This is a genomic window from Rugosimonospora africana (assembly GCF_016862975.1).
Lineage (GTDB): Bacteria > Actinomycetota > Actinomycetes > Mycobacteriales > Micromonosporaceae > Rugosimonospora > Rugosimonospora africana.
On sequence record NZ_BONZ01000056.1, the window covers coordinates 56,904 to 114,574 of the forward strand.

53 protein-coding genes and 1 pseudogene (3 of these 54 running past the window's edge) are annotated in these 57,671 nt (G+C 71.3%); 36 read left to right on the forward strand and 18 right to left on the reverse strand.

From position 1 onward, the window contains the following. On the forward strand, window positions 1-97 hold the 3' end of the coding sequence (locus tag Raf01_RS28700; RefSeq protein ID WP_203921157.1) for an MFS transporter. 1,319 nt of this gene lie to the left of the window's left edge; only the last 97 of its 1,416 coding nucleotides appear in the window; the start codon falls outside the window, past its left edge; its stop codon occupies window positions 95-97. Next, window positions 1-731, forward strand: the 3' portion of a protein-coding gene (locus Raf01_RS28705) for a maleylpyruvate isomerase family mycothiol-dependent enzyme (RefSeq protein WP_203921158.1). It extends 19 nt beyond the left edge of the window; the window shows 731 of its 750 coding nt (coding positions 20-750); the start codon falls outside the window, past its left edge; the stop codon is at window positions 729-731. Before Raf01_RS28700 ends, Raf01_RS28705 begins: the two co-directional genes overlap by 116 nt. A gap of 127 nt (window positions 732-858) precedes the next feature. After that, entirely contained in the window at window positions 859-1,323 is a 465-nt protein-coding gene (locus Raf01_RS28710) for a hypothetical protein (RefSeq protein WP_239133998.1), read from the forward strand. Next, window positions 1,320-1,985, forward strand: coding sequence for a 2'-5' RNA ligase family protein (locus Raf01_RS28715; RefSeq protein ID WP_239133999.1), 666 nt, complete (start codon window positions 1,320-1,322; stop codon window positions 1,983-1,985). The genes Raf01_RS28710 and Raf01_RS28715 overlap by 4 nt, the downstream gene beginning before the upstream one ends. A gap of 112 nt (window positions 1,986-2,097) precedes the next feature. Here the strand turns inward: Raf01_RS28715 and Raf01_RS28720 are convergent, their stop codons facing one another. From Raf01_RS28720 to Raf01_RS28735, 4 genes are all read right to left on the reverse strand, one after another. After that, complete coding sequence (locus tag Raf01_RS28720) at window positions 2,098-3,084, reverse strand: aldo/keto reductase (RefSeq protein WP_203921159.1); 987 nt, start codon at window positions 3,082-3,084, stop codon at window positions 2,098-2,100. A 47-nt stretch (window positions 3,085-3,131) separates the two neighbouring features. Continuing rightward, window positions 3,132-4,226, reverse strand: a complete 1,095-nt coding sequence (gene sepH / locus Raf01_RS28725; RefSeq protein ID WP_203921160.1) for a septation protein SepH — start codon at window positions 4,224-4,226, stop codon at window positions 3,132-3,134. A 95-nt stretch (window positions 4,227-4,321) separates the two neighbouring features. After that, a complete protein-coding gene (serC, locus tag Raf01_RS28730; protein ID WP_203921257.1) occupies window positions 4,322-5,431 on the reverse strand; it encodes a phosphoserine transaminase in 1,110 nt (369 codons plus the stop codon). 78 nt (window positions 5,432-5,509) lie between these two features. Continuing rightward, window positions 5,510-6,616: a citrate synthase 2 gene (locus Raf01_RS28735; protein WP_203921161.1), complete on the reverse strand. Its 1,107-nt coding sequence runs from the start codon at window positions 6,614-6,616 to the stop codon at window positions 5,510-5,512. Between the two features lie 323 nt (window positions 6,617-6,939). On the opposite strand from Raf01_RS28735, the gene pdxH reads away from it, so the two are divergent. The 10 genes from pdxH to Raf01_RS28785 all read left to right on the forward strand — a co-directional run bounded on the left by pdxH (window position 6,940) and on the right by Raf01_RS28785 (window position 17,129). Next, window positions 6,940-7,587 carry a pyridoxamine 5'-phosphate oxidase gene (pdxH, locus tag Raf01_RS28740; RefSeq protein ID WP_203921162.1) on the forward strand — a complete coding sequence of 216 codons (648 nt, stop codon included), beginning with the start codon at window positions 6,940-6,942 and terminating at the stop codon, window positions 7,585-7,587. A gap of 121 nt (window positions 7,588-7,708) precedes the next feature. Next, on the forward strand, window positions 7,709-9,049 hold the full coding sequence (locus tag Raf01_RS28745; RefSeq protein ID WP_203921163.1) for an MFS transporter: 1,341 nt from the start codon (window positions 7,709-7,711) through the stop codon (window positions 9,047-9,049). Between the two features lie 15 nt (window positions 9,050-9,064). After that, a complete protein-coding gene (locus tag Raf01_RS28750; RefSeq protein ID WP_373319592.1) occupies window positions 9,065-9,985 on the forward strand; it encodes an aldose 1-epimerase family protein in 921 nt (306 codons plus the stop codon). A 5-nt stretch (window positions 9,986-9,990) separates the two neighbouring features. Beyond that, the gene (locus tag Raf01_RS28755; RefSeq protein WP_203921164.1) at window positions 9,991-10,647 is read left to right on the forward strand and encodes a nitroreductase family protein; all 657 of its coding nucleotides are present in this window, start codon (window positions 9,991-9,993) and stop codon (window positions 10,645-10,647) included. A gap of 73 nt (window positions 10,648-10,720) precedes the next feature. Then, window positions 10,721-11,020 (forward strand): type II toxin-antitoxin system VapB family antitoxin, encoded by a 300-nt coding sequence (locus Raf01_RS28760; RefSeq protein WP_203921165.1) that lies wholly within the window; start codon window positions 10,721-10,723, stop codon window positions 11,018-11,020. Between the two features lie 14 nt (window positions 11,021-11,034). Beyond that, window positions 11,035-12,195: an acyl-CoA dehydrogenase family protein gene (locus tag Raf01_RS28765; protein WP_203921166.1), complete on the forward strand. Its 1,161-nt coding sequence runs from the start codon at window positions 11,035-11,037 to the stop codon at window positions 12,193-12,195. 89 nt (window positions 12,196-12,284) lie between these two features. After that, window positions 12,285-13,193, forward strand: a complete 909-nt coding sequence (locus Raf01_RS28770) for a DUF4230 domain-containing protein (protein ID WP_203921167.1) — start codon at window positions 12,285-12,287, stop codon at window positions 13,191-13,193. A 54-nt stretch (window positions 13,194-13,247) separates the two neighbouring features. Further along, entirely contained in the window at window positions 13,248-14,609 is a 1,362-nt protein-coding gene (locus Raf01_RS28775; protein ID WP_203921168.1) for an L-serine ammonia-lyase, read from the forward strand. 139 nt (window positions 14,610-14,748) lie between these two features. Beyond that, window positions 14,749-16,095, forward strand: a complete 1,347-nt coding sequence (locus Raf01_RS28780) for an ABC transporter ATP-binding protein (protein ID WP_203921169.1) — start codon at window positions 14,749-14,751, stop codon at window positions 16,093-16,095. Window positions 16,096-16,145: 50 nt separating this feature from the next. Beyond that, complete coding sequence (locus tag Raf01_RS28785) at window positions 16,146-17,129, forward strand: acyl-CoA dehydrogenase family protein (RefSeq protein WP_203921170.1); 984 nt, start codon at window positions 16,146-16,148, stop codon at window positions 17,127-17,129. A 3-nt stretch (window positions 17,130-17,132) separates the two neighbouring features. On the opposite strand, the gene Raf01_RS28790 is transcribed toward Raf01_RS28785, so the two are convergent. Further along, complete coding sequence (locus tag Raf01_RS28790) at window positions 17,133-17,882, reverse strand: CAP domain-containing protein (RefSeq protein ID WP_203921171.1); 750 nt, start codon at window positions 17,880-17,882, stop codon at window positions 17,133-17,135. A gap of 393 nt (window positions 17,883-18,275) precedes the next feature. Between Raf01_RS28790 and Raf01_RS28795 the strand changes: the two genes are divergently transcribed. Further along, on the forward strand, window positions 18,276-19,247 hold the full coding sequence (locus Raf01_RS28795) for a magnesium transporter CorA family protein (protein WP_203921172.1): 972 nt from the start codon (window positions 18,276-18,278) through the stop codon (window positions 19,245-19,247). A 142-nt stretch (window positions 19,248-19,389) separates the two neighbouring features. On the opposite strand, the gene Raf01_RS28800 is transcribed toward Raf01_RS28795, so the two are convergent. Next, window positions 19,390-21,204: a sialidase family protein gene (locus tag Raf01_RS28800; protein WP_203921173.1), complete on the reverse strand. Its 1,815-nt coding sequence runs from the start codon at window positions 21,202-21,204 to the stop codon at window positions 19,390-19,392. A 461-nt stretch (window positions 21,205-21,665) separates the two neighbouring features. Here Raf01_RS28800 and Raf01_RS28805 point away from each other — a divergent pair, with 461 nt between their 5' ends. The 9 genes from Raf01_RS28805 (at window position 21,666) to Raf01_RS28845 (ending at window position 34,914) form a co-directional block, all read left to right on the forward strand. Then, window positions 21,666-21,821 (forward strand): DUF6131 family protein, encoded by a 156-nt coding sequence (locus Raf01_RS28805; RefSeq protein ID WP_203921174.1) that lies wholly within the window; start codon window positions 21,666-21,668, stop codon window positions 21,819-21,821. A 140-nt stretch (window positions 21,822-21,961) separates the two neighbouring features. Further along, entirely contained in the window at window positions 21,962-24,061 is a 2,100-nt protein-coding gene (locus Raf01_RS28810; protein WP_239134000.1) for a transglycosylase domain-containing protein, read from the forward strand. 240 nt (window positions 24,062-24,301) lie between these two features. Next, on the forward strand, window positions 24,302-25,024 hold the full coding sequence (locus Raf01_RS28815; RefSeq protein ID WP_203921175.1) for a BON domain-containing class I SAM-dependent methyltransferase: 723 nt from the start codon (window positions 24,302-24,304) through the stop codon (window positions 25,022-25,024). Window positions 25,025-25,383: 359 nt separating this feature from the next. Then, window positions 25,384-28,776: a S8 family serine peptidase gene (locus tag Raf01_RS28820; protein WP_203921176.1), complete on the forward strand. Its 3,393-nt coding sequence runs from the start codon at window positions 25,384-25,386 to the stop codon at window positions 28,774-28,776. Window positions 28,777-28,951: 175 nt separating this feature from the next. Continuing rightward, window positions 28,952-30,574 carry a S8 family serine peptidase gene (locus Raf01_RS28825; RefSeq protein ID WP_203921177.1) on the forward strand — a complete coding sequence of 541 codons (1,623 nt, stop codon included), beginning with the start codon at window positions 28,952-28,954 and terminating at the stop codon, window positions 30,572-30,574. Further along, window positions 30,571-31,164 carry an RNA polymerase sigma factor gene (locus Raf01_RS28830; protein WP_203921178.1) on the forward strand — a complete coding sequence of 198 codons (594 nt, stop codon included), beginning with the start codon at window positions 30,571-30,573 and terminating at the stop codon, window positions 31,162-31,164. The genes Raf01_RS28825 and Raf01_RS28830 overlap by 4 nt, the downstream gene beginning before the upstream one ends. Beyond that, window positions 31,161-31,682, forward strand: coding sequence for a hypothetical protein (locus Raf01_RS28835; protein ID WP_203921179.1), 522 nt, complete (start codon window positions 31,161-31,163; stop codon window positions 31,680-31,682). Before Raf01_RS28830 ends, Raf01_RS28835 begins: the two co-directional genes overlap by 4 nt. A gap of 4 nt (window positions 31,683-31,686) precedes the next feature. After that, window positions 31,687-34,293, forward strand: a complete 2,607-nt coding sequence (locus Raf01_RS28840; RefSeq protein WP_203921180.1) for a CHAT domain-containing protein — start codon at window positions 31,687-31,689, stop codon at window positions 34,291-34,293. Window positions 34,294-34,401: 108 nt separating this feature from the next. Then, on the forward strand, window positions 34,402-34,914 hold the full coding sequence (locus Raf01_RS28845; protein WP_203921181.1) for a hypothetical protein: 513 nt from the start codon (window positions 34,402-34,404) through the stop codon (window positions 34,912-34,914). 34 nt (window positions 34,915-34,948) lie between these two features. On the opposite strand, the gene Raf01_RS28850 is transcribed toward Raf01_RS28845, so the two are convergent. Next, the gene (locus tag Raf01_RS28850; RefSeq protein WP_203921182.1) at window positions 34,949-35,242 is read right to left on the reverse strand and encodes a DUF1330 domain-containing protein; all 294 of its coding nucleotides are present in this window, start codon (window positions 35,240-35,242) and stop codon (window positions 34,949-34,951) included. Window positions 35,243-35,388: 146 nt separating this feature from the next. Between Raf01_RS28850 and Raf01_RS28855 the strand changes: the two genes are divergently transcribed. Further along, on the forward strand, window positions 35,389-36,381 hold the full coding sequence (locus tag Raf01_RS28855) for a PfkB family carbohydrate kinase (protein ID WP_308442669.1): 993 nt from the start codon (window positions 35,389-35,391) through the stop codon (window positions 36,379-36,381). A gap of 16 nt (window positions 36,382-36,397) precedes the next feature. Next, the gene (surE, locus tag Raf01_RS28860) at window positions 36,398-37,156 is read left to right on the forward strand and encodes a 5'/3'-nucleotidase SurE (RefSeq protein ID WP_203921183.1); all 759 of its coding nucleotides are present in this window, start codon (window positions 36,398-36,400) and stop codon (window positions 37,154-37,156) included. 52 nt (window positions 37,157-37,208) lie between these two features. Here surE and Raf01_RS28865 read toward each other — a convergent pair whose 3' ends face one another. Both Raf01_RS28865 and Raf01_RS28870 read right to left on the reverse strand, forming a co-directional pair. Continuing rightward, window positions 37,209-38,012 (reverse strand): ABC transporter permease, encoded by an 804-nt coding sequence (locus Raf01_RS28865; RefSeq protein ID WP_203921184.1) that lies wholly within the window; start codon window positions 38,010-38,012, stop codon window positions 37,209-37,211. Further along, the gene (locus Raf01_RS28870; protein WP_203921185.1) at window positions 38,005-39,135 is read right to left on the reverse strand and encodes an ATP-binding cassette domain-containing protein; all 1,131 of its coding nucleotides are present in this window, start codon (window positions 39,133-39,135) and stop codon (window positions 38,005-38,007) included. Before Raf01_RS28870 ends, Raf01_RS28865 begins: the two co-directional genes overlap by 8 nt. Before the next feature lie 72 nt (window positions 39,136-39,207). On the opposite strand from Raf01_RS28870, the gene Raf01_RS28875 reads away from it, so the two are divergent. Continuing rightward, window positions 39,208-40,059, forward strand: coding sequence for a TetR/AcrR family transcriptional regulator (locus Raf01_RS28875; protein WP_239134001.1), 852 nt, complete (start codon window positions 39,208-39,210; stop codon window positions 40,057-40,059). On the opposite strand, the gene Raf01_RS28880 is transcribed toward Raf01_RS28875, so the two are convergent. From Raf01_RS28880 to Raf01_RS28895, 4 genes and pseudogenes are all read right to left on the reverse strand, one after another. Further along, window positions 40,056-42,467, reverse strand: a complete 2,412-nt coding sequence (locus Raf01_RS28880) for a glycoside hydrolase family 65 protein (RefSeq protein WP_203921186.1) — start codon at window positions 42,465-42,467, stop codon at window positions 40,056-40,058. The genes Raf01_RS28875 and Raf01_RS28880 overlap by 4 nt on opposite strands. Beyond that, a complete protein-coding gene (locus tag Raf01_RS28885) occupies window positions 42,464-43,204 on the reverse strand; it encodes a beta-phosphoglucomutase family hydrolase (protein ID WP_203921187.1) in 741 nt (246 codons plus the stop codon). The genes Raf01_RS28880 and Raf01_RS28885 overlap by 4 nt, the downstream gene beginning before the upstream one ends. A gap of 197 nt (window positions 43,205-43,401) precedes the next feature. After that, window positions 43,402-43,677: a hypothetical protein gene (locus Raf01_RS28890; protein ID WP_203921188.1), complete on the reverse strand. Its 276-nt coding sequence runs from the start codon at window positions 43,675-43,677 to the stop codon at window positions 43,402-43,404. A gap of 224 nt (window positions 43,678-43,901) precedes the next feature. After that, a pseudogene (locus Raf01_RS28895) lies at window positions 43,902-44,489 on the reverse strand (GGDEF domain-containing protein); the annotation flags it as partial. Window positions 44,490-44,806: 317 nt separating this feature from the next. Between Raf01_RS28895 and Raf01_RS28900 the strand changes: the two are divergent. From Raf01_RS28900 to Raf01_RS28915, 4 genes are all read left to right on the forward strand, one after another. Further along, window positions 44,807-45,043, forward strand: a complete 237-nt coding sequence (locus tag Raf01_RS28900; RefSeq protein ID WP_203921190.1) for a DUF397 domain-containing protein — start codon at window positions 44,807-44,809, stop codon at window positions 45,041-45,043. Between the two features lie 299 nt (window positions 45,044-45,342). Next, the gene (locus tag Raf01_RS28905; RefSeq protein ID WP_505973668.1) at window positions 45,343-46,227 is read left to right on the forward strand and encodes a Sco1979 family transcriptional regulator; all 885 of its coding nucleotides are present in this window, start codon (window positions 45,343-45,345) and stop codon (window positions 46,225-46,227) included. 57 nt (window positions 46,228-46,284) lie between these two features. Next, entirely contained in the window at window positions 46,285-47,724 is a 1,440-nt protein-coding gene (locus Raf01_RS28910; protein WP_203921191.1) for a sigma 54-interacting transcriptional regulator, read from the forward strand. Between the two features lie 132 nt (window positions 47,725-47,856). Beyond that, entirely contained in the window at window positions 47,857-49,830 is a 1,974-nt protein-coding gene (locus Raf01_RS28915; RefSeq protein ID WP_203921192.1) for a vWA domain-containing protein, read from the forward strand. Window positions 49,831-49,879: 49 nt separating this feature from the next. Here the strand turns inward: Raf01_RS28915 and Raf01_RS28920 are convergent, their stop codons facing one another. After that, complete coding sequence (locus Raf01_RS28920; protein ID WP_203921193.1) at window positions 49,880-50,440, reverse strand: GNAT family N-acetyltransferase; 561 nt, start codon at window positions 50,438-50,440, stop codon at window positions 49,880-49,882. 183 nt (window positions 50,441-50,623) lie between these two features. On the opposite strand from Raf01_RS28920, the gene Raf01_RS28925 reads away from it, so the two are divergent. Further along, window positions 50,624-51,001: a DUF2267 domain-containing protein gene (locus tag Raf01_RS28925; RefSeq protein ID WP_203921194.1), complete on the forward strand. Its 378-nt coding sequence runs from the start codon at window positions 50,624-50,626 to the stop codon at window positions 50,999-51,001. A gap of 75 nt (window positions 51,002-51,076) precedes the next feature. Here the strand turns inward: Raf01_RS28925 and Raf01_RS28930 are convergent, their stop codons facing one another. The 4 genes from Raf01_RS28930 to Raf01_RS28945 form a co-directional block, all read right to left on the reverse strand. Then, the gene (locus Raf01_RS28930; protein WP_203921195.1) at window positions 51,077-52,207 is read right to left on the reverse strand and encodes a P-loop NTPase family protein; all 1,131 of its coding nucleotides are present in this window, start codon (window positions 52,205-52,207) and stop codon (window positions 51,077-51,079) included. A 116-nt stretch (window positions 52,208-52,323) separates the two neighbouring features. Then, entirely contained in the window at window positions 52,324-53,646 is a 1,323-nt protein-coding gene (gene eccD / locus Raf01_RS28935; RefSeq protein ID WP_203921196.1) for a type VII secretion integral membrane protein EccD, read from the reverse strand. 55 nt (window positions 53,647-53,701) lie between these two features. Next, window positions 53,702-53,959 (reverse strand): hypothetical protein, encoded by a 258-nt coding sequence (locus tag Raf01_RS28940; RefSeq protein ID WP_203921197.1) that lies wholly within the window; start codon window positions 53,957-53,959, stop codon window positions 53,702-53,704. Between the two features lie 63 nt (window positions 53,960-54,022). Beyond that, a complete protein-coding gene (locus Raf01_RS28945; RefSeq protein ID WP_203921198.1) occupies window positions 54,023-55,009 on the reverse strand; it encodes a DUF6177 family protein in 987 nt (328 codons plus the stop codon). A 253-nt stretch (window positions 55,010-55,262) separates the two neighbouring features. On the opposite strand from Raf01_RS28945, the gene Raf01_RS28950 reads away from it, so the two are divergent. The 4 genes in view from Raf01_RS28950 to Raf01_RS28965 are tightly spaced (at most 41 nt apart) and all read left to right on the forward strand, a layout consistent with a single transcriptional unit that may run on beyond the window. Further along, on the forward strand, window positions 55,263-55,598 hold the full coding sequence (locus Raf01_RS28950) for a hypothetical protein (RefSeq protein ID WP_203921199.1): 336 nt from the start codon (window positions 55,263-55,265) through the stop codon (window positions 55,596-55,598). Window positions 55,599-55,623: 25 nt separating this feature from the next. After that, window positions 55,624-55,920 (forward strand): pore-forming ESAT-6 family protein, encoded by a 297-nt coding sequence (locus Raf01_RS28955; protein WP_239134003.1) that lies wholly within the window; start codon window positions 55,624-55,626, stop codon window positions 55,918-55,920. A 41-nt stretch (window positions 55,921-55,961) separates the two neighbouring features. Further along, window positions 55,962-56,348 carry a DUF6507 family protein gene (locus Raf01_RS28960; protein ID WP_203921201.1) on the forward strand — a complete coding sequence of 129 codons (387 nt, stop codon included), beginning with the start codon at window positions 55,962-55,964 and terminating at the stop codon, window positions 56,346-56,348. 29 nt (window positions 56,349-56,377) lie between these two features. Continuing rightward, window positions 56,378-57,671, forward strand: the 5' portion of a protein-coding gene (locus tag Raf01_RS28965; RefSeq protein WP_203921202.1) for a hypothetical protein. Its footprint extends 1,388 nt past the window's final position; only the first 1,294 of its 2,682 coding nucleotides appear in the window; its start codon is at window positions 56,378-56,380; its stop codon lies beyond the right edge, outside the window.

A 57,671-nucleotide genomic window follows, 5' to 3' on the forward strand; every position in this document is an offset into this window, starting at 1 on the left:
TGGAGTGTCTGGCCGCAGATTCCACCCGGTTACGGCAGCTCGCCACCCGCGACCGGAGCGCACCGGTTCCGAGTTGTCCACAGTGGACCATCGATGACCTGGTCAGGCACGTCGGCGAGGTGTATCTACACAAGACCGAGTGCATGCGCCAGCAACGCTTCCCCCAGCCGTGGCCGCCGGACCTCTCCGGTGAGGATTCGCTCGACCTGTTCGACCGGTCCTACGCGGCGCTGACCAAGGAGTTCGCCGAGCGCCACCCGGGGGCTCTGGCGGCCACTTGGTACGAGCCGGAGCAGACTGTCGGCTTCTGGATTCGCCGCATGGCGCAGGAGACCGTGATGCACCGCGTCGACGTCGAACTGGCCGTCGACGGCTCGCCTTCGGAGATCCCGGAGGAGCTGGCCGTCGACGGGATCGACGAGGTGCTGGAGCGATTCCTGGCGTACGGGTCGCACCGCTGGACGGAGGACTTCGCGCCGAGCCTGCCCGCGCGTGACCAGCCGCCCGTACTCGTCGCGACCGACGGGTACGGCTGGCTGGTGCGGGCCACTCCGGACGGTGCCGCGATCGACATCGCCACCCCGCGCGCCGACGCCAAGGCGAGCGTGTGCGGCGATCCGGTACCGCTGCTGCTGTGGTTGTGGCGGCGCGGCGACGGCGACGTGGAGACCGACGGTGACCAGGGGTTGATCGATGGGCTCCGGGCGCTGCTGCGCGACGCGACGCAGTAGTCGCGAGCTGCCGGTCGCGAGGTGACGGAATGATGTCGTTACTTACTGCGTGGCAAGAATCGGTGGCGGTCAGTACCGAGGCGGCCTAGCCTCAGAGATTGTGGCGGTCCTACGCGACCTCATGATTGTGCTGACGCTGTTCGCGCTGGCCTGCCTGCCGTGCCTGTTGGCAATGATCGTGACCGCCGACGTCGCGGCTGAGACAGCGGCGCGGGCAATGCGTCGTCGGCTTCGCGCCCTGCGCGGACGACGGTCGGAGCGGCGATTTGCCCGCGATGTCGGCATCAAGGACCGCCCGGTCACCACCGACCCGGTCGGGCCGCCGATCGAGCAGATCGCCGCTGACCTGCGCAGGCTCGGTCAACAGCGCATCGGCGTGGCGACCCGGTCGACGGTCTGGTTCGCGGCCGTCCAGCGCGCCTACGACCAGCGGCTCGGCCTGGCCTGCCACGAGCTGGAAATCGTCGAGCACCTGGACGAGCTCACCGGCATCGACCTGGATATCGAACGGGTGCGGATCGAGGGCGAACTGCAGAACGCCGGACTGACGCTGGTGAGCGTGAACGCGCAGCGCAGCCAGGATCAGCGTTGACGTTGACCAGCACCGGGGCGGCCGGCCACCGCCTGTTCATCGCGGTCGAGCCACCGCCCGCCGCGCTCGACCATCTCGCCGAGTTCACCGCCGGGCTGGGCTTCGTCCAGGCCGGGATACGGGTGACCGCACGCCACCTGTGGCACGTCACGCTGGCGTTTATCGGCGAGGTACCCGAGGATCTGCTGCCGGCCGCCGTCACCGCGCTCGACCGGGCAGCCGCCGCGGTGCGCCCGTCGCCGGTGTCCACCCGCCGGTCCGGCATGCGTACCCGGCCGGAACCGGTAGCCGCGGAGCCCACCGCACGCCTGACCGGCGGTGGCCGGTTCGGGCGCGGCCGGTTCACCATCGTGTGGGCCGGTATCGAGGGCGAACTCGGGCCGCTGCGCCGGGCCACCACCCGGGCACTGCGGCGCGGACGGCTGCCGTACGACGACAAGCGGTACCACCCGCACCTGACCCTGGGCCGCCCTGGCGACCGGATACCCCGGGAGGTGATCGCGGCCGACCTGATCGCACTGGCCGGGTACCGGGGTCCATCGTGGACGATCGGTGGCCTGGTGCTGTACCGCAGCCACCTCGGCCCGAACCCGGTCTACGAGCCGGTACACACCGCGAGCCTGGCCGCTGATCCCGGGCCGGTCGACGCCGCGCCCGGATAGCGGCACCCGGCGCGGCACCCGGGCGGCGGCGCCCAGACAGGGGGGCCCAGACAGCAACGGGGCTGCCGGCGGGCCGACACCCACCGGCAGCCCCAGGCTGCGGAAAGCGGACCTACCAGGCCCACGCCTCCGGACCCGGACCGCCCTTGCCGATCGGCGGGAACAGCTCGTCGAGCCGGCCGAGGGCCGCGTCGTCGAGCGTGATCGACAGGGCGTCCACGGCGCCGTCGAGCTGCCCCATCGTCCGCGGGCCGATGATCGGCGCGGTCACGCCGGGCCGGGACAACAGCCAGGCCAGCGCGACGTTGGACGGATCGTGGCCGAGTTCGGCCGCCAGCTTCTCGTACGCCTCGATGGTCTCCCGGTGCTGCTCCAGCCCCTCGCTGGCGGCGCCCTCGGACGACCGGGACGCGGTGCCCTCACGCTGCTTGCGGATCGCGCCGGACAGCAGGCCGCCGTGCAGCGGCGACCACGGGATGATGCCGATGCCGTACTCGATCGCGGCCGGGATCAGCTCCAGCTCGACGTGCCGGGTGAACAGGTTGTAGATGCACTGCTCGGAGACCAGGCCGAGGAAGTGCCGGGACGCCGCGGCGGCCTGAGCCTGAGCCAGGTGCCAGCCGGCGAAGTTGGACGATCCGACGTAGCGCACCTTGCCCTGCGCGACCAGGGTCTCCATCGCCTGCCAGATCTCTTCCCACGGCGTGGACCGCTCCACGTGGTGCATCTGGTACAGGTCGATCCAGTCGGTCTGCATGCGACGCAGGGAATCGTCCGCGGCCTTGATGATGTGCCGCGCGGACAGCCCCTGGTCGCCCGGCCAGTCCGACATCTTCCCGTACACCTTGGTGGCCAGCACGACCTTGTCACGCCGGCCACCGCCCTGCGCGAACCAGCGGCCGATGATCTGCTCGGTGTATCCCTCGCCGGGCCGCCGGCCGTACACGTTCGCGGTGTCGAAGAAGTTGACCCCGTGCTCCAGCGCGCGATCCATGATCGCGAAGCTGTCCTCTTCCGACGTCTTCGGGCCGAAGTTCATGGTGCCGAGGCAGAGCCGGCTCACCTTGAGGCCGGTACGACCAAGGTTCGTGTAATCCATGGTCAGACTCTTCCACTTCGAGCATGCTCGAAGGCAAGAGCCCCGGTTCAGCTACTTTCCCGGGCCGGCGCGGAACCAAACAGTACGTCGTCCCAACTGGGCAGGCGCTTGCGCGGCTGTTCGCCGGTGCCGGACCCGCCCTGGTCGCCGGAGTTGGACGCGGCGCTGCGCCGGGGCCTCAGTACCGCCAGGGACGGCACCGCCGGCACCTCCTTGGCCTGGTCCGGGTCCTCGTCGAAGGCGCTGCCCGAACCGCCGCCGAGCAGGGCCGCGGCGCCACCGGCGACCGACCGCTGCCGAGGTGCGTCCGGCGACAGGCCGCCCGGCTCACCGGGCGCCAGCGGCCGATCGAGCGAGGCGAGCAGCGCGTCCCGGCCGGCCCGGATCGGGTCGGCGGGCCGGGCCGGCTCACCCAGGCCGCGACCCGGACGCGACTCGCGCCGCGCAGTGTCGGCGGACGGCCGCATCGGCTCGTGGCCACCCCGGCCGGTCTCTCCACGCATCGGCGGGGCCAGGCCCCGTCCGGCGCGCTCGACCTGGGGGTCCTGCCCGAGGATCGGCATCGGCCGGTCTGCGCACAGGTATTGCGCCATGTCGTCGTGAGGGGCGACGTGCGTGCGGGTCTTGTCCAGCTCCCAGACCGCCTGCGCGGTCGCCTTGCCGCTGGGCCAGGTCGCCACGATCCGCCAGGTGCCGTCGTCGCGGCGGTATGCGTCCCAGGCGATCTTCTCGGCGTCGACACCGTGCTGAGCGAGCCGGCCGTCGACCACCTCGGCCAGCGAGGCACCCTTGTCTGACGTCTTCAGCCGGGCCCGACGGGCGTGCTGAGCGAGCATGGCCCGCTCCTGGAGCACCGGCCCGGCGTAGCGCAGCACGCGGTCCACCGGCACGCCGGCGATCCGCGCCACGTCGTCGGCGGACTCGCCGGCCCGGATGCGGGCCTGGATGTCACGCGGCGACAGCGAGATCTCCGGGTGACCGACCGCGACGGCGGGCGCCGCGGCCGACGACGAGTGGGCAGGCGGCCGCATGGCGGCGTGCATCCGATCGTCGTTCGGTAGAGCGAGGAGTCGGCCCACCTCGTCGGCGAGCACGAAGGCACGGCCGTCCTCGGAGAGGGCGACGAAGCGTACCGGCCGCATCGCTTTCCTCCGTCCGTACTCGCGAGGCGTCGACTTATCACGCCACCGTACGCGCCTCGCGCCCGGGATGCGCGCAAGCCACGCCGACGGAGAGGTTAAAGTCGCGCGACCACGTAGTCGATGCTCGCGGTCAGCCGTTCGACGTCGCTCGGCTCGATCGACGGGAACAGCGCCACCCGCAGCTGGTTGCGGCCCAGCTTGCGGTACGGCTCGGTGTCCACGACGCGGTTGGCGCGGAGCACCTTCGCGATGGCCGACGCGTCCACACCGTCGGCGAAGTCGATCGTCGCGATCACGTTGGACCGCAGTGTCGGGTCGGTCACGAACGGGCTGGCCACCGGCGAACGCTCGGCCCAGCCGTAGAGGATCGAGGCGCTCTCCGCCGTGCGCTTCGCGGCCCAGGCCAGGCCACCCTGCTCCAGCATCCAGTCGACCTGCTCGGCGGCCAGGAAGATGGTGGCCAGCGCGGGAGTGTTGTAGGTCTGCTCCAGCCGGGAGTTTTCCACGGCGGTGACCAGGTCGAGGAACGCCGGAATGTACCGTCCCGACGCTTTGATCTCGGCAGCCCTGGCCAGCGCCGCCGGGGACATCAGGGCGAGCCAGATCCCGCCGTCCGACCCGAAGCACTTTTGCGGGGCGAAATAGTACACATCAGTCTCGGTCAGGTCGACGTCCAGCCCGCCCGCGCCCGACGTGCCGTCGGTCAGCATCAGCGCGCCCTCGTCCGCGCCGGCGACCCGGCGGACCGGTACGGCGACGCCGGTCGACGTCTCGTTGTGCGGCGAGCAGTATGCGTCCACCCCGGGCTCGGCGACGAGGGACGGGGCGCTGCCCGGCTCGGCCTTGCGCACGGTCGGCTCGCCCAGGAACGGGGCCGCCTCGGCGGCGGCGGCGAACTTCGCGCCGAACTCCCCGAAGCTCGCGAACTGCGCCCGGTCCCGGATCAGGCCGAACGCCGCTACCTCCCAGAACGCCGTCGAACCGCCGTTGCCGAGGACGACCTCATAGCCGGCGGGGAGCCCGAAGAACTCGCCGATGCCGCGGCGCAGCCGGGCCACCTGATCACGGACCGTCTTCTGCCGGTGCGAGGTGCCCAGGTAGCTGGTCGCGACGCCGGCGAGTGCGGAGACCGCGGCCGGGCGCACCTTGCTCGGGCCGGCGCCGAATCGGCCGTCGGCGGGCAGCAGCTCGTCGGGGATCTGGATGTCCACCCCGCCATCCTTCCGCAGAAACAAACGGTGCGGCACCGGCCGCAGCCGGTACCGCACCGATTATCGGGCCTTTCAGACGCCGTGCGGCGTCTTGTCCCACCCTTCGACATCCTCTGGCTTGCGCGGGCCCGGGCCGACGTAGCGCGCCGACGGCCGGACCAGGCGGTTCAGCTGCTTCTGCTCCAGGACGTGGGCACTCCAGCCGGCCACCCGGGCGCAGGTGAACATCGAGGTGAACATGTGCGCGGGTACCTCGGCGAAGTCCAGGACCACGGCGGACCAGAACTCGACGTTGGTCGCCAGGACCCGGTCGGGCCGGCGGGCGTGCAGCTCCTCCAGCGCGGCCTTCTCCAGCGCCTCGGCGATCTCGAACCGCGGGGCACCCAGTTCACGGGCGGTGCGCCGCAGCGCGCGGGCACGCGGGTCCTCGGCCCGGTACACCCGGTGGCCGAAGCCCATCAGCCGCTCGCCCCGGTCGAGTACGCCCTTGACGTACCCCTCGGCGTCGCCGCTCTTCTCCACGGCCTCGATCATGTGCAGCACCCGGGACGGCGCCCCACCGTGCAGCGGCCCGGACAGCGCGCCGATGCCGGACGAGATGCAGGCGGCCACGTCGGCACCGGTCGAGGCGACCACCCGGGTGGTGAAGGTGGACGCGTTCATGCCGTGCTCGGCGGCCGAGATGAAGTAGGCGTCGACGGCCTTGACGTGCCGCGGGTCCGGCTCGCCCCGCCAGCGCTTCATGAACCGCTCGACGATGGTGGACGCCTTGTCGATCTCCTTCTGCGGGACCGCCGGCAGGCCCAGCCCGCGGGCGGACTGCGCCACGAACGACAGCGCGGTCACCGACACCCGGGCCAGGTCCTCGCGGGCCTGCGGGCCGGAGATGTCCAGCAGCTGCCCGAGGCCCCAGTACGGGGCGAGCATGGCGACCGCGGACTGGACGTCGACCCGGATGTCACCGGAATGCACCGGCACCGGGAACGGCTCGGCCGGCGGAAGGCCCGGGCCGAACTTGCCGTCGACCAGCAGCGCCCAGACATTACCGAAGGACACTTTTCCGATCAGATCCTCGATGTCGACGCCGCGATATCGCAGCGCCCCACCTTCCTTGTCAGGCTCGGCGATCTCAGTCTCAAAAGCGATCACGCCTTCGAGACCCGGCTTGAAATCGGACATCTCGTTCTCCTGGATCTTGTGTCCTCGCTGACGGCGCCTCCACCGATCGGTTGACCGGTCAAGACACTCGGGCGATCCCGGTATGACTGTCTGTTGCGCTCACGTTTCATCTTGCCTGCCGGACAACCCGGTGGGCGAGACAGTCCTGGTGTGCTACGGGCGACATCTTTCCCGCAGTGTGGATGCCGGCGGTAGGCAATCCTGCGCGATGTGTTCCGGACGACAGTTGTTCGCGCAGGTGAGCGTGCCGAGGGCAGGATGATCTAATAGTGGGCGCGGCGCCAGGCTCAGGGGGCGCGCGCAGGCAGTCCTGGGGAGAGGCGATGTCGTCCGGAACGTTCGACGAACTACGCCGGGAGTACTCCGGCGGAACGCTCGATGAACCGGACCTCGCTGCCGACTGGCCGACCCAGTTCGGCCGCTGGCTGGCCGATACGGTCGCCGCGGGGCTGCCCGAGCCCAACGCCATGGTGCTGGCCACCGCCGACGCGGCCGGCCGGCCCAGTTGCCGCACCGTGCTGCTCAAGGGGTACGACGAGCACGGCTTCGTGTTCTTCACCAACTACGAGTCCCGCAAGGGCACCGAGCTGTCCGCCAACCCGCACGCCAGCCTGGTCTTCCCCTGGTTCGCGATCTTCCGGCAGGTGATCGTCACCGGTCCGGTCGAGCGCACCAGCCGCGAGGAGACCGAGAGCTACTTCGCCACCCGGCCGCGCGGCGCCCAGCTCGGCGCCTGGGCCAGCCCGCAGTCCCGCCCACTGCCCGGCCGCGCCGCCCTGGAGACCGCCTGGCGGGCGGTGGAGGACCGGTTCGGCGCCGACGACGTGCCGCCCCCGCCGCACTGGGGCGGATTCCGGATCAGCCCGGTCACGGTCGAGTTCTGGCAGGGCCGGGTGAGCCGCCTGCACGACCGGCTGCGGTATCGGCGGGACGACGACGGTCAATGGTTGACGGAAAGGCTGGCGCCGTGACGGGACCCTTTCGACCAGTCTGGCTCGGCGCGTCTGGCGCCGCGCGACGACCCAGACCAGTCGACCGACCCGTCTGGCTCGGCGCGTCTGGCGCCGCGCGACGACCCAGACCAGTCGACCGATGACCGAAACCGACGCTCGACATCAGCTCACCGGGCCGGACGACGAGGCCGGCGCCGAAAGAACAGCACCAGACAGCACGGAACGGATCAACGTCCGGCCACAACCGGACGCCGGCTGGCGCAGGTTCGCGATCGACGTCCGGCCGCTGCGTCACCCCGCGTACCGCCGGGTCTTCATCGGCAACGCGACCTCATTCTTCGGTACCCAGTTCACCGCCGTCGCGGTGCCGGTGCAGATGTACGCGCTGACCAAGTCCACGCTGTGGGTCGGGTACCTCGGGCTGGCCGGGCTCATCCCACTGTTGATCTTCGCTCTGTGGGGCGGCGCGCTGGCCGACGCGGTGGACCGGCGGCGGTTGCTGTTCGTCAGCTCGGTGCTGATGTGGGTGTGCACGCTCGGGTTGCTGGCCCAGGCCGTACTGCGCGTGGACAGCGGAAGCCTGCTGCTGGTACTGGTCGCGGCCCAGTCGGCGGCGGTCGCGGTGAGTTCGCCGACCCGTTCGGCGATCATCCCCCGGATCGTCGACCTCGACGAGGTGCCGCAGGCCAACACGCTCAACTACACGGCCAGTACCGCGGCGTCGGTCGCCGGGCCACTGGTCGCCGCGGTTCTGATTCAGTACAACGTGGCCTGGGCGTACGGCGTGGACGCGGTGACCTTCACCGTCGCGTTGTGGGCGGCGTTCCGGTTGCCGGCCATCGCGCCCGAGGAGGGCGAGGGCGGCGGGTCCCGGGGACGGCTGGCCGACGTGATGTTCGGGCTGCGGTACCTGGCCACCACGCCGGTACTGCTGCTGTCGTTCGCGGTGGACATCGTCGCCATGGTGCTGGCGCAGCCCCGGGCGCTGTTCCCGGCGATCTCCGCGCAGCGGTTCCACGGAGGCGGGATCGGCTGGCTGTACGCCTCGATCGCGCTCGGCTCGGTCGTCGCCGGGCTCACCTCCGGCTGGGTCGCCCGGGTGCGCCGGCAGGGCACGGCGCTGATCGGGGCGGTCGTGGTCTGGGGCCTGGCGGTGGCGGCCGCCGGCCTGGCCCACTCGCTGTGGCTGTGCGTCCTGCTGCTCGCGGTGGGCGGCGCGGCCGACCTGGTCAGCGCGATCTACCGGCAGACCATTCTGCAGACCTATGCCCCGGACCATCTGCGCGGCCGGATGCAGGGCGTGTTCACGGCCGTGGTGGTGGGCGGGCCGCGCCTGGGCGACCTGCGAGCGGGCGCGACCGCGGTACCGCTCGGACTGGGCGCCGCCTGGGTCGGTGGCGGTATCGCCGCGAGCGTGGTGGCCGTCATTCTCGCCGTGGTTTTTCCGTCTTTGCTGCGCTATGCCGCAAGCCGCCCCTGAGTTAAGGTCGCCGTCATGCAGATGGACGCGTTCTCGCCATCGGGTACGCAGTGGGTGATCAAGTCCGGGGATCACGAGGCCACGGTCGTCGAGGTGGGCGGCGGAGTGCGAGCCTACCGGTCGTCGGGCCGTGAGGTGATCGACGGGTACCAGGAGTCCGAGCTGTGCCCGAGCGGCGCCGGACAGGTGCTGGCGCCGTGGCCGAACCGGATCCGTGACGGGCGCTACACGTTCGGCGGCCAGACCCACCAGCTGTCCCTGTCCGAGCCCACCCAGCACAACGCGATCCACGGGCTGACCCGCTGGGCGCCCTGGCGGCCGACCGAGGTGTCCGACTCGTCGGTGACGGTGGAACACCAGCTCCCGGCGCAGCCCGGGTACCCGTGGACGCTGCGGTTGACGACCACCTGGACGGTGGACGACGCCGGGCTGACCGCGAGCCACACCGCGACCAACCTGGCCGACCGCCCGGCCCCGTTCGGGCTGGGTGCGCACCCGTACCTGGCCGTCCCGGGCTCGGTGGACGACGTCGCGCTGACCGTGCCGGCCCGCAGCCGGCTGCTGCTCGATGGTCGCGACCTGCCGATCGGGGCGGCCCGGGTGGCCGGCGGAGACTACGACTTCACCAGCCCGCGCGCGATCGGCGGCGCGCGGCTCAACACGGCGTTCGGCGAGGTGCCGGACGGCGGGTCGAGCGTCGTCCTGTCCACTGTGGATGGCGATCCGATCGTGACCGTGTGGGCCGACGGCGCGTTCGGGTGGTGGCAGCTGTTCACCGGCGACACCGTGCCCACCCCGCGGACCCGCCGCTCGGTGGCGGTCGAGCCGATGACCTGCCCGCCGGACGCGTTCCACTCCGGCCGGGACGTGGTGACGCTGGAGCCGGGACAGACCTGGCAGGGCTCCTGGGGGATCACGCCGGCGCCCGGGCGATGACCGGGATGGACTTCGACACGGTCGTACGGCGCCGCCGGATGGTCCGCAACTACGACCCGGACCGGCCGGTGCCGGCCGAAACCGTCGAGCGGCTGCTCGACTACGCGATCCGGGCACCCTCGGCCGGCTTCTCCCAGGGCTGGGGGTTCCTGGTGCTGTCCGCGCCGGAGGACCGGGAGCGGTTCTGGGCCGCGACCACTCCCGCGCCGGAGGCGAGCGCCCCGGACGCGGCTCAGCCGACTCAGCCCGTCCGGCCGGCCAACGCCTGGCTGGACGGCATGCGCCGGGCGCCACTGATCATCGTGCCGCACTCGAACCGGGACATCTACCTGGACCGGTACGCGGCGCCGGACAAGGGCTGGACCGACCGCGACGAGGCGCGCTGGCCGGTGCCGTACTGGCACATCGACGCCGGGATGGCCAGCCTGCTGATGCTGCTCGGCGCGGTGGACGCCGGGCTCGGCGCGTGCTTTTTCGGTATCCCTCCCGAGTCGATGGCAACCTTCCGGGCGGCCTTCGGCGTCCCAGAGGAGTACACCCCGATCGGTGCCGTAACTGTGGGCTATCCTGCCCCGGACCGTCGGTCACCGTCGCTGCGCCGTGGCCGGCGGGAGGTCGACGAAGTCGTGCATCGGGGCCGTTGGCGGGCAGCGGCGTCGTGACACTCGCCGGTGGTCGCTAGGCTGGCTGGCAGCGGCCACGGAACGGGCGTACTGGAAGGGGGAGGCGACCGGCGTGATCTTCAAGGCGGTCCGGGACGGTCGTCCGTATCCGGAGCACGAACTGACGATGAAGGAGTGGGCCGAGATCCCACCCCGGCCGGTGCGCCTCGACCAGCTAGTCACCACCAAGCGCGAGCTTGCTCTCGACCGCCTGCTGGCCGAGGACTCGACGTTCTATGGCGACCTGTTCCCGCACGTGGTGCAGTGGGAGGGCGGCCTGTATCTGGAGGACGGCCTGCACCGCGCGCTGCGTGCCGCGCTGCAGCAGCGGACCACGATCCACGCCCGAGTGCTGACCCTGCCTCGGGGATGACCCCTGGGGTAGCGATGACATCCTTGGACTTGCTGGACCTCGACTCCCTCCACTCCGACGAAGAGCGGCAGATCCGGGACGTCGTACGCCGGATGGTCGACGAGCGGGTCCGGCCGTTCGTCGCCGGCTGGTACGAGGACGGTGAGGCGCCGGTACGGGAGCTCATCAAGCAGTTCGGCTCGATCGGCCTTCTCGGTATGCACCTGACCGGATACGGATGCGCCGGAGCCTCCGCTGTGGCGTACGGGCTGGCCTGCCTGGAACTGGAGGCGGCTGACTCCGGGGTACGCAGCATGGTCAGCGTGCAGGGTTCGCTGGCCATGTACGCCATCTGGCGGTACGGCAGCGAGGAGCAGAAGCGCGCGTGGCTGCCGGCCATGGCCAGCGGCGAGGCGATCGGCTGTTTCGGCCTGACCGAGCCCGACCACGGTTCCGACCCGGCGTCCATGGCGACCCGGGCACGCCGGGACGGCGACGACTGGATCCTGTCCGGCGGAAAGATGTGGATCACGAATGCGCCGGTCGCCGACGTGGCGGTGATCTGGGCCCGCGACCCCGAGGGCATCCGGGGCTTCGTGGTGCCCACGGACACGCCCGGCTTCACGGCCCGGGAGATCCGGCACAAGATGTCCCTGCGCGCGTCCGCGACCGGGGAGATCGTGCTCGACGACGTCCGGCTGCCCGATTCCGCGCGGCTGCCGGAGGGGCGCGGCCTGCGGGCTCCGCTGTCCTGTCTGACCCAGGCCCGGTACGGCATCGTGTGGGGTGCGCTCGGCGCCGCCCGTGACTGCCTGTCGGTGGCGCTGGACTACGCGGTGTCCCGGGAGCAGTTCGGTCGCCCGATCGCCGGCTTCCAGCTCACCCAGGCCAAGCTCGCCGACATGGCGCTCGAACTGCAGAAGGGGTATCTGCTCGCCCTGCACCTGGGCCGCCGGGCCGACGCCGGGTCGATGACGCCTGAGCAGGTCAGTGTCGGCAAGCTCAACAACGTGCGGGAGGCGATCGCGATCGCCCGGCAGTGCCGCACCATCCTGGGCGCCAACGGGATCAGCGGCGAGTACCCGATTCTGCGTCACGCGAACAACCTGGAGAGCGTGCTCACCTACGAGGGCACCTCGGAAATCCACCAGCTGGTGGTAGGCCAGAAGCTGACCGGTTTGTCGGCCTTCAGCTAGATCCTTCCCGCCGGTCCCGTCCGGTCGCGACTGTCGCACCCTCCGCTTACGCTGTGGACAGAACTCGATCACAGGCGGGAGGACTGGCCATGGCATCGAACCCGTCATTTGAGCCCGGTCGCGCGGGGCTGCCCGAGGAGCCGACCGTGCGGCAGCCGGCCGCGGGCCACGACCTGCACCCGACATCAGAGCTGCCAGAGATCGACACCGGTACGGGGTGGCCGGAGGGAGAGCCGGCGACCGAAGCGCACGGCGCCGCCGGCGGTTCCGGGGAGCAGGTCCGCACGCTGGCCCGGCGCGAGGTCGACGGCGGCGGTGACGGCGGCGACGGCGGCGATGATCTGCCGGAGGCCCGCCGGCGCCCCGGCGGCTGCCTGGTCTGGCTGGCCGGGGCCGTCGCGCTGGTGGTCGTGCTGGCGCTGGTGTTGAACGTGTCCGGGTTGCTGCCGCACTTCCACAACCCGTTCGCGTCCAAGAAGACCGACCGCAGCCAGCCCACGCTGCTGCTGTCGATCCAGGACCTGGCGAGGTTCGACGCCGCCAGCGGCAACTTCCAGGAAGTGATCGACGTTCAGCAGGACCGCCGGTTCATTCCGGACATCATCTTCAACGACCGCGCCCTGTTCGTCTGCGTGGGCTCGGTCGACGCCTACGTCGACTTCACCAACATCGGCCAGGGCGACATCACCGACTCGACGGATCACAAGACGGTCACCGTCCGGCTGCCGGCCGCCGCGCTGGAGAAGACCAACATCGATCACGACAAGAGTTACGTGTTCGCGACCCAGAAGGGCCTGGCCAACCGGATCGGCGACTTCTTCGGCGGCGACGAGAACAAGGAGCAGGAGCTCTACAAGCTCGGCGAGCAGCGCATCCAGCAGGCGGCCAAGGACAGCGGGCTGATCCAGCGGGCCGAGGACAACACGAAGGAAATGCTGGAACAACTGCTCAAGTCACTCGGGTACACCACCATCACGGTGACCTTCACGGCGAGCTAGGCTCCGACGTATCGGCCGACAACGGCGTCGGCGGACGGCGCAGAGGGACCAGCGGTGATTAGTGTCTTCGACCTGTTCAAGGTCGGTATCGGGCCATCCAGCTCACATACGGTCGGTCCGATGCGCGCCGCCCGTACGTTCGTCGCGGCGCTCAAGGCCGACGGCACCCTGGCCCACGTGGCCGCCGTACGGGCCGAGCTGTTCGGGTCGCTCGGGGCGACCGGGCACGGCCACGGCAGCGACCGGGCGGTGATCCTGGGACTGGCCGGCGAGGATCCGGAGACGGTGGACACCGCCACGATCACCGACCGGGTCGCCGCGGTCCGGTCCTCCGGCAGGCTGGCGCTGCTCGGGTCGCACGAGGTCGACTTCGACGCCGACCGGGACCTGGTGCTGCACCGCCGCCGTACGCTGCCGTTCCACCCGAACGGGATGGTGTTCACGGCCGTCGACCGGTCGGGCGCGGCTCTCGCCGAGCGGACGTACTACTCGGTCGGCGGGGGCTTCGTGGTCGACGAGGCGACCGGCGAACTCAAGCCCGACGAGACGCCGGTGGCGTACCCGTTCCGGACCAGCGCCGAACTGCTCGATCGGACCCGGTCGGCGGGCCGCTCGATCAGCGAGATCATGCTGGCCAACGAGCTGTCCTGGCGGGGCGAGGCGGACGTGCGTTCGGGCCTGTCGCACATCTGGCACGTGATGCAGGACTGCGTGGAGCGCGGCTGCCGGGCCGACGGCGTGCTGCCGGGTGGCCTGAAGGTTCGGCGACGGGCCGGCGAGCTGCGGCGCGCACTGGAGTCCGAGGTCTTCGCGACCGATCCGCTGCGGGTGATGGACTGGGTGAGCCTGTTCGCGCTCGCGGTCAACGAGGAGAACGCCTCGGGCGGCCGGGTCGTGACCGCCCCGACCAACGGCGCGGCCGGCATCATCCCCGCGGTGCTGCACTACTACACGAGGTTCATCCCGGGCGCGGACGACGACGGGGTGGTGCGGTTCCTGCTGACCGCCGGCGCGATCGGCGTGCTGTTCAAGGAGAACGCGTCCATCTCCGGCGCCGAGGTCGGTTGCCAGGGCGAGGTCGGCTCGGCCTGTTCGATGGCGGCGGCCGGGTTGACCGAGGTGCTGGGCGGCTCGCCCGGCCAGGTGGAAAACGCGGCCGAGATAGCGATGGAGCACAACCTCGGATTGACCTGCGATCCGGTCGGCGGCCTCGTGCAAATTCCGTGCATCGAACGCAACGCAGTGGCGAGCATCAAAGCCATTACCGCGGCAAGAATGGCTCTCCGTGGAGATGGCGAGCACTATGTGTCACTGGACAAGGTAATCAAGACGATGCGCGAGACCGGCGCCGACATGAAGGTGAAGTACAAGGAGACCGCGCGTGGCGGTCTGGCCGTAAACGTGATTGAGTGCTAATCGGAGTCGGTTAATGCACGATTACCGGCCAAAGATGGCACGTTTACCCGATGGCCAAAGTCAACACTCTTCGTAACAGTACATGACTCGGGGCGGGTCGCTGGCCTGCATGATCTTTTAGCGCCCGGGAGGTGACGGAGTGGCGACCGTCGCGCTCAAAGATGTCACGAAAGTGTTTCCTGACGGCACAATCGCTGTCGACAACGTCAACCTAGATGTTGGCGACGGTGAATTCATGGTGCTGCTCGGGCCGTCCGGCTGTGGCAAGTCGACGGTGCTGCGGATGGTCGCCGGATTGGAGGATCCGACGTCCGGTGCGATCGTGCTGGACGGCGAACTCGCCAACGATCTGGCGCCGCGCGACCGCAAGATTGCCATGGTTTTCCAGGACTTTGCCCTCTACCCGCACATGACCGTCGGCGACAACATCGGGTTTCCGCTGCGACTGTCGGGAGTGGACGCCGAGCCGCGCTCGGAACGGGTCGCGGACGTGGCCAGCGCGCTGGGCATCGGCGACGTGCTGGGTCGGCGGCCGTCGCAGCTGTCCGGTGGCCAGCGGCAGCGGGTCGCCATGGGCCGGGCCATCGTCCGCCGGCCCGGCCTGTTCCTGATGGACGAGCCACTGTCCAATCTGGACAGTGGGCTGCGGGCCGAGCTGCGGGCCGAGATTTCCGGGCTGACCCGTGAGCTCGGCGTCACCACGCTCTACGTGACGCACGACCAGGCCGAGGCGCTGACCATGGCCGACCGGGTCGCCATCATGCGGCGCGGGGTGCTGCAGGACGTGGGTACGCCGACCCAGGTGTACGGGCGCCCGGCGACCCTGTACGTCGCCGCCTTCCTCGGCGCACCGCGGATGAACCTGCTGGAGGCGCAGGTCTACGTGCACCTCGACCGGCACATCGCGCTGCACATGGGCGAGCAGACGCTGTACCTGCCGTGGAACGACATCCGGGCCCGGGCCGTGGCGCACTACCACGGCGAGCGCATCGTCGTGGGCATGCGGGCCGAGGCGCTGGTACCGGTGCCGGTCGACACCGAGGGCGACGTGCTGCGCGGCCGCATCCGGTACCTCGAACACCACGGCCACGAGTCGCTGGCGTTCCTGGACATCGGCGCGTACGCGGTGATCGTCGACGACATCGGCGGCACTCCTCCGGAAGTCGCCGGCCCCCGCGGCCTGCGCCGGTTCGGCAACCTGGTGAAGCGGGTGGCCGGCCGGGGTGGCGAGCAGGAACTGGTCGGCGCGAGTGTGGCCGGACACAACGGTCGTGGCGGGAACGGCAAGCCGGGGCCGGGCGGGCGCAACTCCGAGGGTGTGTTCAGCGACCCCGGCCGGCACCATCGCCGCCCCGCCGAGCTGGCGGTCCGGCTCGCTCCGTACCCGGCGGTGGGCAGCGGGCATCCGCTGGCGGTGTCGGTCCGGATGGAGGCGCTGCACTTCTTCGACGACCGCGGCCAACGCATCGACGTCGGCTGGCGCTAGCAGGCGGGGTTGGCCGCGGCCCTGTCGTGGGCGGCCCTATCGTGGTGGCTGTGTCTTCCCCGCAGCGACCGCTCGACGCAGCGCGTGAGATGGCCGAGAACGTGCTCTGGCCGTCCGTCGCCGAGGTCGACAGGGCCGACCGGATCCCGGCCGCCCAGCTCGACCTGCTGGCTGCCGAGGGCTTCTACGGGCTCGCCACCGAGGTGGACGCGACGCTGCTCGGCCGGCTGGTGGAGACGCTGGCCAGTGGCTGCCTGACCACCGCGTTCGTGTGGCTCCAGCATCACGGCGCGGTCCGCGCGGTGGCCGCCGCCGAGCGTCCCGAGCTGCGCGTACGGTGGCTGGACGAGCTGCGCTCGGGCCGGTGCCGGGCCGGTGCCGCCCAGGCCGGCGTGCAGCCCGGGCCGGCGCGGGTACGGGCGCGGCGGGTCGACGGCGGGTACCTGCTGACCGGCGAGGCTCCCTGGGTGACCGGCTGGGACATGATCGACGTGCTGCACACCGCGGCTCGGGTGGCGGACGGCTCGACCGAGACGGTGATCTGGGCGCTGCTCGACGCGGCGACCGGGCCCACGCTGGCCGTGGAGCCGCTGGATCTCGTCGCGGTCGCGGCGAGCCGTACCGTGGTGGTGCGCTTCGCCGATCACTTCGTACCCGATGACCGGGTGACCATCGTCGTGCCGTTCGCGGACTGGCCGGCCCGGGACGCCGCGGGGCTGCGTGGCAACGGCTCGCTCGCGCTCGGGCTGGTCGACCGCTGCGTACGGCTGACCGGATCCGACCCGCTGAACCGGGAACTCGACGAGTGCCGTGCCGGGCTGGACGCCGGGCCTCCGGAAGTCATGCCGGAGCGGCGGGCGGCGGCCTCGGCACTGGCGACGCGGGCGGTGGCGGCGCTGACCGTGGCCACCGGCTCCGGTGCCGTGCTACGCGGCAGCCACCCGGAGCGGATGGCCCGGGAGGCACTGTTTCTTCAGGTGTTCGGCTCCCGGCCGGCGATCCGCGCGGCCCTGCTGCGGCACTACGCCGCGTAGGGTCTACGCGGGCGTCCCGAAGTCCTGCGTCCAGTACGGCGTGTGCTTGCTGTTGTACGCCAGCCCGACACCGATGTTGCGCAGCGAGCAGTTGAGGATGTTGGCCCGGTGCCCCTCGCTGTTCATCCAGGCGTCCATGACCGAGGCCGGGGTGGTCTGCCCCTCCGCGATGTTCTCCGCCGCCGCCGAGTACCTGTAGCCGGCGTTGGTGATGCGCGTCCACGGGGTGACGCCGTCGGGCGTGTTGTGGTCGAAGTAGTTGCGGGTGGCCATGTCCTGGGAGTGCCCCCGGGCGGCCGCGGTGAGGCGTGAGTCGACGGTCAGCGCCGGGCAGCCGGCGGTGGCCCGCTGCTGGTTGACCAGCGTGACGACCTGGCTCTCATAGCTGGCGTTGCCGGAGGACGGGGGCTTCGCGGTCGTGCGCACCGGTGCGGGCGCGTGCGTGGGCGCGTGGGTCGGGGCGTGCGTCGCCGATGGCCGGACCGACGGCGAAGCCGGAGCCGAGACGGACGCGCTCGGCGAGCCCGACGGGAACGCCGAGGCGGATGCCGGACCGCTCGGGTTCAGCGCGGACACGACCTGCGGATCGGAGACCGGGCGGACTGGCTGCTTGGCGGCCTCCTTGATCACCATTGCGAAGACGCCGAGCACCACCAGGGCGAGCACCGCCGCGCCGCCGATGGCGAACTTCTGGACCAGCCGCTGATGCCGGTCCTTGTCGTCGACGTCGATGTGTCGCGAGGGGTTGGTCACCGGGGCCTCCACGAACTCGTTCGACCAGTCTGGCTCGGCGCGTCTGCGCCGCGCGCGACCCAGACCAGTCGTCGACCAGCCTGGCTCGGCCGGTCTGCGCCGCGACCCAGACCAGTCGTTGAACACGTACCGCACTCTCGCAACAACTCACCGCGAATGCGAGGGTTTCGCGCGAACCCGTAGAGACTAACGGCTTCCGGACCTGCCAGGACACTCAAAACTGGGAATCACATCGGCGACGATCATCAATGCGTCGCGCGGCCCGGGAAGTGCGGGCCGACCCGTCCCGCGGGTCCCGGACGCCGCGTGTCGCGCCGCGCTCGTGAGCCCCGCTCACGGGAGATTCCCCGCGTCCGCGAGCCGGTCGGCGACAACCGGCATATCTTGACGGTCATGGCGTACACCCGGCTGTACCGCAACGGTGGGCTCGAGGCCGAGGATTTCCCGATCGAGGAAGTCTCGGAGTACATCAAGGATCCGACCGCGACGGTGTGGTTCGACCTGTGCACGCCGAGTCCGGAACAGCTGCGGACGATCAGCGAGGAGCTGGGGTTGCACCCGCTGGCCGTCGAGGACGCGCTGCACAGCCACCAGCGGGCCAAGCTGGACCGCTACCCCACCCACCTGTTCATCACCGCCTACTGTGCCGGGCTCGCCCGTGACTCCGGCGAGCTGACCAGCTACGAGATGAACGCGTTCGTCACCTCCAACGCGCTGGTCACCGTGCGCAAGGACGTGGCCTTCGACATCGGCCAGGTGGTGGCCCGGTGGGACGACAACCGCGATCTGGCCAGGTCGGGCGTCTCGTTCCTGCTGCACGGCCTGCTCGACTACGTGGTCGATACCCACTTCGAGGCGGTACAGGCGCTGGATTCGGAGATCGAGGATCTGGAGGACCGGCTGTTCGAAGACCGGCCACAGGACCAGCGGATCCAGTTGCTCACGTTCGAGCTTCGCAAGTCGCTGGTCAACCTGCGCCGGGTCGTGCTGCCGATGCGCGAGGTGATCAACTCGGTGATGCGGCGCGACCTGCAGATCGTCGACGAGACGATGACGCCGTACTTCCAGGACATCTACGACCACGTACTGCGCGCGACGGAGTGGACGGAGTCGCTGCGCGATCTCATCACGAACGTCCTGGAGACCCACCTGACGCTGCGCGGCAACCGGGTCAACACGATCATGAAGCAGGTGACGAGCTGGGCGGCGATCATCGCGGTACCGACCGCGGTCACCGGGTTCTACGGGGAGAACGTGCCGTACCCGGGGTACGGCCACGTGTCCGGGGTGATCTCGTCGATCGCGATCATCGTGGTCCTCGCCGCGGCTCTGTTCCTTATCTTCAAGCGGCGCGGCTGGCTCTGACTTCCCGGCCGGCTGGCTCTGACTCCCCGACCGCCCGGCTCTGACTCCGCGAACGGCTGGCGCTGATTTCCCGAGCGGCCGGCCGGATACCCGACCGGGCCCGGTCCGATCGGACCGGGCCCGGCTCCGGGGTGGGGAAACGTCAGAAGAGTGCCGGAATGCCCTGGCTGTAGACATCCTGGTTCGGGTCCGTCGTCCCCGGGTTGCCGCGGAAGTCGGTCCAACAGGGATGCGCGACGAAGTCGATGCCCATGGCGAGGGCGCTGTAGTCGCCGATGAACACGCCCTGCAGCACGTTGCCGTCCTCGTCGGTACTCACGAACTGGACCTGCGGGTTCGCGGTCTGGGTCGTGATCCGGCGCAGGCCGCCGAGGTTGTCGCCCCAGCCCGCCGAGTACGCGTAGTCGACGCCGATGCCGTGCGGGTCGAACGTACGGGTGTAGTACGACACCACGACCCGGTTGCCCACCGCGGCGACGGCCGGGAACCATTCATCGGTACCGCTGCCCAGCTTGACGGGTTTCGACCAGCCCGCGCTGCCGTGCTTCGAGCCGACCAGGAACGTGTCGCCGTTGGTCTTGACCGACGAACCGTTCGAGTACCGGCCGTCACGGTCGTCGGCCCAGGTGATCCACAGCCGGTCGGTCAGCCGGTCGTAGGCCAGCTGCGGGAAGCTGTTCAGCCGGAAGTTCTCCCCGGTGAGGGTCTCCGGGAAGTCGAAGTCGCTGGACACTTCCTGGCTGCGGTAGGTGCGCCCGCCGTCGCGCGAGGTCGCCATGACCACGGCGTCGTGGTCGTCCGCGGCGTCGCAGTCGGCGGTCGCGCAGATCGAGGTCTCGTACGCGATGTACAGCGTCCCGTCGTTGCCGACCTGAGGATTGGAGCCGGAACCGAACGGGGTGATCCCACCCTTGAACCTGTCCAGCGTCGGGGAGACCCGGGTCGCGCCCGACCAGGTGCGACCGAAGTTGCCGGAGCGCACCGACATGATGGGCGATTCGAGGTAGTTGCCGTCGCTGTCGTAGGTGAACCTGGTCCAGGTGACGTAGACCGTACCGCTGGTCGGGTCGGCCGCGATCCATTCCTTGTCGTTGAAGACGTCGGTGGGCACCGGGGCGCCGGCCGCGGTGACGCCGTCGAGCTGCAGGATCGCCGGGTCGCCCCAGGTCAGTCCGCCGTCGTGGGACACCGAGACGGTGAGCCCGCTGGCCTGCTGGGAGCCGTCGGTCGGCACCACCCGGCTGAACACCAGGTTCGCGTAGTACACGGTGTTGCCCGGGCCGAAGGCGATGGCCGGGTCGCCGGCGGAGTCCATGTAGGACAGAGCGCCGGTCGCTCCGGTGTCGTACCCGAGGTGCGGCAGCACGACGTCCTTCCAGGTGCGGCCGCCGTCGAAACTCGTGAGCGCGACGCCGGTGCTGTCGTTGCGCTGTTCCCGATCGTTGAAGATGCGGTAGTCGTTGGAGCCGGCCACCACGTTGCGTGGGTTGTACGGGTTCACCGCGATGGTGGTCTCGTTCTGCGCCGAGCTGCAGCCGGCCTGGCTGCCGACCGGTACGACCGTGTCGCCCTTGATCAGATCCAGGTTCGGGGCCGGGTCGCGGTATGGGTTCGGCTTGCCGATGTAGTCCTGACACAGCGCGGAGAGTGTGGGCTCGTCGCCACCCTCGTCCTCCTCGCCCTCCGCGAATTGCTCCTTGAGCAGATCGTTGGGGACGGTGTGCTCGGAGGGCTCGTCATCGTCGAGCGCACGGGCGCGGGCTCGGTGAGTGGTGCCGGGGTCGGCGGGCGCGGGCTTGGCGGCGCCGGCTCCGCCGTTCCGGCCGGCGGACACCGCGCCGGTGCCGGTGTGCGTGGTGAGCGCCGCGGACGCCGGTTGCCCAGCCAACGCGAGTGCGAGGGCGGCCAGCGTCGAAACCGTCGCGACAGCGACGAAGCGCAGTCTTCCTGAGGTCACGTCGAACCTCCGTCTCGGCGCCGCGCGCCGTCGCGCGACGCGTCTCGTGGCTTCGACTGCTGTCTATCAAAATCGCCAGCGCGGCGGACCCTGCCAGCACCCTACGACCCGTAGGTGGCACCCTCGTCTTGCCTCCCGGGTCTGCGGATGCCGAGGCGGCGGTGCGCGCTGGGAACCGGGAGGGTGGTCAACGGGCCGGGAGCCCGGACGGTTTCTGGGTGGTGCGGCCGAGCGCACGGGGGAACGCCGACCGCACCGAGCGTCATGATACATATCAATCCCTCGCCGTACAGGCACGTCGCGGAGAATGGCCCGGCGCGCGCATCCCGGGGGCGCCGCGGTTCGGCGATGGGTCCGACGACCGCGCCGCCGGCACCCGCGGCACTGACGGGATTGAATGATCTGAGGTTCGGGTACTTCCTGGTCATGGTCTTCCCCGTGACCAGAAGGTGAGTCGTAAGATGATCATTCTCGGTGTGGTCCTGCTGTTGCTGGGCCTGCTTCTCAAGGTCTCGATCCTGTGGACCATCGGCGTGATCGTGCTGGTGATCGGTGCCGTGCTGTTCCTGTTGGGATCGGTCGGGCGGCCGGTCGCCGGCCGGCGCCATTATTGGTGAATCGGTTTCGCGGCCCGTCCGGCGTCGAGCCGGGCGGGCCGCCTCACACTGTCCACTGTGGAGTATCTGTGCGACGGAACTGAAATCTCACCTCCGGTAGGTGAGTTCGGTTCACCCCGATCGCATGAACGATCTGTTGCGTGTTCGATCGTTTTCTCAGTGGTAAAGCGTCCCGTCTGGCCGTTTCGGGCATCCTGGCCGGCGCCGCCCTCGCGGTGTTCGCGTTCCCGGCTGCCGGCCTGTACGGTCTGGTCCTCAATCGGGTCACGAACTTCTACAACACGGCGCCCGACGCTCTGAACATCCCGCAGAACCCGCAGATCACCACCGTCTACGCGAACGACGGGAAGACGCTGATCACGAAGTTCTACGACGAGCGGCGGCACGATGTCGCGTTGAACCAGATTTCGCCGTATATGCAGGAAGCGATCGTCGCGTCCGAGGATGCCCGGTTCTACAAGCACGGCGGCGTGGACATGCGCAGCGTCATCCGGGCCTTCGTCTCCAACGGCCGGGGCAGCAACGCCCAGCAGGGCGCGTCCACGCTGACCATGCAGTACGTGCGCAACGTGCTCAAGGAGGATCCGAACCTGTCGCCCCAGCGGCGGGTGGACGCGACCGCCAACAACGCCGGACGCAAGATAACCGAGATGCGGTACGCGACCGCTCTCGACAAGAAGTATTCGAAGAAGGAGATCCTGCGCCGGTACCTGAACATCGCGTATTTCGGCAACGGCGCGTACGGGATCGACGCGGCCAGCCGTTCCTACTTCAGCAAGACACCCGGTCAGCTCACCCTGGCGGAAGCCGCACTGCTGGCCGGCATCGTCCAGTCGCCGGACGTGGACAACCCGGCGTTCGGCGACCGCGCGGCGGCACTGTCCCGGCGCTCGTACGTGCTGGACTCGATGGCGAGGATGAAGGTCGTCACGCCGGCCCAGGCGGCGAAGGCGAAGAACGAGCCGCTGCACATCAAGACCAGCATCGAGCCGAACAACTGCTCCGCTGTGCCGGACCAGCACAACGACTGGGGTTTCTTCTGCGACTACCTGACCCAGTGGTGGACCAATCAGCCGGCTTTCGGCCAGACCGAGCAGGATCGCAAGGATGCCCTCAAGGAGGGCGGCTACACCATCGTGACGTCGCTGGACCCGAAGACCCAGGCGGCCGCGCTGAGCCAGTCGCTGGGCGTGTACGGGTACGGCAGCCCGATGGCCCTGCCGCTGGCCGTCGTCCAGCCGGGTACCGGCCGGATCGCGGCGATGGCGGTCAACCGGCACTATTCGCTGGAGGAGAACCCGGGCAAGGTCGGCTATCCGAACAGCACCGCCCAACTGATCGGCGGCAACGGGGGCATTCAGGGCTATCCGGCCGGCTCGACGTTCAAGATGTTCACCATGCTGGCAGCGCTGGAGGACGGCAAGCCGCTGTCGACTCAGTTCAACTCGCCGGCCAAGCTGCAGACCAAGTGGTACGCCAACGGCTCCGCCAGTTGCAACGGGTACTGGTGCCCGGGTAACGACAACCCGTCCTGGATGGACGGCCCGCGGACCATGTGGAACGGCTTCGGCCGCTCGGTGAACACCTACTTCGTCTGGCTGGAGCAACAGATCGGCCCGGAGAAGGCGGTGGCCATGGCGCAGCGGCTGGGCATCACCTTCCGGGCTCCGGCCGATGCCGACCTGGCCGGCGTCAAGGCCATCAACTGGGGCGCCTTCACGCTCGGCGTGGCGGACACGACCCCGCTCGACCTGGCGAACGCGTACGCGACGCTCGGGGCGGACGGCCGGTACTGCGATCCGTTGCCGGTGCTGTCCATCAAGGACGCCCATGGCAGGGAGGTGTCCGCGGCGAACCCGAACTGCCGTACCGCGGTCTCGCCGGACATCGCCCGGGCGGCGGCGGACGCGGGCCGCTGCCCGGTGGGTGAGCAGTCGGCGTTCGGGATGTGCGACGGGGGTACGGCACCGGAGGTCGGCTCGATCCTGGCCGGGCGGCCGATCGCCGGGAAGACCGGAAGTACCGAGAACAACGCGACGGAGACCTTCGTGGGGGTGACCCCGCAGTTGGCCGCGGCGGCGATCGCGGCGGACCCCGACAACCCGAGCGACCTCGCGGGCGAGGGCGTGTCCTCCAGCGTGAACAGCGCGGTCGCGAACACGCTCGCGACGGCGCTGAAGGGGCAACCGGTGGTCAACTTCCAGGCCCCGTCGGCGGCGATAGCCGGCGGAAGCGGCTAGCCGAACCGGAGCCCGGTGCGGCTAACCGAACCGGAGCCCGGTCCCGGCTGGACCGTTGCCGGGCCCGGCCGGGTGTCCTCGCCACGCCCGCGTCGCACCCCGGCCCCGGCCGGGATTGGCCGGCGGCACACCGCTTTCCCGCGGCCGGGGACACCGGCGTGGCGCGGGCGGGCGCGCCGACGCCCCGGTGTGAACCCGGTCGGCCGGGGTAACGGCCCTGCCGATTGGGAGGTGCCGGGCATGGTGGTGACAGAGCACGCGACGGTGTCGTCCGGCCGCTGGGCGCTGCTCGACCAGTACCTGGCGGAGACCGCGCGGGATCTGTTCGCCCACGACGACCGGCTGCGCGACCTCACCGTCGAGGTCCGCTTCGATCGGGGCGTGGCGCACCTGACCGGCGACGTACCGGAGGGCGGCGCGCTGCGCATGATCCGCGACCTGCTCGGCCGGATCGACGGCGTGTACGGGATCTGGTCGCGGGTACGGGTGTCCGGCCGCACGCCGACCATCCTCGACCTGGGCTGCGGCCGGACCAAGCAGTACCCGGACAACATCGGCGTGGACCGGTACCCGACCCCGGCCGTGGACATCGTGTCGGACCTGCGCACCGGCGTACCGGCGGCGGATCACTCGGTCGACACGGTGTTCACCGTCCACGTGCTGGAGCACCTGCTCGACTTCCTGCCGCTGGTCGACGAGTGCCACCGGGTGCTGCGGCCGGACGGCGTGCTTCACGTGATCAGCCCGTGGTGGCGATTCGTGAACGCGGTGGCAGACCCGACTCACGTGCGCTACCTCGACGTCCAGACCATCAAGGGGATCTGCGACCGGCGGGACGGCTCGCCCCGCTGGTACCCGCTGCACGCGGCCTGCGACGGCGCGAGCGTGTTCGCCGACCTGACCCCGCTGGCCGACGGGCAGCCCGGCCCCCAGCCTTCGTACCTGGCCCGCTTCTTCGACTGATTCCGTCGAGCGGCCGAGACCGGCGACGCGGCCTGAGGCCGTCGGGCGGCCGGCCGCGCACCGTGTCCGGTGACGCGAGACCCTGGCCGGCGACTGGTCTGGGTCGTCGCGCGGCGTCAGACGCGCCGAGCCAGAATGGTCGACAACTCGCACCCAAAGATCACGAACTGTCGCTCTCGCAGCGGGTCGGCGCGCGCGCCGAAAGGGTCCGGTGAGGGTGCCGGGTCACGCATGCGACCACTGGCCGCCAGCGGCGAGGGACCCTACGATCTTGGACTAGTCGCGTTCTGACCGGACCGAACCGGGCCTTCGTACGTACTTCTCGATGGAGGCGAATTTTCGCGACGAGAAAGGCTGTGATGAACGTCAGACGCAAGTACCGACTGGCTGTCGGTGCCACCGCTACGGTGGGGCTGGTGCTCGCGGCCAGTCCCGGTGTGGCCAACGCGGTGCCGGCACCGACGCCCGCGCTCTCGAGCACCGATCGGCACCCGGTGATCGTGGTCCTGAAGAACCAGCACCCGGAGCTGAACGCCAAGACAGCTCGCAAGCAGCGGCAGGACGCCGCGCACAAGGACCAGGCTCCGCTGGTGGACAGCGCGCGCAAGAGCGGCGCGAGCAGCGTGAAGAGCTTCTCCATCGTCAACGGCTTCTCCGCCAAGCTGAGCTCGGCCGAAATCGCGCACCTCGACACCGACCCGAGCGTCGCCGCGGTGGTGCCGGACCGGATGGTGCCGATCAGCCCGTTGACCGACGCCGACAAGTCGACCATCAAGTCGCTGGCCGGACCGACCGCCCCGGCCGATCACGTGCTGCCCGGCTCCTGTCCCACGGACCCGAGCAAGCCGCTGCTGGAGCCGGAGGCGCTGCAGACCACGCACACCGCGTACGAGAGCAAGAGCACGCCGCAGGCGCAGAACCTGGTCGACGGCTCGGGTGTCAAGGTGGCCTGGATCGCCGACGGGCTGGACCCGAACAACCCCGACTTCATCCGCGCCGACGGCAGCCACGTCTTCACCGACTACCAGGACTTCTCCGGCACCGACCCGAATCTGGGCGGGGTGGGCGCGGAGGCGTTCGGCGACGCCAGCGCGATCGCGTCGCAGGGCCGCCAGGTCTATGACGTCTCCAAGTTCGTCAACGACGCGCACCCGCTGCCGGCCGGCTGCAACATCACTGTGCGCGGCATGGCGCCGGGTGCCTCGCTGGTCGGCATCAACGTCTTCGGCTCGGCCGAATTCGCCACCAACTCGGTCATCATCCAGGCGATCGACTACGCGGTGAACGTCGCGAACGTGGACGTCATCAACGAGTCGTTCGGTGGCAACCCGTACCCGACCGACGGCACCGACCCGACGGCGCTGGCCGACGACGCGGCGGTCGCCGCGGGCATCACGGTGGTCGCCTCCAGCGGTGACGCCGGCCCGACCAACACCATCGGCACGCCGGCCGCCGACCCGAACGTGATCTCGGTCGGCGCGACCACCACGTACCGCGCGATGGCACAGGTCGGCTACTCCGGCTCCCGCAACTTCGGGACCTCCTGGGTCAACGGCAACCCGTCGGCACTGTCGTCGTCCGGCATCACCGACCGGGGCCGGACCATCGACCTGGTCGCGCCGGGCGAGGCCGGCTGGGCGGTGTGCACCCCGGATCTGGACAGGTTCGCCGGCTGCGCCGCGTTCAACAACCAGCCGTCGCCGATCGAGTTCTTCGGTGGTACCAGCCAGTCGTCGCCGTTCGTGGCCGGCGGCGCGGCGCTGGTCATCGAGGCGTACAAGAACACGCACCACGGGGTACGGCCGGCTCCGGCGCTGGTCAAGAAGATCCTCACCAGCACCGCGACCGACCTGGGCCTGCCGGCGCAGCAGCAGGGCGCCGGTGAGATGGACACCTACCGCGCGGTCCGCGAGGCGATGTCCATCAAGGACGGCAACGGCTCGCCGGCGCCGCAGGGCGACGGTCTGGTGCTGAGTTCCGGCAGCGGCGACACCCAGCTCACCGCAGTCGGCGACGCCAACTCGACGCAGGATCTGACGCTGAAGGTGACCAACACCTCGCCCGACAGCCAGGTGGTCAACGGACACGGCCGGATCCTGGGCAAGACGCTGTCGGACGTGAAGTCCAGCATCGCGGTCGACATGACCTCGACGACCGGACCGAGCTTCGCCGACGGCATCAACGGCCCGGCCGGGCCGACCATCCGCGATTTCAGCGAGACCACGTTCACCGTGCCGGCCGGCGCCGACCACCTGACCGGCCAGTTCGCCTGGCCCGGCGGCACCGCCAACGGCCAGTCCGCGATCCGGGTCGCGGTGATCGGGCCGCACGGCGAGTACGAGGACCAGTCGTACCCGCAGGGCAACGGCAACCACGGCACGATCGACGTGCGGTACCCGGCGCCGGGCAAGTGGACCGCGGTGTTCATGGGTACGCGGGCCGCGACCGGGTTCCACGGCTCGGTGTCGTACGAGTTCACCAGCACCAGGTATGTCGACTTCGGCCAGGTGAGCCCGTCGAGGCTGACCCTCAAGCCGGGGCAGACCGGCACGCTGCACGTGAAGGTCAAGCTGCCCGACTCGGCCGGTGACCTGTCGGCCGCCGTACAGCTGGACACCGCGTCGCACAACACCTTCTCGGTACCGGTGACGCTGCGTTCGCTGCTGTCCACCAAGACCGACGGCGGTGCCTTCCACGGCACGGTGACCGGCGGCAACGGCCGGGGCAACCCCGGCGCGCAGACCCAGGCGTACTTCTTCGACGTGCCGAAGGGCAAGGCAGACCTGGGCATCGACCTGACCCTGGCCAAGGACCCGAACCAGCAGGTCTCCGCCGCGCTGATGGGGCCGGACGGCCAGGTGCTGTCGCTGTCCACCAACCTTGGCGTGGACAACGACGGCGACGTGACCGCGGCCAACGCGCTCCAGGGCTACGTGCGGGCGCCGGCGGCCGGCCGGTGGACGTTGTTCATCAACGTCAACAACCCGACCAGCGGTACCGCGCTGGCCGAGCCGTTCACCGGCCACCTGCGGTACGACACGGTCGACGTGAAGGCGTCCGGTGTGCCCGGCGGCAAGGTGGCGGCCGGCAAGCCGGTCACGGTGACGGTCAAGGTGCGCAACACCGGGGCGGTCACCCAGTCGTACTTCGCCGATCCGCGGTTGACCGCGTCGGCGACGTACCCGCTGCAGGCCCTGCCGGACACCGACACCACCGTCGCGCTGCCGTTCGACGCGACGGCAAAGCCGCCGGCGTGGGTGGTTCCGACCGAGAGCACCAACCTGACCGTGCGGCAGTCGTCGACCATCCCGGCCGACTTCGACCTGTCCACGCTCAACAACGGGGCGCCCGAACTGTACGGGGCGTCCCAGGGCCTGACCGCCATCGCGTCGCTGTCCGCCAACCGGGTCAGCCAGGGCCCGTGGGGCGCGGCTCCGACGCCGATCGGCCCGACCAACGGACCGGTCAGCGGCTCGGCGTCGCTGAGCGCGACGGTGAAGACCCAGGCGTTCGACGGTGCGGCGACCTCGTCGACCGGCGACTTCTGGCTCACCGCGACGCAGGCACAGTCGCCGGCGTTCGCGCCGCTGGTGTTGCGGCCCGGGCAGTCCGGCACGATCACGGTGACCGTCACCCCGACCGGGGCGAAGGGCTCGAAGGTCAGCGGTGTGCTGTACCTGGACACCTTCTCGTCGTTCCTGTTCAGCGGCGACGACGTGGCGGCGGTGCCGTACTCGTACACGATCAAGTGAAGTAGCGGTAACCGGCGGCCCGGGGGCGTACTGCTCCCGGGCCGCTGCCGTCTATTCCCGGCGTTATCGAATCGTGATGGTGTCACGTATCTGCCGGTGGCGCAGCGCCGCTCTGGGTCCATGAGGTACATCGATGACCGGTAGCGTCGCTGGACAGACGATTTGGAGACCGCCGATGAGGCTCTACTTCCCGCCGAGTGACGGCCCCGCCCAGCGATCGGGGGCAGTGGCCAGGCCGACCGCTCTGCCGGCCATCCCGGACAGCGTGCTGGACCGGCACGGCGCCCGCGTGCTGCGCCCGGCGGAGGCGGTCCGCGCGTCCGGCGCCCCGGCGCCGGCGAGCACGGTCTACCGCTCCGGTGTGCTGCTGGTCCCGCAGGACCTGCTCACGGGCGAGCGCGCCGCCCTGGCCGCGTTCAACGCCGCACTGGCCGGCGAGGGCTTCACGCTGCTGGCGCCGGAGTCGGTGCCCGGTGCCGTGCGCGGGCACGCCGCCTCGGCGGGGGCGCTGGCCGCCTCGCACCGGGCGGCCCCACTGGCCGCGGCCGGCGGGCAGCCGGTGGCCGTGGACGCGTGGCGCGCGCTCACGGCTCTGCGCGCCGCGGGCCAGCGCGGTGACCTCGACGCCAGCGCGGCCGGTCGGGTGCGGCTCGACCACCTGCTGGTCGGGGCGAACATCGCCACGCAGGGCAGCGGCGACCCGGAACCGCTCACTCTGGGCACCCCGCAGGCGGCGCTGTCCGGCCGGATCCCGGTCGGCGTCATGCTCCCCGCGCCGCCCCGGCGCACGCTGGCCCAGCTCGGCGTCGGGCGGCGGCCGGTGGTGGCCGTCCTGGACACGGGGTACGCGCCGCACCCGTGGCTCGACGTGGTGGACCGCTCCGCCGCCGTACCGGCCGACGAGTTCGTGGTCGTGGACAGCGCGGCGCAGGCCGCCATCCAGGCGGGTACGGTGGCCGGCGCCACGAGAAGCGGCATGCCGACCGAGATCCTGGACGGGTACCTCGACCAGCCGGCGGTCGCGCAGCCGCTGGTCGGCGAGTTGGACTCGCACGCCGGGCACGGCACGTTCATCGCCGGCCTGATCCGCCAGATCGCGCCGGACGCCCAGGTACGGGCGATCCGGGTGATGCACCCGGACGGGGTGGCGTACGAGAGCGACGTCCTTCTCGCGCTCGCCCTGATCGCCGACGAGACCCGCCGGGCGCAGCAGGGCGACGCGACCGCCCGGCCGGTCGACGTGGTCTGCCTGTCCCTCGGATACTTCGACGAGGGCGACCCCACCGGCCAGGCGACCGGGCAGCTGGCCGCGGCGATCGACACGCTCACCGGCCTCGGGGTGCTGGTCGTGGCGGCCGCCGGCAACCACGCGACCGGCCGTGAGTTCTACCCCGCCGCACTGTCCACCCGGCCGTCGCCCGGCGGCTTCCCGGCCGTCGTGTCGGTCGGCGCGCTCAACCCGAACGGCAGCATCGCCCGGTTCAGCAACGAGGCCCCGTGGGTCACCCTGTACGCGCCCGGGGTGGCGTTGATGTCCACGTTCCCGGCCGTGGCCGGCTCGGTGAACCCGGCCGAGACGGTGAACGGGGCGTCGCGCCGCCGCGAGTCGCTGGATCCGGACGACTTCGGAGCCGGGTTCGCGTTGTGGAGCGGCACGTCGTTCGCCGCGCCGGTGGCCGCCGCGATGCTCGCCAACCTGATTCTGGGGCAGGGCACGGCGCTCGACGAGCGCGACGGGCCGGCCGCGATCCGCCGGGCGGGCCAGGCATGGGACGCGTTGCAGAAGGAGTGGCAATGACGCCACAGGTGGCACCCGCCCCCGACGACCGCCGCGCGCACCTCGCCGATCTGTTGCTCAGCGCGCGCGACGGCAGCCGAGAGGCCCTGCACCAGATCGTCGCGGAGCTGACTCCACTGCTCTGGCACGTGGCCCGCGCCCAGGGACTGGACGCGGCCATGTGCGACGACGTGGTGCAGACGACCTGGCTGTCGCTGCTGCGCAACCTGGATCAGATCCGCTCGCCCGAGGCGCTGCGCGCCTGGCTGGTGACGGTGGTGCGGCGCGAGGCGAGGCGGGTCGGCGGGGTCGGCGTGCGGGAGCGCCCGGTCGCGGTCGACTCCCTGGAGTCCGTGCCGGACGACGGCCGGCCGTTCGACGAGCTGCTGATGGAGGGGGAGCGGGGCACGGCGCTGTGGCGGGCCGTACGCCAGCTGTCCCAGCGGTGCCAGGAACTGCTGCGGGTGGTCGCGTTCGTGGAGCGGCCGGACTACGAGTCGGTGGCCGCCGCGCTCGGCATGCCCCGGGGCAGCGTCGGCCCGACCCGCGGCCGGTGCCTGGCGAAGCTGCGCAATCTGCTGATGTCCCAGCCGGAGTGGAGCACGACGTGACGCCGGGTCCCGTGCCCGCCCCGCTCGACGAGCCGGGCAGCGACGAGCCGATCGACGACCTCGACCTGGCCATCCTGGCCGGGCTCGCCGACCTGTACCGCCGCGCCGACCCGGTGCCCGCCGGGCTGGTGGAGCGGATCCAGTTCGCGGTGGACCTGGACGACCTCGATGTCGAGGTCTGCCGGCTTCGCGACGACTCCGACCTGGTCCCGGCCGGGGCGCGCGGGCAGGAGGAGAGCCGCACGGTCACCTTCGACAGCACCAACCTGACCATCATGATCACTATCAGCGTGGTGCCTGACGACACGGTACGGCTGGACGGCTGGCTCGCACCGCCGGCCGCGCTCCGGGTCGAGCTGCGCACCACGACGGGCCACCTCTCCACCGACGCCGACGAGCGGGGGCGGTTCGTCATCGAGTCGGTCCCGCGTGGGCTCGCCCAACTCGTGGTGCGCACGCCCGCGGACGGCACTGCGGACGACGACAGATCCGTGGTGACCCCGTCGATCGTGATGTAGCCCGATGACCGTCCATTCCGTCGAACCGACGGTGCGCCGGCTGCACCGCGACGGCGTGGCGGCCATGGCGCAGGGGCGGCCGGCGGACGCGGTACGGCTGCAACGCGCCGGGCTCGCGCTGCTCGGCTTCGGCCTACCAATCCGGGTCGGCGCGTCCGGCGCCGCGCAACGACCCGGACCAGTCGAGGACGGGACCACCACCACCGGTGGCCGGTACGACGCGCTGGCCGGGCGGCTGCTGATCAGCCTGGCGTACGCGGAGGCGGAGCGGGGCCGGACCAGGTACGGGTTCGAGCTGCTGACCCTCGCCGGTGCGCTGATCGAGCCGGACGACCGCGGGGTGCTGGTACAGCAGCGTGCGCTGATGCTGCTGCGTACCGGCCGGTTCACCGACGCGCTCGCCGACTTCGACGAGGCGATCCCGCTGCTGGGCGGCGAGCGGCACCTGCCGGTGCTGTGCACGACGCTGCTCAACCGCGCCGCGCTGTACCTGCACGCCGGCCGGGTCCGGGCCGCCCGCGAGGACCTGGCCAGCTGTGAACGGCTCGCCCAGCGCGGCGATCTGCCCCTGGTCGCGGCGAAGGCGTTGCACAACGCCGGATACTGCGACCTGCTGAGCGGCGATCTGCCCCGGGCGCTGGACGCGTTCGGCGCGGCCGAGCCGCTGTTCGGCCGGCACGGCCCCGGATTCCTGCCGATGCTCACCGCGGCGCGGGCCCGTGCCCTGCTGTCGGCGGGCCTCGCCCGTGAGGCGGGACGGAGCCTGGACGGGGCCGTCACCGAGTTCGCCCGGCACCGGTTGAGCCAGGAACTGGCCGAGGCTGAACTGCTCCGGGCACAGGCCGCGCTCGGCTACGGCGACCACGCGGCGGCGGCCAGCCGGGCCAGGCGGGCGGAGCGGCTGTTCCGTCGCCGCGGCAACGACGCCTGGGTGGGGTTAGCCACGCTGGCCAGACTCAGGGCGCAGCTGCCCGGCAGCCGCGCGCCGGGTGGTCTCGCGGCTCGGGCCGCCGAGCTGGCCGGTCGGCTACGCGCGATGGGGCTGGCCCGGGACGCGGAAATGGCCGATCTGCTCGCCGCGCGGGCCCTGGTCGCCGCCGGACGGACCGGGCGGGCGCGGGACGTGCTGGCCGCGATCCCGCGCGGTCGACCCAACGAGTCGCTGGAGCTGTCGCTGACCAGGCGGATCGTGCGCGCCGAGCTGGCCGCCGCCGAGGGGCGCCGCGGGCCCGCGCTCACCGAGATCCGCCGCGGCCTGGCGGTGCTCGACGACCACCGCAGCCGGTTGGGCAGCCGCGACCTTCAGGTGGGCATCACCGCGCTCGGCCGGGAACTGGCCGCGGCCGGGTTCGACACGGTGGTGGACGGCGGGTCGCCGGCCGCCATCTTCGACTGGTCGGAACGGTCGCGGGCGCAGGCGTTCGGGGTGCCGCCGGTACGGCCGCCGGCCGATCCGGTGCTCGCCGAGGCGCTGGCCGAGCTGCGCCAGCTGCGCGAGTCCCTGCGTACCGCGGAGCTGGAGCGGCGGCGGGTGCCGGGTGCCCGTACCCGCTGTGCCGAGCTGGAGCGGACCATCCGGGAACGGGTCCGCAGGGTCGCCGGCCCCGGCCAGACTGTGCCGGTGGCCGGCCTGGCCGAGATCGAGGCGGAGCTGGCCGCCAGCGATCGCGTGATGCTCAGCTTCCTGACCCGGCATGGGCGGCTGCACGCCCTGCTCGTCGACGCCGGGACGGTCCGGATGGTCGCGCTCGGCGATCACGCCAGCGTCGAGGACGCGGTGGCCCGGCTGCGCTACGACCTGGACGCGCTGACCGGGCGGCGGCTGCCGGCAGCGCTGGACGCGGCGATCCGCGGCTCGGTGACGCACCAGCTCGACGTGCTCAGCCGGGAGCTGATGACCGGGCTGCGCGCCGAGCTGGCCGACCGCGAGCTGGTCATCGTCCCGACCATGGCGCTGTCCTCGCTGCCCTGGGGGCTGCTGCCGGAGCTGCGTGGCCGGCCGGTGACGGTGTCCGCGTCGGCGTCCGCCTGGCTGCGGGCGCGCCGGCGGCCGGTGCCGGGCGAGCGGGTGCCGGGCGAGCCGGTGCCGCCTCTGCTGGTGGCCGGGCCCGACCTCGATCAGGCCGAGGTGGAGATCGGTGAGATCGCCAAGGTGTACCCGGGGAGCCGCGCGCTGACCGGCGCGGAGGCGACGGTGGCCGCGACGCTGGCCGGACTGGACGGAGCGCCCATCGCGCACCTGGCCGCGCACGGCCACCACGAGCACGAGAACGTGCTGTTCTCCCGGCTGGACCTGGCCGACGGGCCGCTGATGGCCTACGACATCCAGCGGCTGGCCGCGGCTCCCGCCTCGGTGACGCTGTCCGCCTGCGACGTGGGGCGCACCGTGGTCGCGCCGGGCGACGAGATCCTGGGCTTCACGGCGGCGCTGCTCTACGCCGGTACCGCGAGCGTGGTGGCCAGTGTCGCGCGGGTGACCCATCACGCCGCGGCGGAGGTGATGACCGGCTACCACTGCGCGCTGGCCGACGGCGCGCGGCCCGCCCGGGCTCTTGCCGACGCCTCGCTGGCCGATCCGTTCGCCCCGTTCGTGTGCTTCGGTGCCGGCTGACCGCCGATGTATCTGTCCCGTTTCGGTCTCCTCTTATCCACGGTGGGGTACGTGGGCTCGCGGTTCACGCGGGTCCGGCCAGGGGGCAGAGAGGGACGGGGCAGGCTCATGAACGAGCTGCTGTTGCTGCGTTTCCAGCTGGGGGCGCGAGTGAGGAACGCGGGGGCGGTCTACTACCGGGTCATCGAGCGGGCTCCGCTGACCGACCGGGTCTTCTGGTTCTATTACGAGACCAGGGGACCGGACGTCTACGTGAAGGCACAGGCGCTGGGGCCGGTGACCGTGGGTGGCGAGGCAAACCTGTTCGCCATCCCGTACGACGCGGATCGGCGGTGGCGCAGCGGTCAGTACCATGCCGCGCTGCCGGTCGCGCGGCACCCGGACACGGTCGCGCTGGACCTGCTAGACGGTGCCGGCCACCGGCTCGGTCGGCTGAGCTACCGGCTCGGGCCGGTGAACGGGTCGGGCCCGCACGTGTCAGGGCCGGCGGCCGGCGCCGGCTGGCCGGGGTGGGGCGACGGGGTCGGGCTGCGGGTCGACGTCCGGGGATCGGGTGAGCTCGACCCGTTTCGGCCAGTCGTACCGGCTCCCGGATCGATGAGGGAGCTGGCGGCCTGCTGAATCTAAGGGCCGGAGCCTGGAGTGAGCCGGCGGTTTACTCCAGGCTCTCCACCAGCAGCAGCCGGCGGGCCAGAGCCTCCTGCCGCACGGCGAGCGCGGCCGAGTACTCCGGCGACGCGTACCACTCCCGGGCGCGTTGCATGCTCGGGAACTCCACGATCACCAGGCGGCGCTCGTCGGGCCACCTGCCTTCCAGCGCCGCCGGCACCGCGCTCCTGGCCAGGTACCGGCCGCCGTAACGGGCGATCGAGTCCTGCGCCAGTTCGCGGTACCGAGCCGCGCGTTCATCGTCCAGCACCTCGACCTCGGAAATCACCCATGCGGCCACCGGACAAGGGTGCCAGTTGGGAACGCTGTTGCTGTAGTCGGCCGTATGGACTCCCGCGGGCCGGAAAGGTAGCAAAGGTTCCTCCATCTGGCCGGCCGGGACTCAGCCGGACGTTAGGAGCGGCGGCGGTAGGGAAAAGGCTGAGCGTGAGCGGTCAGGTCATGGTCTTCGCGCCCGCCCCACAACTCACGGTGACGATCGAGAAGCGTGGGGAGGGGCAGGAGATCCACCTGCACCCGGGTGGCCAGGGCGTCTGGCAGGCCAGGATGATCGCGGCACTCGGCCTGCCGGTGGTCCTGTGCGCGGCCTTCGGCGGCGAGGTCGGCCAGGTCCTCGAACCGTTGATCGCGGCGGAGGGGATCACGGTACGTGCGGTCCTGGGGCAGTCGCACAACGGCACCTATGTGCACGACCGGCGCGGCGGTTCGCGGATCGATGTGGCCGAGGTCACCGGTGACCCGCTGTCCCGGCACGAGCTGGACGAGCTGTACGGGGTGGCTCTCGCGGAAGGTCTGACGTCCGATGTCTGCCTGCTCAGCGGCGCGGCACACCCCGCTGTCGTACCGCCGGAGACGTACCGTCGGTTGGCCACCGACCTGGGCCGGCACGGGCGGCGGGTGATCGCGGACCTGTCCGGTGAACACCTGCACGCGGTGCTGGCCGGGCAGCCGTACCTGGTCCGGGTCAGCCACGAGGACCTCGGCACCGGCAACGACCTCGACTCGCTGATCGCGTCGGTGTGCCGGCTACGGGACGCCGGCGCCGATACCGTCCTGGTGACCCGGGCGCAGCAGCCGGCCGTGGCGCTGATCGGCGACGTCATCTACGAGGTGGTCACGCCCAAGCTGGAGGCAGCCGACCCGCGCGGCGCCGGCGACTCGCTGACCGCCGGCCTGGCTGCCGCGCTCGCCGCCGGTGATCCCACCGCCGAGGCGGTGCGGTGCGGTGCGGCGGCCGGCTCGCTGAACGTCACCCGGCACGGACTGGGTACCGGCGACCGGGGCGCGGTGCGCCAGCTGCGCGACCGGGTCAGGCTGGTACCGATCGGCAGCGTGGCCCCGGGCGAGCGGGGCTCCGCCGAGGGGCCGGAGCTGCGCACCACCACGCAGGAACTGGCCGAGCGGGTCGAACTGCCGTGACGGCCGGGCGCGGGCGATGCGCGCCCTGATCACCAATGACGACGGGATCGGCGCGGCGGGCGTACGCTACCTCGCCATCGCCGCACGGGACGCGGGGCTGGACGTGGTGGTGGCGGCCCCGTCGTCCGAGGCCAGCGGCAACAGCGCGTCGATCGCGGTGGTGGAGCGGGAGGGGCAGGTCCCGGTCGCCCGACACGAGTTGGACGGGCTGGCCGGGGTACCGGCGTTCGCGGTCGACGCCCCGCCGGCGTTCATCGTCCTCATCGCGACCCGGGACGCCTTCGGTCCACCGCCCGACGTGGTGCTGTCCGGGGTCAACCGGGGCTCCAACACCGGGCGTTCGGTGCTGCACTCGGGTACCGTCGGCGCCGCGCTGACCGCCGTGGCGCACGGCCGGCCCGGGCTCGCGGTGTCGCTGGACCTGGCCGGCGAGGCCACTGGGCCGGCGCACTGGCAGACCGCGGCGGAGCTGGCCACCCGGTTGCTGCCGCTGTTGTCCGACCAGTTCGTGCTCAACCTGAACGTGCCGAACCTGTCGAGCCAGCGGATCCGGGGGCTGCGGGAAGTGCGGCTGGCTTCGTTCGGTGCGGTGCAGACCCGGATCACCGAGAACGGCGTGGACGTCGTCGAGGCATCGGTCGCCGAGGCCGGCGAGGTGCCCGACCCGGACACCGACACGGCGCTGGTGGCCGCCGGGTTCGCCACCGTGACCGCGTTGACCCCGCCGCGCGAGGCCGACGTACCGCCGCTGGTCCTGCCGCCGTACGGCGGATGAACAGGCGCCGCCCGATCGGAGACGGCGCCTGTTCGGCACGGCGGTGACCACCTCACGAACTGCGCCGCCGGAACAGCACGGCGGAGGCCGCCACCGACGCGACGGTGATGCCGGCGCACCAGGCCACGGCCGCCCACGCGTGGTTGCCGACCGGCTGGCCGAGCAGCAGCCCGCGTAGGGTCTCGACGACCGGTGTGATCGGCTGATTGTCCGCGAAGCCGTGGATCCAGCCGGGCATCGTGGCGACGGGTACGAAGGCGCTGCTCGGGTACGGCAGGAACATCAGGAAGAACCCGAAGCCGTTCGCGGCCTCCGGTGAGCCGGCGAGCAGCCCGATCGCGGCGGACAGCCAGGAGAACGCGAACACGAACAGCAGCATCATGCCGGCCGCGCCCACCCAGGCCAGTCCGCTCGCGTGCGGCCGGAATCCGACCAGGTACCCGACGCCGAGCACCAGTACGGTCGACACGGCGTTGCGCACGACGTTGGCCACCACGTGCCCGCCGATGGCCGCCGGACCGCCGATGTCCATCGACCGGAAGCGTTCGATGATCCCGCCCCGCATGTCCTGCGCCACGGTCACCGCCGTCGTCGACGACCCGAACGCGGCGCAGATGATCAGGATGCCGGGCACCACGTAGGTGACGTATGTGGTACCGGTCTGGATCGCGCCGCCGAACAGGTACACGAACAGCAGCATCAGCATGATGGGCAGCATCAGCATGACCAGCAGGGCGTCGAGCTGGCGCCGGGACAGGCGCACGCACCGCGCGCTCATGGTGAGCGCGTCGGAGATCGGCGAGCGCCGGCGACCGGTGGCGGGCTGGACGGCGAGTGGGGCCGCGAGGTCAGACATTGATGCTCTCCTTGTCGGTATCGGTGCCGCCGGCGGCTGCGGAGCCTCGTTCCTCGGCGCCGCTGGCGGCTGCGGAATTTTTGGAGCTCGGCCGCTTGACCGCGGCACCTCGTCCCTCGGCGCCGCTGGCGGCGGAGTCCTTTGAGTGCGGCCGCTTGACCGCGGCACCTCGTCCCTCGGCGCCGCTGGCGGCCGTGTGCCCAGTCAGCGCGAGGAACACGTCGTCGAGGGTCGCGGTGTGCACGGCGAACCTGGCGACCGCGCGACGCTGCGGGTCGACGTCGTCGAGCAGGGCACGCACGTGCGCCGCGGTGCCGTCGGTCGGCAGCCCGATCAGCAGCCGGGCCGGTTCGGTGTGCGCGACCCGGGTGCCGAGCCGCGCGGCCGTTTCCCGGTACGCGTCGGCGTCGACCATGGTCAGGTCCAGCCGCTGGTCGGCGAAGCGTGTCTTGAGGTCGGCCGGTGTGCCCTCGGCGACGATCCGCCCGCCGTCGATGACCGCGATCCGGTCGGCCAGCTGGTCGGCCTCGTCCAGGTACTGCGTGGTGAGGAACACCGTGACCCCGGACGCGGTCAGGCCAGTGACGACCTGCCACATGCTCTGCCGGCTGCGCGGGTCGAGCCCGGTGGTCGGCTCGTCCAGGAAGATCACCGAAGGGTTCCCGACCAGGCCGACGGCGAGGTCCAGGCGCCGGCGCATGCCGCCGGAGTAGGTGCCCACCCGCCGCCGCCCGGCATCGGCGAGGTCGAACTCGTCCAGCAGCGAGGCCGCCCGCTGCCTGGCCCGCGCCCCGGACATGCCGCACAGCCGGCCCATCATGCGGAGGTTCTCCTCGCCGGTCTGGAGCTCGTCGACCGCCGCGTGCTGCCCGGTGAGGCTGATCGCGCGGCGCACCCGGTGCCGGTCCCGGGCGATGTCGAAGCCGGCCACCCGGGCGCGGCCGGAGTCCGCGGATGTCAGCGTCGACAAGATCTTCACCGTGGTGGTCTTGCCGGCGCCGTTCGGCCCGAGCAGCGAGAACACGCTGCCACGGGCGACCCGCAGGTCGACGCCGCTCAGCACGCTCACCTTGCCGTACGACTTGTGCAGGCCGATCGCCTCGACCGTCAGCTCTGTGTCCATGTCCCCGTTCCCTGTTTGGCCGGTACTGCGTATGGCATACGCTCTACTGCGTAAGTTATACGCAGTACTACGATGGCGGTCAACCCCGAGTCGGAGTGGAGACACATGGGCAAGCGCGGCGGCACCGGATCCCAGGGCGGCCAGCCACCGGAGACCGCCGGACCGAAGTCGACCACCGGCCTGCCTCCGAGCATCGAGGCGGCGTGGGGGCTGCGGGAGCGCCCGACCAAGGGGCCTCGGCGGGGACTGACTCTCCCCCAGATCGTCGAGGCCGGAGTCCGGGTCGCGGTGAGCGAGGGGCTGGGCGCGGTCTCGATGGGCCGGGTCGCCGCCGAGCTGGGCGCCTCCACCATGTCGCTGTACCGCTACGTGTCCGCCAAGGACGAGCTGATCGACCTGATGATGGACCTCGCCATCGGCGTACCCCCGGAACCGGATCCCGGGCAGGGGTGGCGGGCCGGGCTGACCTGGTTCGCGCAGGCGTACCGGGACCTGCTGCTGCAGCACAGCTGGATGCTCCGGGTGCGGATCAGCGCTCCGCCGATGACGCCGAACCAGATCGCCTGGCTGGAGTACGCGCTGACCTACCTGCGGGACACCGCCCTGACCGGTTCGGAGAAGCTGTCCACGGTGCTGATGCTGAGCGGCTACGTGCGGAACGTGACCGGCCTGGAGGCGGACATCACCGCGGCAGCGCTGGCCGCTGGCTCCACCGCCGAGGCGGCGATGCTCAGCTACGGCCAGCTGTACGCGAAGGTGGTGGACCCGGCCCGGTTCCCGGAGACCGGCAAGCTCATCGCCGACGGTGTGATGGACCAGGAAGACCTGCCGGACAACGAGTTCAACTTCGGTCTGGGCCGGATCCTCGACGGTCTCGGAGCGCTGATCGACGCGCGGCGTGAGCCCTCGTCCGAGGAGACCTAGTCGTCGCTCTGGGCGTCCACCGGAGTCTGGCTGTTCGCGTCGCTGGCGCTGCGCCGCCTCGGTGCCCGGCCGGCCGGTTGGCGGGGCGCGGGCCCGACCGGTGCCATCTCCGGGATGGGCAACCGCACCGGAGCGCCGACCTCGATGGTCACCGGCTCGCCGTAGTGCATCAGTTCGATCTGCGCACCGGCCGGGGAGTCCCCGTCGCGCACCTCGTACGTCACCTCCTGCGGCGCCACGCTGACCCAGAGCCGCAGTCCGTGCCACAGCAGGGCGAAGTCCAGCCGCTCGATCTGGTGCGGAAGGCGGGGCGAGAAGGACAGGGTGCCGTCGTGGTCACGCATCCCGCCGAAGCCCGCGACCAGTGCGAGCCAGGCACCGGCCAGGGACGCGATGTGGATGCCGTCCTCGGTGTTGTGGTTGAGGTCGCGCAGGTCCATCAGGGCGACCTCGCCCAGGTAGTCGTACGCCAGGTCGAGGTGGCCCACCTCGGCGGCCATCACCGCTTGCGTGGACGCCGACAGGGACGAGTCGCGGACCGTGCGCTCTTCGTAATAGGCGAAGTTGCGGGCCTTGTCCTCCTTGGTAAACGCGTCGCCGCGCCAGTGCATCGCGAGGACCACGTCCGCCTGCTTGATGACCTGGGTGCGGTACAGGTCGAAGTACGGGTAGTGCAGCAGCAGCGGGTACTTCTCCGCGGGTGTGTCCTCGAAGTCCCACTCGGGGTGCCGGGTGAACCGCTCGGACTGCTGGTGCACGCCCAACTCTTCGTCGTAGGCGATGTGCATCGCCTTGGCCGCGTCCCGCCAGGACGCCGCCTCCTCCTGACCGACGCCGAGGGTGCGGGCCACCTGGGGGTACCGGATGACGGCGTCGGCCGCCGCGTTGAAGTTCCGCTGCGCCATCAGGTTCGTGTAGACGTTGTCGTCGATGACGCCGGTGTACTCGTCGGGTCCAGTGATGCCGTCGATGTGGTACCGGCCGTGCCGGTCGTGGTGCCCCAGGGAACGCCACAGCCGGGCGGTCTCCACCAGCAGTGCGACCCCGAAGTCCCGCTCGAAGTCGTGGTCTCCGGTGGCGTGCACGTACCGCAGGCACGCGTCGGAGATGTCGGCGTTGATGTGGAACGCGGCGGTACCGGCCGGCCAGTACGCCGAGCATTCCTGCCCGCGGATCGTCCGCCAGGGGAACGCGGCGCCGGCCAGTCCCAGCGTGCTGGCCCGTTCCCGGGCCGCGTCCAGGGTGAGGAACCGCCAGCGCAGCGGCCCGACCGCGGCTTCCGGATGGGTGTACGTCAGCACCGGCAGCACGAAAGTCTCGGTGTCCCAGAACGCGTGGCCGTCGTACCCGGGGCCGGTCAGCCCCTTCGCCGCGATCATCCGGTTCTCCGCGCGCGCCCCGGCCTGGAGCACTTCGAACAGCGCGAACCGGATCGCCTGCTGGACCTCGGGATCGCCGTCCACCCGGATGTCCGCTCCCCGCCAGAACGAGTCGAGGTACTCGCGCTGGCCGGACAGCAGGCCGTCCCAGCCGGTGAGCCGGGCGCCGGCCAGGGCCGCGCCGGCCTCGTCACGCAGGGCGGGCAGCGAGCGCCGACCGGACCACGCGTACGCGACCAGCTTGATGACCCGTAGCTGCTGTCCGGGCTCCAGTACGCAGGCGATGCTGGTACGGGCCCAGTCCGGGAACGCCTCGGTGTCGACCAGGGTGTCCTCCGGGCCGGACACCAGGTGGTCCATCGCGGCCGCCACCCGCAGGCCGCTCGCCTTCGTGCTGTGGATGAGCAGCCCGCCCGCGTCCCGGGCCAGGTGCTCCTCGGCGGCCAGCGGCGCCTCCAGCACCTCGGCCACCCGCGGATCCTTCTTGCGGGGCGGCATCGCCTCGTTGGCCACCAGTTCGGACTGCAGGATGAACCGGGCCGGCTCGTTGATCGGCTCGACCTCGTAGCAGATCGCCGCGACCGCCCGGTGGGTGAACGAGACCAGTCGGGTGGACCGGACCCGTACCTCGCGGCCGGCGGGGGAGACCCATTCGACGACCCGCTCCAGGGTTCCGGCCCGCAGGTCCAGGATCCGTTCGTGGGAGCGCAGTTCGCCGTGCCGTACGTCGAACGGCTCGTCGTCGACGAGCAGCCGCATCAGCTTGCCGTTCGTGACGTTGATGATCGTCTCGCCGGACTCGGGGAAGCCGTAGCCGGCCTCCGCGTACGGCAGCGGTCGCAGTTCGCAGAACGAGTTCAGGTATGTCCCCGGCAACCCGTGCGGCTCGCCCTCGTCCAGATTGCCGCGCAGCCCGATGTGTCCGTTGGACAGTGCGAAGATCGATTCCGAGTGCGCCAACCGATCCAGGTCGAGCCGCGTCTCGCGGACCAGCCAGGGCTCGATCGGGTAAGTGCTGTCCGCGGTCACGGCCTCTCCAACAGTTCGACGGGATCCTCCACCACGACGTCCGCGCCGGCCCGGCGCAGCTCCTCGGCGTGCCCCACCCGGTCTACGCCGACCACGAAGCCGAAATCGCCGGCACGGCCGGCCGCGACGCCGGCCACCGCGTCCTCGAACACGACCGCCTGCCGCGGCGAGACGCCCAGGCGCTTCGCGCAGGCCAGGAACGTGTCCGGCTCGGGTTTGCCGCGCAGGTTCTCGTCCTTCGCGACCACCCCGTCCACGACCTCCTCGAACAGGTCGGTCAGGCCGGTGACGCGCAGAACCTCACGGGTGTTCTGGCTCGCCGAGACGACCGCGCGGCGCAGCCCAGCCTCCTGGGTGGCGCGCAGGTAGGCGATGGCGCCCTCGAACACCTGGACACCGTCCTGGCGGATGCGGCGCTGCACGATCTGGTTCTTCCGGGTGCCTATGCCGTAGACGGTGTCCCGGTCCGGCGGGTCGTCCGGATCGCCGTCGGGTACCTGGATGCCACGGGAGGCGAAGAAAGCGCGGACCCCGTCGGCGCGGGGCCGACCGTCCACGTAGTCGTTGTAGTCAGAGGCGGGATCGAAAGGCGCCAGCGGCTCACCGTTGTGTTCCCACCGTTTCAGGCAGTCATTGAAGGTTTCCTGCCATGCCGCCCGGTGTACCGAGGCAGTCTGGGTGAGAACACCGTCGAGATCGAACAGGCATGCCGTGACGTCTCCTGGGAGACCGAGCACGGCTTGACGGTATCCAGCGGGGATGGGCGCGGGCGGGCAGTCGCCGGCAAATGCATTCGAAAGCCTGTATGGCGCCGTCGGCTGGTTTCAGCGCCGCTGGCGAGGGGCATACTCGCCGGCTGGCCAGCGCTGGATGGGCGACTCCATTGGCGCCCGGCGACAACACGCGGCCGGCGGGTGGCCGGGCGGTTCGGCGATCAGAGCCCGCCGCGGACGTCCGTCATCCGGTCGAGCGTGGGATCCGCGTCGGCCCGAGCCAGCAGGTAGCGGGCGGTCAACGTGTCCACTCCGGTGCCCCGGGCGCCGTTCGGCCGGTAGGTCACCGTTGCCGCGCGGGACGAGGCACTCTCGACGACCCCGGATCGCCACTGGCCGCCCCGATAGATCCACACGGGATCGGCGGGGCGGTAGCTGTCGGTGGGCGCGACATCGGCGGGGTTGCGATGGTCGGGGTCGATGTCCGGTGCTGGCATGGTTCGGGGCCCTCCTACTCTGGTGTGTGATTGGTCACGTCGACCAGGGGGCGCGTCGCACGCGACGACGCCGGTAGGGGCTGTGGAGCCGGTGCGGGAGTGGCACTGCTGCCTGTTGTGCCCGTGCCGGTCGTTCCCGCACCAGTCGTGCCATTGCCCGAGGCGTCGCCGGTGGCCGGCGTCTCGCTCCAGGTCGGTGCGCGGCCGGCGCTGCGGGCGTGGCGCTTGGCGCGGTACATGGCGTCGTCCGCGTCGCGCAGGGCTCCGGCGAGATCGGCGGCGTAGCCGATGAGCGGTACCACGCCCACCGAGGCCGTGATGGTCAGGCTCCGGCCGACGATCGGCATCGGCGCGGCGAGCGCTTCGGCCAGCCGTTGCCCGGTCGGGTACGGCAGCGATCCGCTGCCGACCGAGTTGGCGAACAGCCCGGCGAACTCGTCGCCGCCGATCCGCGCCACGAGGTTGTCGCCGGCATACGCCTCGAGGCGCCGGGCGATGGTGATCAGCACTTCGTCGCCGGCCGCGTGCCCGAACTCGTCGTTGACTCGCTTGAAGTCGTCGAGGTCTAGCAGGACCACGGCCAGCGGGTGCTGCACCGGGTCGGCGATGATCGCCGCTCCCCGCTGGTAGAACGTCCGGCGGTTGGGCAGGCCGGTGAGCGGATCATGCCGGGCCGCGTGGCGCTCGGCGCGAAGCTCGCCGCGCAGCAGATTGGCTTCGGCTTCGGCTCGACTCGCCCGGCCATACCAGTGCCATCCGGCGCCGATGGCCGATGCCATGGCGACTCCCGACGCGACCGTGAGGGGGTCCATGAGGGATCTCCCTTTACCGTCGGTGATCGCGGGTTGGCTGAGACCGGCGATGGCGCAAGTCCGTGACCGGCTGATTAATGCCATGGCGTCCCGCAGCTTGCGTCAACGTTCCGCCGCCCGACCACGAAGCGTAAACGGACAAGTACGGATGCACATGCGATATCATCCTCGTCGTGCCTTGCATGCGCAAGAGCCGATGCACGTGCATCCGAGCCGTGCAGGGGCCCCCGCCGCGCGAGGTCCGATCAGATCGGATGGGGTGGGGGGCCATTCGGCCGTTCCTCGCACCGTCCCTGAAACCCGGTTACGAGGAACTGATGCACCAGACGTACAACGGCATGCCCGCCGGCGAACTCCCCGCCCTCATCTGGCAGAAGAGCGCCCGGAGCAACCCGAGCGGAAACTGCGTCGAGATGGCCGGCCTACCGGACGGCGGCATTGCGATCCGGAACTCGCGCGACCCCCAGGGCCCGGCGCTCATTTACACAGTGGATGAGATCGCCGCGTTCATCGGTGGCGCGAGGGACGGCGACTTCGACAAATTCATCCAGTGACGCGTTAGCGTCACCGGCAGCATCAGGGCGGTCCTCGCTGGCCGCTTTCGACTGGTCCGGCTCGGCGCGTCTGTCGCCGCGCAACGACCCAGACCAGTCGTCCGACCGGTCCGGCTCGGCGTGCCTGACGCCGCGCGACGACCCGGATCAGTCGTTCACACCGCCCAGATGCCGCGCGTACGCACATCGGCCCAGATGTCGGACGCACGGCTTGCCCGATAACCCTGCGTCCATGGCATGCTTACCCGGGTATTACGGAGGCGGCCTCACGGGCCGCCGCTCGGCATCCGGAGGTCAGCGTGACGACGGCTGGGCTTGAGGGCGGCTCAGGCGGTGGTCCCACCGTGCTGCGCATGCTGCTCGGCGCTCATCTGCGCCGGCTGCGCGAGGCTCAGGGGGTCAGTCGCGAGGACGCCGGCTGGGAGATCCGTTCGTCCGAATCGAAGATCAGCCGGATGGAGCTGGGCCGCGTCAGCTTCAAGGAGCGCGACGTCGCCGACCTGCTCAGCCTCTACGGGCTGGACGACGAGGAGGAGCGCGGGCGGCTGCTCACGCTCGCCCGCGACGCGAACACGCCGGGCTGGTGGCACCGGTTCGGTGACGTACTGCCCAACTGGTTCCAGTCGTACCTGGGCCTGGAGGCCGCGGCGTCGCTGATCCGGACGTACGAGGTCCAGTTCGTCCCCGGCCTGCTGCAGACCGAGGACTACGCCCGCGAGGTGGTCCGGCTCGGCCACGGCAAGGCGGGCGCGGACGAGATCGAGCGCCGGGTCGGCGTGCGCATCACCCGGCAGCAACTGCTCGCGAGGACCAACCCCGCCCAGCTCTGGGCGGTGGTCGACGAGGCCGTGCTGCGCCGGCCGATCGGCGGCGCGAAGGTGATGCGCTCCCAGATCGAGGCGCTGATCGCGGCGACCGACATCCCGAACGTGCGCCTCCAGGTGATCGGCTTCCACGTCGGCGGCCACGCGGCGGCGGGCGGGGCGTTCAGCATCCTCCGCTTCCCGGACCCGGAACTGCCCGACGTGGTCTATATCGAGCAGCTCACCAGCGCGCTCTATCTGGACAAGCGGGACGATGTCGATCTGTACGCCGAGGCCATGGAGGTCCTCTGCGTCGAAGCGGACCCGCCGGCCCGTACCGCCGACATCCTCACCGGCATCCTGCGCGACCTCGACGGGTAACCCGCGTCCCAGCCCGGACGCGTGTCGATGACCGGCCCGGCGCGTTAGCGTCGATGGGTGACCCAAACGCCGCAGACGATCACCCCCACTCCGCCCGACGACCTGCCCCGTACCCTCGGCGGCCTGCGCGCGGCCGGCTACAAGTACCGCTCGGTCAAGCAGGAGCTGCGCGAGAACCTGTTGATCAAGATGCGCGAGGACCAGCCCCGGTTCCCCGGCATCGTGGGCTACGAGGACACGGTGCTGCCCGAGGTCGAGCGCGCCCTGCTCGCCGGCCACGACGTGGTGCTGCTCGGTGAGCGCGGCCAGGGCAAGACCCGGGTGATGCGCTCGCTGGTCAACCTTCTCGACGAGTGGACCCCGGTCATCGCCGGTTCCGAACTGAACGAGCACCCGCTCCACCCGATCACGCCGGCCGCGCGCCGGCTCGCCGCCGAGGTCGGCGACGAGCTGCCGGTCGCGTGGCTGCACCGCTCGCTGCGGTACGGCGAGAAGCTGGCCACGCCGGACACCAGCGTCGGCGACCTGGTGGGCGACGTGGACCCGATCCGGGTCGCGCAGGGCCGGACGCTGGGCGACCCGGAGACCATCCACTTCGGCCTGGTGCCCCGCACCAACCGGGGCATCTTCGCCATCAACGAGCTGCCCGACCTGGCCGAGCGGATCCAGGTCTCGCTGCTGAACGTGCTGGAGGAGCGGGACATCCAGGTGCGCGGGTACCAGCTGCGGCTGCCCCTGGACCTGCTGCTGGTGGCCAGCGCGAACCCCGAGGACTACACGAACCGGGGCCGGATCATCACCCCGCTGAAGGACCGGTTCGGGGCGGAGATCCGTACCCACTACCCGGTCGACCTGGACCTGGAGATGGACCTGATCCGGCAGGAGGCCGACGTCGTGGCCGCCGTACCGGACCACGTGGTCGAGGTGATCGCCCGGTTCACCCGAGAGGTCCGCGAGTCGCCGTCGGTCGACTCCCGCTCCGGCGTCTCGGCCCGGTTCGCGATCGCGGCCGCCGAGACCGTCGCCGCGTCGGCGTTGCGCCGTGCCGGCCTGCTCGGTGAGGAGGACCCGGTGGCCCGGGTCGGCGACACCGTGTCGGTGACCAGCACACTGCGCGGCAAGGTGGAGTTCGAGAGCGGCGAGGAGGGCCGGGAGATCGAGATCCTCGGGCACCTGCTGCGTACCGCGACCGCGGAGACGTTCCGTGCCCGGCTCGCCGGCCTGGACCTGTCCGGCTTCACCGACATCGTTGCCGAGGGCGAGATCATCGAGACCGGCGAGCTGGTCGCCGCGGACGAGGTGCTGCGCCAGGTGGGCACTGTGCCGGGGCTGGCCAAGGTACTGGACCGGCTCGGCATGGGCGACGCCCCGACCCGGGGCGAGGCCGCGGCCGGGGTGGAATTCGTGCTGGAGGGCCTGTACCTGACCCGCCGGCTGTCCAAGGAACTGCGGGAGGACGGCCGCACCGCGTACGGCCCGGGTGGGCGGCGCCAGTAATGGGCGAGCGTCAGCGAGCTCATCAGAGTCGCAGTCTTTTCGTGCCTCATGCCGAACCGCAGCGGAGCGACTGGTCTGGGTCGCGGCGCGGCGTCAGACGCGCCGAGCCAGACTGGTCGGAGAGGATTCGGTATGAGCGGTAACCGGTTTCGGTACGGGGCGTGGGAGGGCGGACCCGATCCGCTGGCGCCGCCGTACGACGTCCGGGCCGCGGTCGACCAGGTCGGTGCCGAGGTGCTGGCCGGTGGGAGCCTGCGGGAGGCGCTGCGCGACCTGCTGCGCCAGGGCCCACGTTCCGGCCGGGGCCTCGGCGACCTGGTCGCCCGGGCTCGCCGGATGCGTCGCGAGGCGATGCGACGGGGCAACCTCGACGGCGCGGTGACCCGGGCGCAGGCACTGCTCGACCAGGCACTCGCGGCGGAACGCGACGAGCTGGCCGGGCGCGACGACGACGCGGCGCGGTTCTCCGAGGCGGTACTGGACAACCTGCCCCGGTCGACCGCGCAGGCGGTACAGGAGTTGTCCGGGTACGAGTGGACCAGCGACGAGGCCCGCCAGCTGTACCAGCAGATCCTCCAGGGCCTGCGCAACGACGTGCTGCAGCAGCGGTTCACCGGGCTGCGCGACGCGTTGCGCGGCGCGGACCCGGCCAGCAACGCCGCGGCGAACCAGCAGCTCAAGGAGATGCTCGGCGACCTCAACAACCTGCTGGACCGGCACGCTCGCGGCGAGGACACGGCGGACGCGTTCGCCGAGTTCATGCGCCGGCACGGCGAGTTCTTCCCGGAGCAGCCGGGCAGCATCGACGAACTGGTCGAGGCGCTGGCCCGGCGGGCGGCCGAAGGCGAGCGGCTGATGCGCTCGCTGTCCCCGCAGCAACGGGAGGAGTTGGCCGGGCTGATGTCCCGGGCGCTCGGCGACGCCGACCTGGCCGGCGAGATGGCCGCGCTGGACGCGCACCTGCGTACCCTGCGCCCGGACCTGCCCTGGGGCCGCCGTTCGCAGGTACGCGGCGAGCGGGGGCTCGGGTACGGCGAGGCGACCGAGGTGCTCGGTGAGCTCTCGGACCTCGACGACCTCATCGACCAGCTCGGGCAGGAGCACCCCGGCGCGACGCTCGACGACGTCGACGTGGAGGCGGTGGAGCGGTTGCTCGGCCGCGAGGCCGGTGCGGACGTGCGCCGGCTGCGGGAGCTGGAACGGGAACTGCGCCGGCAGGGCTGGGTGACCCGGGGCGCCGAGGGGCTGACGCTGAGCCCGAAGGCGTTGCGCCGGCTCGGCGGTACCGCGTTGCGTTCGATCTTCGCGGACCTGGAGCGCGGTCCGCGCGGCCAGCACGACCTGCGGGACGCGGGCGCGGCCGGCGAGCTGACCGGGGCGTCGCGCCGCTGGGAGTACGGCGACGAGCAGCAGATCGACGTCGTCCGCACGATCGGCAACGCGGTCCGGCGAGTCTCCGCTTCCGGTCGCGGCGGGACGCCGGTTCTCCTCGAAGTGGAGGACTTCGAGATCGCGGAGACCGAACGGCGCTCCTCGGCGGCGGTCGCGCTGTGCGTCGACCTGTCCTTCTCGATGGTGTCCGAGGGGCGGTGGGGGCCGATGAAGCAGACCGCGCTGGCCCTCTCGCACCTCATCGCGACCAGGTTCCCACAGGACGCGCTGCAGATCATCGGCTTCGGCCGGTACGCGCAGCAGCTGTCCCAGCAGGAGCTGGCCGCAGTCGAGCCGGACATGGTGCAGGGCACCAACCTGCAGCACGCGCTGCGGCTGGCCGGCCGGCACCTGCGTCGGCACTCGGACGGCGACCCGGTCGTCCTGGTCGTCACCGACGGGGAGCCGACCGCGCACCTGCTCGACGACGGGGAGGCGGTGTTCGCCTGGCCGCCGGCCCGGGAGACGGTGATGGAGACCGTCCGCGAGGTGGACGTGCTCACCCGCTACGGCGCGACGCTGAACCTGTTCATGCTCGGCGAGGACGAGGGGCTGCGCCGGTTCGTGGACGCGGTCGCGCGGCGCAGCGGCGGCCGGGTGTTCACTCCGGACGCCGAGGACCTCGGCAGGTACGTGGTGTCGAACTACATCCGGGCCCGGCGGCGCGGCCGCTGATCGCCCGCTACGAGTCAGAGACGGCGGTGCGCTTCCCGACGCACCGCCGTCACGCTTCCAGGCGCCGCCACTCTTCCACGTCCAGCGCGTATTCGACCTCGCCCAGCTCGGTACCGGGGAGCGGATCGTCCCAGGTCTCGTGGAACGTCCGCGCGTAGATCAGGCCGCTCTTCTCCATGACCCGGCGGGACGCGGCGTTGACCGCCATCGTCTGCGCGATCACCCGGGTCAGGCCGAGTTCGGTGAATCCCTTGCGAATGAGCGCCTTGGAGCCCTCGGTGCCGTATCCGGCGCCCCACGCCGACCGGCGCAGCCGGTAGCCCAACTCGGCCTCGTCCGGCCGGTCCGTCGGCGTCAGCGCGAACCAGCCGAGGAACTGCCGGCCGGCGCGGGTCTCCGCCGCCCAGTACCCGGGGCGGTCGCCGTACCGCTGGTAACCGCGCAGGAGCTTCGGCAGGATCGTGTCCCGCAACTCCTCCCGGGGCACCGGCTTCCCGCCGTTGAGGTAGCGCATCACCTCGGGGTCGTTGTCCAGCGCGACGAGGTCGTCCAGGTCGGTTTCGGCGAGATCGCGCAGGATCAGCCGTTCGGTCGTGAGGAACTCCGGCACCGGCTCATTGTGCCGGTCCCCGCGTTTGGCCAGCCGGCGCCCGGGTAAGCGGCGACTGGTCTGGGTCGTCGCGCGGCGTCAGAAGAGTCGCCGGGCCAGATTGGTCGGACGACTGGTCTGGGTCGTCGCGCGGCGTCAGAAGAGTCGAGCCAGACTAGTCGGAGTGGTCTGAAGGGATGCCCCGTGGACTATGACGAGTTCATCCAGGGTGTCGCGGGACGGCTGGGGACCTCGCGTGACGAGGCCACCGCGCTCAGCCTGGCGACGCTGGTGACGCTGTCCGAACGGATCAGCGGGGGCGAGGTCAGGGACCTGGCCGCGCAGTTGCCGGAGCGGTTGCGGGGCTGGCTGCTGCCGACCGAGGAGAACGCGGAACGCTTCGGGCTGGCCGAGTTCCTGCGGCGGATCGAGACGCACGCGGCGGTGAACACCGAACGCGCCCAGGAGGGCGCCCGGGCGGTCCTCGCGACGCTGCGCGAGGCGGTGACCGGCAAGGACTTCGCGGACACGCTGACCCAGCTTCCGAAGGAGTTCTGGGCAGTGGTCGAGCCAACCCCCTGAGCTGGCCGGCCAGCGGGTCGGCCCCGGTCTTGGTTAGCCGCCTTCTGCCGGCCCCGGTGCTGTCGGCCGGCTCTGTCAGCCGCGGTTCTGGTTGGCCAGCGTGAGTGCGGCGGCGCCGATCCGGGCCACCGCGGGCGCGGTCTGGCGGGCGAACCGGCCGGGCTCCAGCGGAGCGCCGGCGGCCAGGCTGCGGTCGTACCCGAGGACGCACGCGGGCACCCCCGCGCCGCGCAGCGACTCCGCCGCCTTCGCGTGGTTCAGCGCCGCGTCCGGGGACTGGTCGAGGAGCACCGGCACGGTGCGCGCCCGCAGATCCGGGGCGACCTCGGCGAACCAGGCCAGCGCGGTACGCATGCCGTCGAGGGTGGCCGGGATGGCCAGGACGAGGCTGTGCCCGTCGGCCAGGTAGCCGGGCTGGATCACGGCGTCGTGGCCGCCGTCGATGACCGCGAGGCCGAAGAAGCGCATCAGGCGGGTGCTCACCTCGCGGTACGCGTCGAGGTCCATGGTGCCCGGCCGGCTGAGCAGGGTGGGCCGGCGCTGGTGCTGGGACAGGGCCGCGACCGCCTCGCCGGGTGGCCGCCGTACCAGTGCCGAGGCGTCCTCGGCGGTCAGTCGCATGGCGGCACCGAGCCGGTACGCCAGCGAGCCGTGCCCGCGTGTCGTCTCCAGCGCGAGCGCGCCGTCGGCGCGGTACCGCACGTACGCGCAGGACAGCAGGGCGGCCAGGGTGGTCGCCCCGGCGCCGCCGCGCACACCGGCGACCAGGATCCGCCGGCACGTGGTGATCGGCTGCTGGATCCGGTGCACGTCGTCGGTGAGGGCGTGCACCTCACCCGCTCCGCCGCCCATGGCCCGGGCCAGCGTGCCGCGCAGCCGGCGCTGTGGCGTGTCGCCCCGGCGTACCCGCCCGGCCAGCCGGGTCAGCGCCTCGGGTACGGCGGGCTCCTCGGGCGGGGTGCTGGCCGGGTAGGTGGTGGGCGCCGGCCGGCTGGACGTCCACAGCCGGACACCGGGCGGCCCCGAGGGGACCGGCGGGGCGCTCGACGGCACCGGGATCGAGCCCGTCGTGGTCGGCGCTGGTGCGATCGGTGGCGGTGCGATCGGCGGCGTGGTGGTCGGTGGTGCGATCGGCGGCGGCGTGGTCGGCGGCGGGGCGACCGGGACCGCGGCAGGCGGTCGCACCGAGGCCCGTCCGTAGACCACCGGTGGATTCGACTCGGTGGTCGGCTGGCCGGCGGTTCGCAGGACCTCGGTATGCCAGCCCGATGCTGGAGTCGGTGGCGGCTCGGCTGGCTGACCCATCGATATCTGTCCCTCTACTAGAAGATGTGCAGTAGCCGGCCGTACGTGCCGAACTCACCGACGACCACGGGCACGATGGCCAGGACCGCACCCGCCTCGACGCGGTCGGTCAGCCGGCGCAGCCGCGCGCGGACATGGTCGGGCGGGTCGACGGCGAGCACCAGTACGCAGACGACCGCGCCCGCGGCGGCGACGGCCAGTTGCGCCGGTGTCGGCGTGCCGGTGGCGCCCAGCCACGCGACGAACAGGGCGGCGAGCACGACACCGGCCGCGCCGATCAGCGCGACCACCTCGCCGACCAGCGGGTACAGCCGGGCGCGGCTGAGCAGGAGGACCGCGAGCAACCCGGCCAGCGACAGCGTCCACCGATCCGGGTGGCCGGCCAGCGACCAGCCGCTGACCGCGATCGACGCGGCCAGCGCGATGGTTGCCAGCGCGAGTCCCCGGTGAGACGCGGCGAGCGCGTCGTACACGTCCCGCCGGGTCACGTCCCCGCCACCGGTGCGCGCGTCGTCGAGCCGGGTGAGGCCGGCCATCAGCAGTGCCAGCCGGGGCAGGAAGCCGAGCAGTACGACGGCGACCGCGGCCATGACCGCGCTCAACCGGGCGGCGGGAAGGTGAATGAGCATGCCCGCCCACCACAGCACGGCCAGCAGGACGCCGAACAGGCCACCGAGCCAGCCGCCGCGCCCCAGCGGTGTCGTCGCGCCGAGCAGCGCCACGAGTATGCCGGCCACCACCGCCAGCAGCAACCAGCGCTGCTCCGCCTGCCATCCGCTGGTGCGGCCGCCGAACCAGGCCGACTGCACGGCGAGTACGCCGGCGCCGAGCAGCACCACGGTGCCGATCGGCTCGCGTACCTGGGCGAGCGCGGCACCGAGCAGGCATCCGATGGCGGCCGCGACGGCGAGCCACAGGACGCCGGAGCGGCCCGGTTCGATGGCTCGGATCAGCAGTCCGGCGACGAAGAACAGCACCACCGCGCCGGCCGTCGCGCTCCACCGCCGGGCGGCCGGGCTCCACCGGAACGACAGCCGGTCCGCGCCCTCCGCGGTCTCCTCGGTGACGTCGTGGATGACCGGAGCGGGCGGGCTGTCCTCGACCGTCACGACCCGGAGCACGGCGCCGTCGGCCACTTCGGCCGCGGCCAGGCTCTGCCCGGTCGGCAGCGCGAGCCCGGAACTGGTCACCAGTTGTCGCGGCCGGGGCACCCGACCGGACGGCTCGCCGAGCAGGTCGAGCACGTCGGGTATGAGCACCCCGATCGGTTCGTCGGAGGGCAGTACGACATCGGCGCGCCGCCGGCCGCCCACCAGCGTCACCCTGCTGTACCGGGCCACGGCGCCTCCCCTGCGCGTACTGCGTGCGGGGCGCCCCGTCGCGTGGGTGCGCCCGCTATCGGTCCGGCGTATGGATGATCGCCGGAGCGGATTTGTTCTGCTGGTTCTGTTTCGCGATCTGCTGGCGGATCGACGAGTATCCGACGCATCCGGCCGCCACCACACCAGCGATGACGATGCTGGCGATCACCTTGCCGGCGTTTTCCTCGTAGGACCGGCGGCTGGCCAGTGCACCGAACAACATCGCGTCCCGCATCCGTCGGCGGCGGACCGCCACGGATTCCAGAAGTTCGCTGTCGAAGTCGCGCGCCACGCCGGCCACCGTAGCCATCCGGGGACGGACAGGCAACGCCCGCGGCTCGCGCCGTCGTGCCGGTCACGGTACCGGCAGCGGCACGTCGGCGCGCAACGCCCCGGCGAGGGCGGTCAGCGAGTTCCAACCGTCGGGCAGGTCATACCAGGCCGTCCCGCGGTGCCGCGGGCCGATCGGCCGGGCGCCCTCCAAGCTCAACGCCTCGGAAGCGCTCAGGTCGCCGCGTGCCGCCGGGCCGACGGCCAGGCCGGTCGGGATGCCCGCGCCGTCGGCCGGGCCGTCCGAGGCCGGAAGGGTCAGGTCTTCGCGTCCCGGCCGCAGTACCGCGAAAAACAGCGCGAGGTCGTGCTCGCGGGCCAGCGTGTCGGCGAGCGCCGGCAGCACGGACAGCGGTGGCTCCTCGCCGGCCGGGTACCCGACGACGAGAACCGCCGACTGCGCCGGAGCGGCTTGCGCGTCGGTGACTTGAAGGATGCCGATGGCCGGCCGCGCGCCGCCGCCGACGAAAGTCACCTGAGTCGGCCGCGGTGCGCGATCGATGACCAGTTCGGTCAGCTCCTCGGGCTGCCACGGCTGGGTCACCGGTTCGGCGGGGCCCCACCCGAGCGGTGGTTTACCGGTCAGCGTCCGGCACGCGGCCTCGACGCCGAGCCCGAAGGTGGCCGGCTGGCGCTCGTGGCGCAGTTCGATGGTGAGCCACAGTTGCCGGCCGATCTCCCCGCCCCGCTCCGTGCTGTCGGTGACTCCGGCGCCAGCGGGGGTACCGGCTTCGACGAAGGTGTCGTCGTCCCAGCGCAACCCAGCGCCGCTCGCGCCGTCGACATAACCGCGGCCGGGCGCGTGCACCACCCAGCGGTGCTGGCCGAGCAGCGCCATCCGCAACGGGACCGTGAGGCGGCTCGTCGCCGGCGTCACGAGTTGGACGCCCAGCCCCAGGTCGGCGGCCTCGATGAAAGCGTCGACGAGGCCCGGCCACAGACCGACCACCGGCCGGTCCTGGAGCAGGACGGCGGTCCTGTCGGTGAGGATGTCGACGACTGGCCAGGCCACCGGGCGATGGTAAGTGCGGCGCCGAGCCGCCGCAACGCGATCGGTTGCTGTTCAACGGTTCTGGCTACCGCGCTGGTTGTAGCTCCGTGCGACATACCACGCTGGTTGTAGGCGAACCTCCATCCAGTGTTCGACGCATTTCCGGGGAAGCGCGCATAACGTGTTGCGGTCGGGGGTCGCGTTTCGCGTGCCCGGAGACGAGTAAGTGTGACGGCCCGGTCCCGATCGGGCCGGCTGATCGGGAGGTCGGTAAATGCGGTTTGACATGGGCAGCCAGACGCTGCCGACGTTGATCAACCGTACCGATGGATCGCATCAGGATCTGGGTGCGTTGATCCGGGCGTTGATTGCGGCGGCGGAGCCGCTGGAGGGGAAGTTCAACGGGTCCGGCAAGTCCGCGTTCGACGGGTTCAAGGCACGGGCGGATCAGATCAGCGCCGACCTGCGGTCCGCGCTGGCGTCGATCCTCGGTGGCCAGCAGGGCATGAACGTGTCCTTTGTGGACGGCGACCAGTCGATGTCCGACAACGCGCAGCACAGCCAGGGCGCGTCGAACTTCGAGGCCGCCAGTTTCCGGATGTCGGCCTGAGGAACGGGAGACCACGATGGGCACGATGGATCGGTTGAGTTACGACACCGGGGCTTCCGCTGAGGCGCAGGGCAATATTCAGACCGTGGTGGCCCGGCTGGAAGCGGTCATCAACGACCGCGACCAGGCGGTGAAGTCGGCGATGGCGGACTTCTTCGCGGATGGTGTCTCGGACCTGTACCACGACAAAGAGGTCCGCTGGAACAACGCGGCGAACGAGGTGCGCAGCATCATCACCCTGGTGAAGAAGACGTTGCTGGACAACGACGCCACCGCATCTCAGGCGCAGTCCCGCGCTCGGGCAGCGGTCAGCGCCATCTGACCGGTCGGACCGCGGCCGGTCGCATTCGGCGGGAGGATTCCGTGACCAAATACAACATCGATCCGCAGGGCATCAACGGCGTGCTGAAGAACGTCAACGGGGTCCTGAAGGGCGAACTCACGAAGGCTCGGCAGTCGACGTACGACGCCTTGGATGAGGCGGTGCTGGCGTTCCCCGACGGGGGATCGCCGGTCGAGCAGGCACTGCGGGTCGCCCAGGCGCGGGCGGTGATGGCGGTCAACGCGGTGAGTTCGGAGACCGGTTTCATCGTGTCGGTGGCTGTCGACGCGGCGACCGAATACCTGAAGGCCGACGACAGGATGGCCGCCGGGGCCAAGCACCGCGAGGCGGCGGCGCGGGATGTCGACGCGTTCAGCGCCCAGCCCGGGATCGAGGCCAAGACTCACCAACTCGATCTGCAATCCTGAGCGACCGCTGATAGGGGAAGGCGACGTCGATGTCGTACGGCAACGGAAGCGAAGCCGACTGGCGCTCGTACTCCGACGCGTACAACCCGAGCGACGGGTTGATCGATCCCGGCAGGATCCCGAAGATTCCGATCGACGTGGGCGCCATGCAGGCCGCCGGCAGCAGGATCAAGTCGGCCGGGATCAAGGTGCACGGTGCTGGAGCTTCCGTCGACCGGACCTGGCAGCAACTCGGTCACTCGTACCGCGCGCCCGAGACACCGCAGTTGTTGAGCGGCTCGTCGCTGGTCGTACGCAAGGCAGACGGCGTGCAGAGCCGCCTCAACACCATCGGCGACGCGGTCTGGCACTTCGCCGCCGAAATGCAGGGGCTCAACGCACAGCTGGACGGCCTGCGCGCCCAGGCGACGACGTTCGTCGCGTGGGCCAGGGCCAGGGGTCCGGCCGCATGGCCGGAGGCGAGCTACCAGACCGGCGGACTGGGACACATGCCCGGCCGGGACTACAACGACCTGCTCGCCAAGAAGGTCGCCGGCGTGCTGAGCCACGTCAGGCAGATCGAGCAGGAGTACGCGGGTCAGATCGGTACCGCCTTCGACACGACGTTCGACCCGCCGCCGGGCAAGCCCCGGCCGTTCCACAGCCGTACCGAGGCCGAGGACGCTCACGCGGCGGTTCCGAGCAACTGGCGTGACCTCGACCTGGCGGGCGTCGCGCTCCCCTGGGGCGGCTCGAAGTCCGACGCGGTGGACCAGTTCGTCGACGGTATCGGCGACAGTGTCCTGAGTACGGTTCTGGCGCTGCCCGGACTTGTCGGTCTCGGCCTCAACCAGTCGGGTCGCTTCGGGTGGAGCCTGGGGACGCTGAAGAACTCCTGGCTCGGGCTGGGCCGCATGTCGATGGCCACGAATCCCCTCACCTGGGCGGCGCCCTCACAGGCGGCGGCGAACTGGAAGACGATGGCCACGGCGTTCAACGGGCTGATCGGCAAGGACGCCAACGGCAACTGGGGACCCAGGGGCGCCGGGCGGCTGGTCGGGAACGTCGGTGCGCTGCTGATCCCCGGAGCCGATGACCTCGCGGTCGGTGCGATGGCGGACAAGGGCGCCGCCATGGCCGAGCGAGGCGGAATGTGGGGCGCGGCCGGGCGGGCGATGCAGGCACCGAAGTGGATCACCACCGGTGGCTGGGCCGGCCTGGACGTACGGGCGGTACGCGCGGGCTTCGACGACAGCACCCTGCTCGGGCGGGCACTGCGAGCGCCCGGCAACGGGTGGCACCTGCCATCGGTACCGGAGGGGGAAGTCGCGACGCGGGCCGGCC

Bases quoted from the DNA above. Each gene is read 5' to 3' on its own strand.
- pdxH (WP_203921162.1), top strand. From the start codon at position 6,940: ATGTCGTCCGGAACGTTCGACGAACTACGCCGGGAGTACTCCGGCGGA.
- Raf01_RS28870 (WP_203921185.1), bottom strand. From the start codon at position 39,135: ATGGACACAGAGCTGACGGTCGAGGCGATCGGCCTGCACAAGTCGTAC.
- Raf01_RS28750 (WP_373319592.1), top strand. From the start codon at position 9,065: ATGCAGATGGACGCGTTCTCGCCATCGGGTACGCAGTGGGTGATCAAG.
- Raf01_RS28755 (WP_203921164.1), top strand. From the start codon at position 9,991: ATGGACTTCGACACGGTCGTACGGCGCCGCCGGATGGTCCGCAACTAC.
- Raf01_RS28865 (WP_203921184.1), bottom strand. From the start codon at position 38,012: ATGTCTGACCTCGCGGCCCCACTCGCCGTCCAGCCCGCCACCGGTCGC.
- Raf01_RS28845 (WP_203921181.1), top strand. From the start codon at position 34,402: ATGAACGAGCTGCTGTTGCTGCGTTTCCAGCTGGGGGCGCGAGTGAGG.
- sepH (WP_203921160.1), bottom strand. From the start codon at position 4,226: ATGCGGCCGGTACGCTTCGTCGCCCTCTCCGAGGACGGCCGTGCCTTC.
- Raf01_RS28720 (WP_203921159.1), bottom strand. From the start codon at position 3,084: ATGGATTACACGAACCTTGGTCGTACCGGCCTCAAGGTGAGCCGGCTC.
- Raf01_RS28825 (WP_203921177.1), top strand. From the start codon at position 28,952: ATGAGGCTCTACTTCCCGCCGAGTGACGGCCCCGCCCAGCGATCGGGG.
- Raf01_RS28840 (WP_203921180.1), top strand. From the start codon at position 31,687: ATGACCGTCCATTCCGTCGAACCGACGGTGCGCCGGCTGCACCGCGAC.
- Raf01_RS28820 (WP_203921176.1), top strand. From the start codon at position 25,384: ATGAACGTCAGACGCAAGTACCGACTGGCTGTCGGTGCCACCGCTACG.
- Raf01_RS28890 (WP_203921188.1), bottom strand. From the start codon at position 43,677: ATGCCAGCACCGGACATCGACCCCGACCATCGCAACCCCGCCGATGTC.
- Raf01_RS28765 (WP_203921166.1), top strand. From the start codon at position 11,035: ATGACATCCTTGGACTTGCTGGACCTCGACTCCCTCCACTCCGACGAA.
- Raf01_RS28735 (WP_203921161.1), bottom strand. From the start codon at position 6,616: ATGTCCGATTTCAAGCCGGGTCTCGAAGGCGTGATCGCTTTTGAGACT.
- Raf01_RS28915 (WP_203921192.1), top strand. From the start codon at position 47,857: ATGAGCGGTAACCGGTTTCGGTACGGGGCGTGGGAGGGCGGACCCGAT.
- Raf01_RS28815 (WP_203921175.1), top strand. From the start codon at position 24,302: ATGGTGGTGACAGAGCACGCGACGGTGTCGTCCGGCCGCTGGGCGCTG.
- surE (WP_203921183.1), top strand. From the start codon at position 36,398: ATGCGCGCCCTGATCACCAATGACGACGGGATCGGCGCGGCGGGCGTA.
- Raf01_RS28900 (WP_203921190.1), top strand. From the start codon at position 44,807: ATGCACCAGACGTACAACGGCATGCCCGCCGGCGAACTCCCCGCCCTC.
- Raf01_RS28875 (WP_239134001.1), top strand. From the start codon at position 39,208: ATGGCGGTCAACCCCGAGTCGGAGTGGAGACACATGGGCAAGCGCGGC.
- Raf01_RS28955 (WP_239134003.1), top strand. From the start codon at position 55,624: ATGGATCGGTTGAGTTACGACACCGGGGCTTCCGCTGAGGCGCAGGGC.
- Raf01_RS28795 (WP_203921172.1), top strand. From the start codon at position 18,276: ATGGCGTACACCCGGCTGTACCGCAACGGTGGGCTCGAGGCCGAGGAT.
- Raf01_RS28805 (WP_203921174.1), top strand. From the start codon at position 21,666: ATGATCATTCTCGGTGTGGTCCTGCTGTTGCTGGGCCTGCTTCTCAAG.
- Raf01_RS28830 (WP_203921178.1), top strand. From the start codon at position 30,571: ATGACGCCACAGGTGGCACCCGCCCCCGACGACCGCCGCGCGCACCTC.
- Raf01_RS28745 (WP_203921163.1), top strand. From the start codon at position 7,709: ATGACCGAAACCGACGCTCGACATCAGCTCACCGGGCCGGACGACGAG.
- Raf01_RS28950 (WP_203921199.1), top strand. From the start codon at position 55,263: ATGCGGTTTGACATGGGCAGCCAGACGCTGCCGACGTTGATCAACCGT.
- Raf01_RS28770 (WP_203921167.1), top strand. From the start codon at position 12,285: ATGGCATCGAACCCGTCATTTGAGCCCGGTCGCGCGGGGCTGCCCGAG.